Origin of the sequence: Longispora fulva, from assembly GCF_015751905.1 — a bacterium.
Taxonomy (GTDB): domain Bacteria; phylum Actinomycetota; class Actinomycetes; order Mycobacteriales; family Micromonosporaceae; genus Longispora; species Longispora fulva.
Map to the genome: position 1 here is coordinate 7,684,814 of NZ_JADOUF010000001.1, position 57,033 is coordinate 7,741,846.

General features: G+C 71.7%; 55 protein-coding genes and 3 tRNA genes (2 of these 58 only partly in view). 32 read left to right on the top strand and 26 right to left on the bottom strand.

Annotated elements, in window-relative coordinates; all coding sequences use genetic code 11:
- Positions 1-268, top strand: partial view of an IclR family transcriptional regulator gene (locus tag IW245_RS35555; protein WP_197007477.1) — the 3' end only. 479 nt of this gene lie to the left of the window's left edge; only the last 268 of its 747 coding nucleotides appear in the window; the start codon falls outside the window, past its left edge; the stop codon is at positions 266-268.
- Positions 265-666, top strand: coding sequence for a RidA family protein (locus IW245_RS35560; RefSeq protein ID WP_197007478.1), 402 nt, complete (start codon positions 265-267; stop codon positions 664-666). Before IW245_RS35555 ends, IW245_RS35560 begins: the two co-directional genes overlap by 4 nt.
- A 112-nt stretch (positions 667-778) precedes the next feature.
- Here the strand turns inward: IW245_RS35560 and IW245_RS35565 are convergent, their stop codons facing one another.
- From IW245_RS35565 to IW245_RS35590, 6 genes are all read right to left on the bottom strand, one after another.
- Entirely contained in the window at positions 779-1,603 is an 825-nt protein-coding gene (locus tag IW245_RS35565; RefSeq protein ID WP_197007479.1) for an alpha/beta hydrolase family protein, read from the bottom strand.
- 227 nt (positions 1,604-1,830) lie between these two features.
- Positions 1,831-2,109, bottom strand: coding sequence for an Lrp/AsnC family transcriptional regulator (locus IW245_RS35570; RefSeq protein WP_197007480.1), 279 nt, complete (start codon positions 2,107-2,109; stop codon positions 1,831-1,833).
- A gap of 33 nt (positions 2,110-2,142) precedes the next feature.
- Positions 2,143-2,775 (bottom strand): nucleotidyltransferase family protein, encoded by a 633-nt coding sequence (locus IW245_RS35575; RefSeq protein WP_233473066.1) that lies wholly within the window; start codon positions 2,773-2,775, stop codon positions 2,143-2,145.
- Positions 2,772-3,248: an NUDIX hydrolase gene (locus IW245_RS35580; protein WP_197008853.1), complete on the bottom strand. Its 477-nt coding sequence runs from the start codon at positions 3,246-3,248 to the stop codon at positions 2,772-2,774. The genes IW245_RS35575 and IW245_RS35580 overlap by 4 nt, the downstream gene beginning before the upstream one ends.
- 55 nt (positions 3,249-3,303) lie before the next feature.
- Complete coding sequence (locus tag IW245_RS35585; protein ID WP_197008854.1) at positions 3,304-5,061, bottom strand: RelA/SpoT family protein; 1,758 nt, start codon at positions 5,059-5,061, stop codon at positions 3,304-3,306.
- A gap of 63 nt (positions 5,062-5,124) precedes the next feature.
- The gene (locus tag IW245_RS35590) at positions 5,125-6,537 is read right to left on the bottom strand and encodes a DEDD exonuclease domain-containing protein (protein ID WP_233473064.1); all 1,413 of its coding nucleotides are present in this window, start codon (positions 6,535-6,537) and stop codon (positions 5,125-5,127) included.
- Between the two features lie 150 nt (positions 6,538-6,687).
- Here IW245_RS35590 and IW245_RS35595 point away from each other — a divergent pair, with 150 nt between their 5' ends.
- From IW245_RS35595 to IW245_RS35610, 4 genes are read left to right on the top strand one after another with little or no spacing between them, the layout of a single operon-like run.
- Positions 6,688-8,022 carry an NYN domain-containing protein gene (locus tag IW245_RS35595; protein ID WP_197007481.1) on the top strand — a complete coding sequence of 445 codons (1,335 nt, stop codon included), beginning with the start codon at positions 6,688-6,690 and terminating at the stop codon, positions 8,020-8,022.
- A 56-nt stretch (positions 8,023-8,078) separates the two neighbouring features.
- Positions 8,079-8,888 (top strand): hypothetical protein, encoded by an 810-nt coding sequence (locus IW245_RS35600; RefSeq protein WP_197007482.1) that lies wholly within the window; start codon positions 8,079-8,081, stop codon positions 8,886-8,888.
- The gene (locus IW245_RS35605; protein WP_197007483.1) at positions 8,885-10,117 is read left to right on the top strand and encodes a M48 family metallopeptidase; all 1,233 of its coding nucleotides are present in this window, start codon (positions 8,885-8,887) and stop codon (positions 10,115-10,117) included. Before IW245_RS35600 ends, IW245_RS35605 begins: the two co-directional genes overlap by 4 nt.
- A gap of 34 nt (positions 10,118-10,151) precedes the next feature.
- Positions 10,152-11,276 (top strand): glycosyltransferase family 4 protein, encoded by a 1,125-nt coding sequence (locus tag IW245_RS35610; protein ID WP_197007484.1) that lies wholly within the window; start codon positions 10,152-10,154, stop codon positions 11,274-11,276.
- 121 nt (positions 11,277-11,397) lie between these two features.
- On the opposite strand, the gene IW245_RS35615 is transcribed toward IW245_RS35610, so the two are convergent.
- The 5 genes from IW245_RS35615 to IW245_RS35635 form a co-directional block, all read right to left on the bottom strand.
- A complete protein-coding gene (locus IW245_RS35615; protein WP_233473063.1) occupies positions 11,398-11,850 on the bottom strand; it encodes an HIT family protein in 453 nt (150 codons plus the stop codon).
- Between the two features lie 131 nt (positions 11,851-11,981).
- Complete coding sequence (locus tag IW245_RS35620; protein WP_197007486.1) at positions 11,982-12,422, bottom strand: hypothetical protein; 441 nt, start codon at positions 12,420-12,422, stop codon at positions 11,982-11,984.
- Positions 12,423-12,508: 86 nt separating this feature from the next.
- On the bottom strand, positions 12,509-13,174 hold the full coding sequence (locus tag IW245_RS35625) for a response regulator transcription factor (protein WP_197007487.1): 666 nt from the start codon (positions 13,172-13,174) through the stop codon (positions 12,509-12,511).
- A complete protein-coding gene (locus tag IW245_RS35630; RefSeq protein ID WP_197008856.1) occupies positions 13,167-14,771 on the bottom strand; it encodes a sensor histidine kinase in 1,605 nt (534 codons plus the stop codon). The genes IW245_RS35625 and IW245_RS35630 overlap by 8 nt, the downstream gene beginning before the upstream one ends.
- A 43-nt stretch (positions 14,772-14,814) precedes the next feature.
- On the bottom strand, positions 14,815-16,584 hold the full coding sequence (locus IW245_RS35635; protein ID WP_197007488.1) for an AMP-dependent synthetase/ligase: 1,770 nt from the start codon (positions 16,582-16,584) through the stop codon (positions 14,815-14,817).
- 294 nt (positions 16,585-16,878) lie between these two features.
- On the opposite strand from IW245_RS35635, the gene IW245_RS35640 reads away from it, so the two are divergent.
- From IW245_RS35640 to IW245_RS35670, 7 genes are all read left to right on the top strand, one after another.
- On the top strand, positions 16,879-17,328 hold the full coding sequence (locus IW245_RS35640; protein WP_197007489.1) for an SRPBCC family protein: 450 nt from the start codon (positions 16,879-16,881) through the stop codon (positions 17,326-17,328).
- 38 nt (positions 17,329-17,366) lie between these two features.
- On the top strand, positions 17,367-18,311 hold the full coding sequence (locus IW245_RS35645) for an ROK family glucokinase (protein WP_197007490.1): 945 nt from the start codon (positions 17,367-17,369) through the stop codon (positions 18,309-18,311).
- A 49-nt stretch (positions 18,312-18,360) separates the two neighbouring features.
- A complete protein-coding gene (locus IW245_RS35650) occupies positions 18,361-19,029 on the top strand; it encodes an endonuclease/exonuclease/phosphatase family protein (RefSeq protein ID WP_197007491.1) in 669 nt (222 codons plus the stop codon).
- A 311-nt stretch (positions 19,030-19,340) separates the two neighbouring features.
- Positions 19,341-22,259, top strand: coding sequence for an AfsR/SARP family transcriptional regulator (locus tag IW245_RS35655; protein ID WP_197007492.1), 2,919 nt, complete (start codon positions 19,341-19,343; stop codon positions 22,257-22,259).
- Positions 22,260-22,284: 25 nt separating this feature from the next.
- Positions 22,285-25,365 carry an AfsR/SARP family transcriptional regulator gene (locus IW245_RS35660; RefSeq protein ID WP_197007493.1) on the top strand — a complete coding sequence of 1,027 codons (3,081 nt, stop codon included), beginning with the start codon at positions 22,285-22,287 and terminating at the stop codon, positions 25,363-25,365.
- A gap of 10 nt (positions 25,366-25,375) precedes the next feature.
- The gene (locus tag IW245_RS35665) at positions 25,376-26,725 is read left to right on the top strand and encodes a flavin-containing monooxygenase (RefSeq protein ID WP_233473082.1); all 1,350 of its coding nucleotides are present in this window, start codon (positions 25,376-25,378) and stop codon (positions 26,723-26,725) included.
- Positions 26,725-27,285, top strand: a complete 561-nt coding sequence (locus IW245_RS35670) for an alpha/beta fold hydrolase (RefSeq protein WP_372445320.1) — start codon at positions 26,725-26,727, stop codon at positions 27,283-27,285. Before IW245_RS35665 ends, IW245_RS35670 begins: the two co-directional genes overlap by 1 nt.
- 51 nt (positions 27,286-27,336) lie before the next feature.
- On the opposite strand, the gene IW245_RS35675 is transcribed toward IW245_RS35670, so the two are convergent.
- On the bottom strand, positions 27,337-27,810 hold the full coding sequence (locus IW245_RS35675; protein ID WP_197007496.1) for a hypothetical protein: 474 nt from the start codon (positions 27,808-27,810) through the stop codon (positions 27,337-27,339).
- Between the two features lie 131 nt (positions 27,811-27,941).
- Between IW245_RS35675 and IW245_RS35680 the strand changes: the two genes are divergently transcribed.
- Complete coding sequence (locus IW245_RS35680) at positions 27,942-28,628, top strand: lysophospholipid acyltransferase family protein (protein ID WP_197007497.1); 687 nt, start codon at positions 27,942-27,944, stop codon at positions 28,626-28,628.
- Here IW245_RS35680 and IW245_RS35685 read toward each other — a convergent pair.
- Positions 28,600-32,160, bottom strand: coding sequence for an adenylate/guanylate cyclase domain-containing protein (locus IW245_RS35685; protein ID WP_197008857.1), 3,561 nt, complete (start codon positions 32,158-32,160; stop codon positions 28,600-28,602). The two genes, IW245_RS35680 and IW245_RS35685, sit on opposite strands and share 29 nt — an antisense overlap.
- Positions 32,161-32,315: 155 nt before the next feature.
- Between IW245_RS35685 and IW245_RS35690 the strand changes: the two genes are divergently transcribed.
- The gene (locus tag IW245_RS35690; protein ID WP_197007498.1) at positions 32,316-32,495 is read left to right on the top strand and encodes a hypothetical protein; all 180 of its coding nucleotides are present in this window, start codon (positions 32,316-32,318) and stop codon (positions 32,493-32,495) included.
- 112 nt (positions 32,496-32,607) lie between these two features.
- Here IW245_RS35690 and IW245_RS35695 read toward each other — a convergent pair whose 3' ends face one another.
- A complete protein-coding gene (locus tag IW245_RS35695) occupies positions 32,608-33,300 on the bottom strand; it encodes a Crp/Fnr family transcriptional regulator (protein ID WP_197007499.1) in 693 nt (230 codons plus the stop codon).
- Between the two features lie 204 nt (positions 33,301-33,504).
- On the opposite strand from IW245_RS35695, the gene IW245_RS35700 reads away from it, so the two are divergent.
- The 4 genes from IW245_RS35700 (at position 33,505) to IW245_RS35715 (ending at position 36,652) form a co-directional block, all read left to right on the top strand.
- Entirely contained in the window at positions 33,505-33,993 is a 489-nt protein-coding gene (locus tag IW245_RS35700) for a polyadenylate-specific 3'-exoribonuclease AS (protein WP_197007500.1), read from the top strand.
- A 103-nt stretch (positions 33,994-34,096) separates the two neighbouring features.
- Positions 34,097-35,122 (top strand): 6-phosphofructokinase, encoded by a 1,026-nt coding sequence (locus IW245_RS35705; RefSeq protein ID WP_197007501.1) that lies wholly within the window; start codon positions 34,097-34,099, stop codon positions 35,120-35,122.
- A 122-nt stretch (positions 35,123-35,244) separates the two neighbouring features.
- Positions 35,245-36,057 carry a pyrroline-5-carboxylate reductase gene (gene proC / locus IW245_RS35710; protein ID WP_197007502.1) on the top strand — a complete coding sequence of 271 codons (813 nt, stop codon included), beginning with the start codon at positions 35,245-35,247 and terminating at the stop codon, positions 36,055-36,057.
- A 229-nt stretch (positions 36,058-36,286) separates the two neighbouring features.
- Positions 36,287-36,652, top strand: coding sequence for a hypothetical protein (locus IW245_RS35715; RefSeq protein WP_197007503.1), 366 nt, complete (start codon positions 36,287-36,289; stop codon positions 36,650-36,652).
- 315 nt (positions 36,653-36,967) lie between these two features.
- Here the strand turns inward: IW245_RS35715 and IW245_RS35720 are convergent, their stop codons facing one another.
- Positions 36,968-37,684 (bottom strand): class I SAM-dependent methyltransferase, encoded by a 717-nt coding sequence (locus tag IW245_RS35720; protein WP_197007504.1) that lies wholly within the window; start codon positions 37,682-37,684, stop codon positions 36,968-36,970.
- Positions 37,685-37,830: 146 nt separating this feature from the next.
- Between IW245_RS35720 and IW245_RS35725 the strand changes: the two genes are divergently transcribed.
- Positions 37,831-39,297 carry a glycosyltransferase family 39 protein gene (locus IW245_RS35725; protein WP_197007505.1) on the top strand — a complete coding sequence of 489 codons (1,467 nt, stop codon included), beginning with the start codon at positions 37,831-37,833 and terminating at the stop codon, positions 39,295-39,297.
- Here the strand turns inward: IW245_RS35725 and IW245_RS35730 are convergent.
- Positions 39,266-39,622: a hypothetical protein gene (locus IW245_RS35730; RefSeq protein WP_197007506.1), complete on the bottom strand. Its 357-nt coding sequence runs from the start codon at positions 39,620-39,622 to the stop codon at positions 39,266-39,268. The genes IW245_RS35725 and IW245_RS35730 overlap by 32 nt on opposite strands.
- A 105-nt stretch (positions 39,623-39,727) precedes the next feature.
- Here IW245_RS35730 and IW245_RS35735 point away from each other — a divergent pair, with 105 nt between their 5' ends.
- Positions 39,728-41,116: a class II 3-deoxy-7-phosphoheptulonate synthase gene (locus tag IW245_RS35735; RefSeq protein WP_197007507.1), complete on the top strand. Its 1,389-nt coding sequence runs from the start codon at positions 39,728-39,730 to the stop codon at positions 41,114-41,116.
- 129 nt (positions 41,117-41,245) lie between these two features.
- Here IW245_RS35735 and IW245_RS35740 read toward each other — a convergent pair whose 3' ends face one another.
- Positions 41,246-42,271, bottom strand: coding sequence for an SGNH/GDSL hydrolase family protein (locus tag IW245_RS35740; protein WP_197007508.1), 1,026 nt, complete (start codon positions 42,269-42,271; stop codon positions 41,246-41,248).
- Positions 42,272-42,470: 199 nt separating this feature from the next.
- On the opposite strand from IW245_RS35740, the gene IW245_RS35745 reads away from it, so the two are divergent.
- A complete protein-coding gene (locus IW245_RS35745; protein ID WP_197007509.1) occupies positions 42,471-43,778 on the top strand; it encodes an MFS transporter in 1,308 nt (435 codons plus the stop codon).
- Between the two features lie 62 nt (positions 43,779-43,840).
- Here IW245_RS35745 and IW245_RS35750 read toward each other — a convergent pair whose 3' ends face one another.
- The 3 genes from IW245_RS35750 to IW245_RS35760 all read right to left on the bottom strand — a co-directional run bounded on the left by IW245_RS35750 (position 43,841) and on the right by IW245_RS35760 (position 45,850).
- Positions 43,841-44,554, bottom strand: coding sequence for a hypothetical protein (locus IW245_RS35750; RefSeq protein ID WP_197007510.1), 714 nt, complete (start codon positions 44,552-44,554; stop codon positions 43,841-43,843).
- A gap of 150 nt (positions 44,555-44,704) precedes the next feature.
- On the bottom strand, positions 44,705-45,235 hold the full coding sequence (ahpD, locus tag IW245_RS35755; protein ID WP_197007511.1) for an alkylhydroperoxidase, AhpD family: 531 nt from the start codon (positions 45,233-45,235) through the stop codon (positions 44,705-44,707).
- Between the two features lie 63 nt (positions 45,236-45,298).
- Positions 45,299-45,850 (bottom strand): peroxiredoxin, encoded by a 552-nt coding sequence (locus tag IW245_RS35760; protein WP_197007512.1) that lies wholly within the window; start codon positions 45,848-45,850, stop codon positions 45,299-45,301.
- Between the two features lie 280 nt (positions 45,851-46,130).
- Here IW245_RS35760 and cimA point away from each other — a divergent pair, with 280 nt between their 5' ends.
- The gene (cimA, locus tag IW245_RS35765) at positions 46,131-47,729 is read left to right on the top strand and encodes a citramalate synthase (protein ID WP_197007513.1); all 1,599 of its coding nucleotides are present in this window, start codon (positions 46,131-46,133) and stop codon (positions 47,727-47,729) included.
- A 19-nt stretch (positions 47,730-47,748) separates the two neighbouring features.
- On the opposite strand, the gene IW245_RS35770 is transcribed toward cimA, so the two are convergent.
- Complete coding sequence (locus IW245_RS35770) at positions 47,749-48,516, bottom strand: 3-methyladenine DNA glycosylase (RefSeq protein WP_233473062.1); 768 nt, start codon at positions 48,514-48,516, stop codon at positions 47,749-47,751.
- Positions 48,517-48,600: 84 nt separating this feature from the next.
- Entirely contained in the window at positions 48,601-49,335 is a 735-nt protein-coding gene (locus IW245_RS35775; protein ID WP_197007515.1) for an endonuclease domain-containing protein, read from the bottom strand.
- A 341-nt stretch (positions 49,336-49,676) separates the two neighbouring features.
- Here IW245_RS35775 and IW245_RS35780 point away from each other — a divergent pair, with 341 nt between their 5' ends.
- From IW245_RS35780 to IW245_RS35805, 6 genes are all read left to right on the top strand, one after another.
- The gene (locus tag IW245_RS35780; RefSeq protein ID WP_197007516.1) at positions 49,677-50,450 is read left to right on the top strand and encodes a fumarylacetoacetate hydrolase family protein; all 774 of its coding nucleotides are present in this window, start codon (positions 49,677-49,679) and stop codon (positions 50,448-50,450) included.
- Positions 50,443-51,873 (top strand): glutamate--tRNA ligase, encoded by a 1,431-nt coding sequence (gene gltX, locus IW245_RS35785; RefSeq protein ID WP_197007517.1) that lies wholly within the window; start codon positions 50,443-50,445, stop codon positions 51,871-51,873. Before IW245_RS35780 ends, gltX begins: the two co-directional genes overlap by 8 nt.
- Entirely contained in the window at positions 51,870-52,634 is a 765-nt protein-coding gene (locus IW245_RS35790) for an HAD family hydrolase (RefSeq protein ID WP_197007518.1), read from the top strand. The genes gltX and IW245_RS35790 overlap by 4 nt, the downstream gene beginning before the upstream one ends.
- Positions 52,635-52,661: 27 nt before the next feature.
- A tRNA-Gln gene (locus tag IW245_RS35795) sits at positions 52,662-52,733 on the top strand.
- Between the two features lie 21 nt (positions 52,734-52,754).
- Positions 52,755-52,827 (top strand) — tRNA-Glu (locus IW245_RS35800).
- Positions 52,828-52,855: 28 nt separating this feature from the next.
- Positions 52,856-52,928 (top strand) — tRNA-Glu (locus IW245_RS35805).
- 208 nt (positions 52,929-53,136) lie between these two features.
- On the opposite strand, the gene IW245_RS35810 is transcribed toward IW245_RS35805, so the two are convergent.
- Genes IW245_RS35810 through IW245_RS35820 form a run of 3 tightly spaced genes read right to left on the bottom strand, consistent with a single transcriptional unit; the run spans position 53,137 to position 54,987 of the window.
- A complete protein-coding gene (locus tag IW245_RS35810; protein ID WP_197007519.1) occupies positions 53,137-54,267 on the bottom strand; it encodes a sulfite oxidase in 1,131 nt (376 codons plus the stop codon).
- Positions 54,268-54,271: 4 nt separating this feature from the next.
- Positions 54,272-54,520, bottom strand: a complete 249-nt coding sequence (locus IW245_RS35815; RefSeq protein WP_197007520.1) for an SCO4226 family nickel-binding protein — start codon at positions 54,518-54,520, stop codon at positions 54,272-54,274.
- 35 nt (positions 54,521-54,555) lie between these two features.
- A complete protein-coding gene (locus tag IW245_RS35820) occupies positions 54,556-54,987 on the bottom strand; it encodes a MarR family winged helix-turn-helix transcriptional regulator (protein WP_197007521.1) in 432 nt (143 codons plus the stop codon).
- A 31-nt stretch (positions 54,988-55,018) separates the two neighbouring features.
- Here IW245_RS35820 and IW245_RS35825 point away from each other — a divergent pair, with 31 nt between their 5' ends.
- Entirely contained in the window at positions 55,019-55,384 is a 366-nt protein-coding gene (locus tag IW245_RS35825; protein ID WP_197007522.1) for a VOC family protein, read from the top strand.
- A 13-nt stretch (positions 55,385-55,397) separates the two neighbouring features.
- On the top strand, positions 55,398-55,868 hold the full coding sequence (locus IW245_RS35830; RefSeq protein ID WP_197007523.1) for a hypothetical protein: 471 nt from the start codon (positions 55,398-55,400) through the stop codon (positions 55,866-55,868).
- On the opposite strand, the gene IW245_RS35835 is transcribed toward IW245_RS35830, so the two are convergent.
- Positions 55,857-56,543 carry an IclR family transcriptional regulator gene (locus tag IW245_RS35835; RefSeq protein WP_197008858.1) on the bottom strand — a complete coding sequence of 229 codons (687 nt, stop codon included), beginning with the start codon at positions 56,541-56,543 and terminating at the stop codon, positions 55,857-55,859. The genes IW245_RS35830 and IW245_RS35835 overlap by 12 nt on opposite strands.
- Positions 56,544-56,607: 64 nt before the next feature.
- Here IW245_RS35835 and leuC point away from each other — a divergent pair, with 64 nt between their 5' ends.
- On the top strand, positions 56,608-57,033 hold the start of the coding sequence (gene leuC / locus IW245_RS35840; RefSeq protein WP_197007524.1) for a 3-isopropylmalate dehydratase large subunit. 960 nt of this gene lie beyond the right edge of the window; 426 of the gene's 1,386 nt are visible here — the first part of the coding sequence; its start codon is at positions 56,608-56,610; its stop codon lies off the right edge, out of view.

The following is a 57,033-nucleotide window of genomic DNA, read 5'->3' on the forward strand; positions in this document are numbered from 1 at the left end:
CCCCCGCACCCTGACCGGCCCGGCCGAGCTGCTGGCCGAGCTGCGCACCGTCGCCGAGCAGGGCTACGCCGTCGACCACGGCGAGCACGAGGCCTTCATGAACTGTGTGGCCGCCCCGGTCCGGGGCGCCGGCGGCCGGGTGACCGCCGCCGTCTCGATCTCGGTGCCGGACTTCGTACTCGACTACGACGGGGTCCTCGCACTGGTGCCGGACCTGCTCGGGACCGCCCGGGCGATTTCGATCGACTGTGGATGGAGCGCACCATGACCGCGAAGACCGCCGTGCTGACCGACGGGGCCCCGGCCCCCGCGTGGGTGTTCTCCCAGGGCATCCGCAAGGGCCCGATCCTGCAGGTCTCCGGCCAGGGCCCCCAGGATCCGGCGACGGGGGAGTATCTGCACCCCGGCGACGTGCGGGCCCAGACCCTGCGCACCCTGGAGAACGTCCGGGCCGTGGTCGAGGCCGGCGGCGCGACCATGGAGGACGTCGTCTCGCTGCGGGTCTACCTCACGACCAGGGCGCACTTCGCGGCCATGAACGAGGTCTACGGCGCGTTCATCCGGGAGCACGTGCCCAGCGGGGTGCTGCCGTGCCGCACCACGATCTTCGTCGAGCTGCCCCACGAGGCGATGCTGGTCGAGATCGACGCGATGGCGGTCCTCTAGATCACACCCCTCAGACGGTTACGCCACGTCTCTGGGCCCCCACGCGTCGGCACCTCGATGGAGAGCTCCCCGGGAGGCAGCCCTGCCCGCGCGGCCGTCCCGGTGTCGGAGCTCAGAGGTCGTCGACGAACCGGGCCACCTGGGCGGCGAGCGGATCGGCCGCGCGTACCCAGGTGAAGTGGTCGACCCGTTCCGGCGCGCGGTAGTGCGTGCGGGTCACCCGGGCCCCGGACAGCTTCCCGACCAGGTGCTCCAGCGTCGACGAGGGCGTGAAATGGTCCCCGGCGACGCTGACGGCGAGTACCGGCAGGTCCACGGTCGCCAGCGCGGCCTCGGCGTCCACCCCGGCCAGCCGGGGGAACCTCCCGTGCCGCGACGTGTACGCCCAGTCCCGGATCACGCCGCGCGACTGCCGGCCGGCGAAGCCCCACCCTGGCCAGTATCCGATCAGGCTGGCCCCGGCGTAGATCGTGTGGCTGAACGCGAGGACGCCGAGCCGGCGCTGTTTGTAGACCCGGTAGTACGGCAGGCCGGTGGCGAGCAGCAGGAGGCCGTCCACGCCGGCCGTGCCGACCCGGGACAGGTGCAGGGACGCCAGTTGGCCGCCGAGGGAGTGGCCGGCGAGCAGGACCTTGCGCCCGGCCAGTCGCCCGGCCACCGCGTCGAAGACGAGCTGGACGTCGCCGACGAGCTCGGCGAGGCCGTGCCTGCTGCCCCGCACGGGACGGGGCCGGCTGCTGCCGGTGCCGCGCAGGTCCGGGATGACCACGCTCAGGCCCTGCCGGGCGAGTGCCGCTGCCCAGGGTCGGTAGTAGCCGGCGGGCACGCCCATCGCCGGCAGGAACACGACGACGGGGCCGTCGGGGGACGCGTCGGGGTAGAGGTGCACCCCGAGGCGCTGCCCGTCATGGTCGAGATGGATCTGCTCGAACGTCACCGGGCCATCCTACTCGCCAGTAGGTAACGGAGCGAGGCCCGCGCTGTCGAAGCGCCGCCGCTGAAGACCCAGAAACGCGGCGTAACCCTAAAAAGGTTCAAAGGGTTTTGATCTAAGGCGAAGTGGCCCGCTGAGGGCGAATCTGGCAAGCGGCGGGAGAAGTCGCTAGGGCGGGCCCTGCGACTTGTCCCGCCGCGCAGTCCAGATTCGCCCTCAGCGGGTCCTCACTACTCCAACCCGATGGAGAAGGTCTCTTCCAGGTCGTGCTTCGAGTAGGCGCGGAACGCGATGTGCGTCTCCGTCTTGATCACGCCCGGAACCTTGGAGATGCTGCCGGCGATGACCTCGGCGATCTGGTCGAACTCGCGGACCCGGACCATGGCGATCAGGTCGACATGTCCGGCGACGGAGTAGACCTCGCTGACGCCGGGGAGGTTGGCGCAGGTGTCGGCCACCTCCGGGATCGAGTCGGCGGCGCAGTCGATGAGGACGATGGCGGTGATCACCGTGAACTCCCGGGGTCGGTAGGTGCGTTCATGCTAACCGGCGCGCCCGATGGCCGGGCGGCCAGCCAGGGCGTTGGCGGTCGCGTAGTCCGCCGGGGTGCCGCAGTCGACGTAGGTCCCGGCGAACTCGCGGATCTCCAGCGTTCCGGCGGCCTCCGCCGGCCGCCACGCGGTGAGCACGAGGTGCGACATCACCGGCTCCAGATTCCCGGCGACCCGCCACGGCAGCAGCGACGCCCCGGCGAACACGTGGCGACCGAACCTGTACGGCTCGTCCCCGGCCGGCACGCCCAACATCCGGACGGTCTCCCCGCCCCACCCGTCGAACAGCACCGACAGGTCCCCGCCGTGCAGGTAGGCGTCTCCGTTGAGCACCAGCACCGCCCGCCCGTCGATCCAGCCGCGCAGGTTGCCGACCGACCCGGAACTGCCCAGCAGCTCCTTCTCGACCTCCACGTGCGCCCGGTCGCCCACGTGCGCGACGATCTGGTCGGCGAGGTGGAAGGCGTTCACGGCGGTGTCGAGGCCCCCGACCAGCGCGAACGCCCGGTCCAGTAGCGGTACCCCGCCGACGGGTAGCAGGGGCTTGGGTGTGGTCAGGGTCGCCGGCCGCATCCGGGTGCCCTCCCCGGCGGCGAGGATCAGCGCACAGATCTCGGTCGTCACGGGGCGTCCGGGGCCAGGGTGCCGGCGAGCGGGCCGTAGCCGTACCGGCCGATCAGGCCGGCGGTCGACCGGGTGAGCGGCGGCAGCGCGTCCACGTCGAACCACCGGCCCTCGATCACCTCGGCCGGGTCGACGTTCAGCGGCAGGTCCGTGGCCACCCGGGTGGTGAACACCATGTCCACCCAGCCGCCCTTGTAGTGCACGACGGCGTTCGGGTCCATCGGCTCCAACTGCTCCGGCCGCACGTCCAGCCCGGTCTCCTCGCGCACCTCGCGGGCCGCGCCCACGATCGGCCGCTCCCGCCGGTCGAGCAGGCCGGCCGGCAGCGACCAGGCCCGGCCGGGGGGCTGGCGGAGCAGCAGCATCCGGGTGCCGTCGGGGCTGAGCACGATCGTCACGGCCCCGATGATGTACGTCGGCGAGAACACCCGCACGAGCCGGTGCCGGGCGCGCAACGGCAGCCGGTAGAACATCCGGTAGGCGAACTGGCGCACACTCACGCCGCCGCCAGGGTCAGGGGGGTGTCGGTCATCCGGCCAGCGTAGCCGCGTCCGGTCGGTCCACCGCGCGGATCAGCTTCTGGACGAGGTCGGCGGCGCCCTGCTTGCGTTCCGCGACGGCGATCAGCAGCGCGTCGAGGTCCGGGTAGCCGAGGGAACGGGCCAGCTCCCGCAGGGGGTGGTCGCTGGCCAGGGCCCGGTTGTGCTGGCGCAGGGCGAGGCCGATCGCCGACCGGCCGAGCCGGAGCTTGTTGCCGAGCGAGACGGGGGCTGCGGTCTGGGCGATGTCCTCGCCGTAGCCGTGCTCGGCGAGCCACTGGGTCACCTGGATCCGCGCGTGCGGGCTGCGGATGAACTCCAGCCAGTCGGCGGACGGCCGGACCGGCTCGTCGCCGATCGTCGCGTGGATGATCTCCACCCGGTCCCCGTCGGACAGCGGCGCGGACAACGGCGACAACCGCCCGTTGATGTACGCGCCGATCATCCGGTCGCCGTCCCCGAGCGTGTACGCCAGGTCCACCGGCGTCGCCTCCGCCGGCAGCGCCACCTGCGCCCCGCCCGTGGTGAACACCTGGATCTGGTCCTCGGAGAGGTCGCAGTGCAGGGCGTTGAGGAAGTCGGCCGCGTCCACGGCGTCGCGCTGCCAGTCGAGGAGCCGGTGCAGCCACTGCAACTGTTCGGGGTTGCTGCGCTCGGGATTGGCCGTGCCGTCGGAGATCCGGAACTGGGCCACGATGCCGTACTCGGCCGTCTCGTGCATGTCGCGCGTGCGGATCAGCAGCTCCACGGGCTGGTCGCCCGGGCCGAGGACCGTGGTGTGCAGCGACTGATAGAGGTTGAACTTCGGACTGGCGATGAAATCCTTGAAGCGGCCCGGGAGGGGCCGCCACAGTCCGTGCACCGCGCCGAGGGCGGCGTAACAGTCGGTGTCCGGGCCGCTGACGATGATGGCGAGCCGGGGCGGGTCGTAGATCTGGCCGCGTTTCACCTTGTCACTGTGGATGGACCAGTGGTGCCGCTGCCGCTCGGCGATGTCGGCGTGCACCTTGACGGTGCGCAATTCGGCCAGGATCGTGCCGGCGACGGAGTTCAGATAGGGGGTGCGGTCCGGCTGGGCCCGGAAGTACTGGTCCACCTGGGCCCAACCGGACGGATCGAGATGGAAGAAGACGATGTCCTCCAGCTCGCGTTTGATCCGTTGGATGCCGAGCCGGTCGGCGAGCGGGATCAGCACCTCGCTGGTGGCCCTGGCGATCCGGGTCTTGGAGGCCGAGCCCCGGGCGCCGAGGGTGCGCATGTTGTGCACCCGGTCGGCCAACTTGATGATCAGGACCCGGATGTCGCGGCCCGCCGACAACATCATCTTCCGGTACGTCTCGGCTTCCGCCGCCGCCCCGTAGAAGGCCTTGTCAAACTTCGTGACCCCGTCGACCAGGTAGGACACCTCGGTGCCGAAGTCGGCGTTGAGCGCCTCGAGGGTGTAGTTCGTGTCCTCGACCGTGTCGTGCAGGAGCGCCGCGGCAAGCGTGATCGTGTCCATGCCGAGGTCGGCGAGCAGTTGGGCGACCGCGAGCGGATGGGTGATGTACTCCTCGCCGCTCTTGCGCATCTGGCCCTTGTGCGCGCGCTCGGCCACCTCATATGCCCTGCGGATGACAGCCGGATCAGCCCGCGGGTGCAGCTTCCGATGGGACTGGACCACGGGGTCGACCGGCGAGACCGGTTCGTGATTGCTGTTGCCCCAGGGCAGAACCGAACGGAGCCACTGTGCGGGTAGATGCGGCATGCTGGCGTCAAGCGCCACCTGACACCCCCTCCCCGACAGTCGGAATGGGACCTAATACAGATCCTAACGATCCAAACGCTCCGTGGTCGACCACTTGTTGGTATGTATTTCCGCCCTGGCGAGTAGATCGGTCCACCGCAGAGCCCCGTCCGTGGGGGTCGACCACCCCGCTGTACTGGACACCAAGCGGGTTTCGGGCCGCTCCAGCCACGTGTGTAACAGATCGGTCTCTTCCAACGCCTCGGTCGGTCCGAGGACGGTCTCGGCGGTCCGCAACAGGAGATCGAGGGTCGGCCGGGGATGCTGGCGGGGCGGCGAGGTGCCCGCGGCCGCCAGCCGGCCGTGCCGGATCACGCTGATCTCCCAGCCGCCCGCCGACGTCGGCCGGGCCGCGACGAGCTCCCCGACGGCGGCGAGCGCGCCCAGCCGGGCCACCCGGATCGCGCCGCGCAGCGTCCGGGCGAGTTTGGTCCGCTCGAGGGCCGCCTCCTCGTACCGCTGGGCGGTGGAGAGCCGGTCGATCCGGCCGAGGTGCCGCTTGACGTGGGCGTCGAGATCCTTCACCGGCCGGGGCGGCCGGCGCGGGTACTTCGACCTCTTGTTGTACGGCGGCTGGTGCGCCACGATCATGCGCAGCTCCCGGACCTCCGCCTCCAGGGCGTGCGCGCACTCCACGGCCTCGATCCGCTCGGCCAGCCTGATCATCGAGGTCATTCTCGCCCGGTTCTCCGACGCGGTGAAGTAGCTGTTCACCCGAGTGGCCAGGTCCGAGCTGGTCCCCACATACAGCGGGAGGTCGGCGGCGTCGCGGAACACGTAGACGCCGGGGGCGTGCGGGATGCCCCTGGCCAGGTGCTTCTTGCCCCGCCGTTCCGGGTCGGAGATCTTCATGTAGGCCGTCAGTTCGTCGAACGTGTCGACGTGCTTCAACCGGCCGAGCAGGCCGTGCAGCACGTCCACGGTCGCGCGGGCGTCGTCGAGCGCCCGGTGGATCGGCTCGGTGTCCGCGCGGAAGAACGCGGCCAGGGTGCCGAGCTTGCAGTTGGGCACCTCGTCGCGGGTCAGGGTCCTGCGCGCCAGCGGCACCGTGTCCAGGGTGCGCGCGCCGGGCCAGGCCCGCCCGGTCCGGGCGCACGCGGCCTTCAGGAAGCCGATGTCGAACGGCGCGTTGTGCGCGACGAGCACCGCGCCCTCGGCCCATGCCAGGAACTGCGGCAGCACCTCGGCGATCGGCGGCGCCTCGATCACCATCGCGTCGGTGATCCCGGTCAGCACCGAGATGTACGGCGGGATCGGGCCGCCCGGGTTGACCAGCGTCGAGAACTCCCCGAGCACCTCGCCGCCGCGCACCTTCACCGCGCCGATCTCGGTGATCTCCGAGCCCTGCGGCGAACCGCCGGTCGTCTCCAGGTCCACGACCACGAAGGTCACCTCGCGCAGCGGCTCGCCGAGGTCGTCGATGGTCGTCTGCAGCACCGGGACACCGTACCCGTGGGGTCCGACACCGCCCGTCACGTGGCCGGCCGGACGTGGGCGGTGAGACACTACTGGGATGTACCGCCCCGCCGCGACCCCGACCGCGCCGTACGGCCTGCCAGGCCGCCCGTCGTGCGGTTCCGTGGCGCCATGACGGGCGAGGAGTACACCCCGGACATTCCCGACGCCGAGCCGCAGTTGCCCGAGCCGGTCCGGCAGCGGGTCATCGCGCTGGTCGCCGGGGCTTTGTCGGGTTTGCCGTTCGACGAGGTGCCTGCCGCACTCAAGAAGATCGCCAGGTTCGCCCCGAATCGTCGGGCCCGGCTCGGCGGCCCGCTGCTCGCCGCGCACGTCGCCGCCGACCCGCTGTTCCGGCAGCGGATCGGCAAGAAGGTGCTCGAAGAGGCCGGTGAGCTGGGCGAGGCGCTGCTGGAGGGCGCGTGCCCGGCGGCGGCCGACCCGGTCGAGGTCGCGGCGCTGGCGTACCTGACCCGGCCCGACGGGTGGATCGACCTCGTCGAGGCCACCGCCGTGGCCGTCCGCGCCGAGGCCGACAGCGCCGCCGTCGAGGAGCGGATCCACACCGCGGAGGCGCGGGCCAACCGGGCCGAGCACGAGCGCAACACCACCCGGGTCGAACTCGACCGGGCCCGCGACGAGCTGGCGAAGCTGCGCACCGAGGCCAACCAGCTCCGCGAGGAGACCCGGGCGCTGACCCGCGCGGCGCAGGAGGCGGAGCGCCGGGAGAAGAAGGCGACGGAGATCCTCGGTACCGAGAAGGGGCGTTGGACGAAGGCCGCCGCCGACCACGACGCCGAGTTGCGCCGGATGCGCGCCAAGGTGACCGACCTGGAGGGCGCGCTGGAGACCGCCCGGCACACCGGCCGCGACGCCCGGGCGCTCGGCGACGCGCGCACGTGGCTGCTGCTGGAGACGATCAGCCAGGCGGCCCAGGGCCTCCGCCGCGAGCTGTCCCTGGAGCCCACCACCCGGCTGCCCGCCGACTTCGTGGCCGAGGTGTCCGCCGACCTGCCCGACAAGCTCGCGTCCAGCGCCCGGGCACTGGAGGCCAACGACCCGGCCCGGCTCGACCAGCTGCTGTCGTTGCCGAGAGTTCACCTGGTCGTCGACGGGTACAACGTGACGAAGACCGGCTTCGGTGAGTTGTCATTGGAGCAGCAACGGACCCGCCTGGTGACCGGCCTCGGCGGGATCGCCGCGCAGACCGGGGCGGAGGTGACCTGCGTGTTCGACGGAGCCGAGCGGATGCACGGGCTGCCGCCCACCCCGCGCGGCGTCCGGGTGCTGTTCAGCAAGAAGGGCGAGACGGCCGACGAGCTGATCCGCCGCCTGGTCCGCGCCGAGCCCTCCGGCCGCCCCGTGGTCGTGATCTCCACCGACCGCGAGGTCGCCGACGGGGTCCGCCGGCACGGGGCGTACCCGCTGAGCTCCGAGACCCTGCTGCGGAGGCTCAACCGGAAATGAGGCGCTGGGCAGCGGTCCACCGATCCGGTGCCGGGTCGGTCAGTCGGGCCGTCGGCATGGCGGTCCTCGTGCTCCTCGCGCTGTCGCTGACCGCCCCGCCGGGTTCCGCGCCCGTGGTGGCCCACAGACGCCTGGTCGGCGGTGCCGCCGGGCCGGCGCCCCGGCCGTGGATCGACCGCAGCTCCGACACCGTCCTGATCCTCGGGCACGCCGGCGGCGAACGGCTGATGAGCCGGATCCTGTGGCCGGCCACCGGGGCCGTGGAGGTCGTGACCGAGGTGTGGGGCTCCTGGGAGCGGCACGTCACCATCATCGTGCCGGCGGACGTGGACGAGCTGCGGGCGCTGATCGACGAGGACGGCGACCTCACCCACGTCGCGGCGCTCACCGACCCGAGCGGCCGGGTCGTGGTGAACCCGGACGTGTTCGGGGCGCTGTCCCCGGCCGGCCGGCAGGTCGTGCTCACCCACGAGATCACCCACGCCGCCGCTCGGGGCACGACGTCCGACCTGACGCCGTACTGGCTGGCCGAGGGCCTCGCGGAGTACGTGGCGCACCGCGACTCCCCGACCAGGGACCGCAGCATCGCGAAAGAGCTCGCCGACGAGGTGCGGGTGGGCCGGCTGCCGGTCCGGCTGCCGGCGCGGCACGAGTTCGCGGGCGAGCGGCAGGCCCAGGCGTACCAGGAGGCGTGGCTGATCTGCCGTTTCATGGTCGAACGGGCCGGCGAGGAGACCCTGCTGCGGGTCTACCGGCGGGTGTCGGCCGGCGCGGACTCCGACCGGGTGTTCCGCGAGGAGCTGGGCCTGACCGAGGAACACCTGGTCGAACACTGGCGGGAGTACGTGGAGAGGCGACTCGGATGAGAACCACCGCGTGGTGGGTGCTGGCCGCACTGGTCGTGGCCGTCGGCGTGATCCTGGTGTTCCTCGTGCCCTGGGCGGCCACCCCGCCGAGGTCCGAGCAGTTGGCGGCGCTCGGCACCCTGCCCGCCGACAAGGTGGCCAGGGCCCGGGAGTTCCACACCGCGCTGCGCCCCGGCAGCTACGGCGCCCTGCTGCTCGGCCTCGCGCTGTCCGTGGTTCTCGGCCTGACCCCGCTGGGGGCCAGACTGCTCGGGCTGCTGCCGGCGCACTGGCTGGCCAGGGGCGTGCTCGGCGGTCTGGTCCTGGTGACCCTCGGTCAACTGCTGACCCTGCCGGTGGCCGCCTGGCAGGAGACGATCCTGCGCAGGTACGGGCTGTCCACCCGCGACTGGGGCTCCTGGGCCCTGGACGTGCTCAAGGGGTACCTGCTGGGTGCCCTCCTCACCGCCGTCGCCCTGGCCGCGTTCTACGCCCTGGTCCGGTACGCGCCCCGGTGGTGGTGGGCGTTCGGTGCGGCCGGGGCGGCGCTCGTCGTCGTGGTGCTGTCCTTCGCGCTGCCGGTGCTCGTCGAGCCGGTGTTCAACACGTTCACCCCGATGCAGAAGTCGTCCCTGCGGGACTCACTGATGGCACTAGCGGAGCGCGACGGCGTACCCGTCAGGGACGTGCTCGTCGCCGACGCGTCCCGCCGGACCCGCGCTGTGAACGCCTACGTCTCCGGCCTCGGCCCGACCCGCCGGATCGTCGTGTACGACACCCTGCTCACCGAGGCCCCGCCCGAGGAGGTCGCGTCCGTCGTCGCGCACGAGCTGGGCCACGCCAAGGACAACGACGTGCTGCTCGGTACCGTCGTCGGCGCGCTCGGGGCCGCCGCCGGCGTTGTCGGCCTCTACCTGCTCGGCGGCTGGACCGGGCTGCTCCGCCGCGCCGGGGTCGAGTCGGTCACCGAGCCGAGGGCGCTGGCGCTGCTGTTCGCCGTCGCGGCGGTCGTCGGGCTCGTCTCCGGACCCTTCCAGAACCTGGTCTCCCGGCAGGTCGAGGCGCGGGCCGACCGGCACGCCCTGGCGCTGACCGGCGACCCCGCGACGTTCGAGGCGATGCAGCGCCGGCTGGCACTGGTCAACCTCGGCGACCCGGACCCGCCTGTGGTGGAATACCTGCTGTTCGCCAGCCACCCGTCCGCCGTCGAGCGGATGGCCGTGGCCCGCACCTGGAAGAAGCGCCGATGACGAGTAACCCCGCGCCGCCGAGGCGGCCCGCGCGGTGACCACCTTGCTGGTCACCAACGACTTCCCGCCCCGCCCCGGCGGCATCCAGTCGTTCGTGCACGCCCTCGCCGTCCGCCAGGAGTCCCTCGTCGTCTACTCCTCGACCTGGCGCGGCCCCGAGTCGACGGCCTTCGACCGGGCCCAGCCGTTCGAGGTGGTCCGCGAGGACACCGGGATGATGCTGCCCACCCGGGCCGTCGCCCGCCGGGCCGCCGAGATCGCCCGCGCGCACGGCTGCGACACGGTGTGGTTCGGGGCCGCGGCCCCGCTCGGGCTCCTCGCCGAGGGCCTGCGCCGCCGGACCGGCATCGAGCGCGCCATCGGCCTGACCCACGGCCACGAGATCGGCTGGGCGAAGCTGCCCGGCGCCCGGGGCCTGCTGCGCAGGATCGCGCGGCACACCGACGTGCTCACCTACCTCACCGAATATCAGCGGGTACGCCTCGCGCCGGCGCTGGGCACCCTCACCACCCTGGAACGGCTCGCGCCCGGCGTGGAGGTCGACACGTTCCACCCGGGGGTCGACGGCTCGGACATCAGGGCCCGGCACGGCCTCGGCGACCGGCCGGTCATCGTGTGTGTGTCCCGCCTCGTGCCCCGCAAGGGCCAGGACACCCTGATCCGGGCCATGCCGGCCGTGCTCCGCAGGGTGCCCGACGCCAAGCTGCTGCTGGTCAGCGGCGGCCCGTACCGGAAGGCCCTCGTGAAGCTCGCCGCCCAGGTCGGCGTGAGCGACGCGGTGGTGTTCACCGGCTCCGTGCCGTACGCCGAGCTGCCCGCGCACTACGCGGCCGGCGACGTGTTCGCGATGCCGTGCCGGACCCGGGCCGCCGGCCTCGACGTCGAGGGGCTGGGCATCGTCTTCCTGGAGGCCAGCGCCGTCGGGCTGCCCGTGGTGGCCGGCAACTCGGGCGGCTCACCGGACGCGGTCCTGGAGGGGGAGACCGGCTACGTGGTCGACCACGACTCCCCGGCCCTGGTGGACCGGCTCGTGGACCTGCTCACCGACAGGGAGCTGGCGGCCCGGATGGGCAAAGCCGGGCGCGCGTGGGTGGAGAAGGAATGGAACTGGGACGCCCAGGCCGCCCGCATGCGCACTTTGCTTGTGCCGACCCGCTGAGGACGACGCTGGACGGCGCATCGCGCAAAGGCGCAGGGCGAGCCCTAGTGCCGTCACGCGATGCTTGCCAGTCCCGCCCTCAGCGGGCCACCTCGCCTTGGATCAAGAGCCAGAGCAACGGCTAGGACAGGGCTGACGTGCTCGTCGGCAGGGCATACGCCACTGCCATGAGGCGCTCCAGCTCGCGGGTGATTGCTTTGCGGAGGCCGTCGTGGTCGCTGCACAGCTGCCACTCCGGGTGCGTCCACCGGTCCCGCGTGTAGCGCCGGACCGGGCCCGAGCGCATCTCCGGCGGCTCCCACGCGTAGCGCGGGAAGACGTGCGCGTGCAGGTAGTGGTCGGTGTTGCCAAGGATCTCGTAGTTGATCCGGCGGAAGTGCGGGTCGTCGCCGTTGCACGCGTTGAACACGGCCTCGCCGAGCAGCGCCATGTCCGTGAGGAACTGGGTACGCTCCTCCAACGGCAGGTCCGACAGGTGCTCGGCGTCGTCGATGTCCGACAGCAGGACGCAATATCCTGGCAGGAACTGGGTGTCGCCTATGACGGCGTAGCCACTCCGCATCTTCGCCAACACGGTCGGATTCTCACCGCGTCGGGCCGCTCCGATGCGGTCCTCCCGCCAGTCGCCCATTGCTCCTCCAAATTGGTCGAACGGTCGGAGGTTACCCAGTTCCAGCGCCCGGCGCCATGGATGCATTTGTTTTGTCACCTTTTAAGCCATCCGAGGTACCAGTCGATGGTCTCGCGTAGTTCCGCCGCACCTGTCACGGAGCGCCGTTCGAGTGTGCGGGCGGCGGTGCGCATGCACTCGGGCGCCGCGAGCAGCACGATCTCGGGATCCACCCCGTACGCCTCGCACAGGCCCTCGATCCGGCGCAGTCGGTCCGGCTCGGCGCGGAACCCGAACTCGCTGAACGGGCGCAACGAGATGGGCGCGATGGCCCAGGTGAGCTGGCACAGGTCGATCAACGGGCTCCGGGCGCCGGACAGTTCCCAGTCGAGGTAGCCGGCGGGGCGGGGGGCCCGCGGGGCGCGGGCGTGGCGTTCGCGCAGCTGGCGGCCGAGTTGGCGCAGGCCCTGCTCGCCGCGGAGCACGGCTGGCCAGGGGCGGCGCGTGACGATATCGAGGAGGGGCGTGGCCTCCACGGATCCCCCTTGCGGTTGTGGCACCTATTTTGTCCGAAATAGACGTGATAATAGGTACCACAACCGCGAGAGTGGATATGTGCCGCCTAGAAGCGCTGCTTGTCCGGTGGCTCCAGGATGCCCAACCGCAGGGCCGTCATCAGCGCCTGCGCGCGGTTGGCGGCACCCAGCTTCTCGTACAACTTGGAGATGTGGGTCTTCGCCGTCGACTCCGACACGTAGAGCTGCTTGGCGATCCCGGCGACGCTCATCCCGTCGGCGAGCAGCTTGAGCACCTGCCCCTCCCGGGGCGAGAGCTGCGGCCCGGACGGGGCCAACCGGCGCTTCATGGCCTCGGCCAGGTCGGCGGCCGTGAACGCGTTCGGCGTGGACGCGGCGTGCCGGGCTGCGGCCACCACGTCGTCGGCCGGCGAGCTCTTCGGCACGAAGGCGCTCGCGCCGGCCTCCAGTGCACCGAAGAGCTGGTCGTCGCCCGCGTACATCGTGAGCACGACGATGCCCATGGTCGGGTTGTTCTTCCGCAACTCGCGGGTCGCGTCGAGACCGCTGCCGTCGGGCAGCCGCAGATCCATGATCACCACCTCGGGCGACAGTGCGGCGCACAGCCGCAACGCCTCCGCCGTGGTGCCGGCCTCGCCGACCACCTCGAACTGCGGGTCGCGGTCGAACGCGTGCCTGAGACCCTTGCGGATCAGGTCATGGTCGTCGACCAACAGCACCCGGGTCGGTTCGCTGGACGTCGGGTCACTCATCTTTGATGCCCACCCCCTCTGATGCCGATACGCTACCGTGCCGGACGGCCGTGCCTAACACCATCACCACCGTGGTGCCTCGTGGGTCACGGGGGGCGATGGTCAGGTCACCCCGGATCCGCTCGGCGCGCTCGGCCATGATGGCCAGCCCGTAACTGCCGTCAGCGGGGCCGTCCCCGATGCCGGCGCCGTCATCGGAGACCTCGATTCGAGCGTACGGGGGATCAACTTCGCAAGTTACCCAGAGGTTCTCCGCCCGGGCGTGCTTCCTCGCGTTGGTGATGGCTTCCTGGGCGATTCTGAGCAATTCCCCCTCAATCGCCGCCGGAAGTCGGGAAGTCGACTCATCCAGGGACAGATGCACCCGCAACCCGGCCGACGAGCCGATCGTCCGGGCATAGTCGGAGATCGCCGCCGCCAGGCCGCCGTGCCGCTCGACCTCGCTGCGCAGCTCGAACAGGCTCAGCCGCAGCTCCGTGATGACCCGGGTCACCTCGGTGCGCAGTTCCTTGAGGTCGTTCTCGGCCCCCTCACTGCCCGGGGGCAGCTGGGCGAGGGCGTTGTCGATGCCGTAGCCGACCATGACCAGTTCCTGGGCGACCCCGTCGTGGATCTCCCTGGCCAGCCGCTGGCGTTCCTCGCTGGTGGCCAGCGTGCGCACCTCGTCGAACAGGAGCGCCGCCTCCAGCCGCAGCGCCGCCGGGCCGGCCAGCTCGGCGACCCGGGCGACGACCTGCGCCGGGTACGCACCCGGCTTGTCGTTCTCCAACGCCATCAGGCCGATCGTCCGTACGCCGGCCATCAGCGGCACGACCAGGGCCGACACCTCCTCGCGGGACCGCGACCGCGACAACGAGCGGGAAGAGGTCTGCGGCTGCTGGGTGGCCCAGGCGTCCGCCACGGCGCTCTCGGAGTCCACCGAGGTCTCCCAGTCGACCCGCTCCACGCCGAACTGGGCCAGCACCACGAGCCGGCCGCCGCCACTGGCCCCGAACACCGCGGCCCGGTCCAGGCCGGCCGCCTCGCGGACCTCGTCCAGCATGTGCGAGGCGATGCCGCCCGGGTCCAGGGTGCCGCCGGGCAGGTGCCGGGCGACCGTCCGCAGCTGGGTGAGCAGCCGGGTCGCCTCCGCGTACGGCTGGGGTCTGTTCCTCGTCGCCAACGCCCGGTGCAGCGCGCCCCCGAACGCCGCGGTGGCCGTGGAGATGGCCAGCCACTGCACGGCGGCCAGCAGGTTGTCCGAGCGGCTGAAGTTGCCGGTGAACGAGCCGAGGCCGAACAGCCCGATGCCGGCCATGGCGACCAGCAGGAAGGCCTCGGCGGCCCCCCGGTACAGAGCCGCGCCCATCACCGGGGCCAGCAGGTACGGCAGCAGGGTCCAGCCCTCGTCGGCCAGCGCCACCGCGCCGAGGACGGTCACGATGGTCTCGGCGGCCCGGCCGGCCCTGCCGTACACCGGATGGGTCGGTCTCAGGGTCGCCGGCAGCGCGGCGATGGTCAGGAGCCCGACCCACACCAGGGTTCTCAGGTCCTTCGTCGCCACCAGGCTGAGGATGGTGACGAGGACCAGGAGGCCGATCCGGACGGCGGTGGTGATGGTGCTCGGTCTGTACCACGCGCCGCCCGACTCGGAGTCGGGGTCATGACCCGTAGATGGCTGCGATCTCGTCGGCGTACTCCTTGCAGACAACGTTGCGCTTCACCTTCATCGACGGGGTGAGCTCACCGGTGGCTTCGGTGAAGTCCCGGGGCAGAATCCGGAAGACCTTGATCGCCTCCGCGTGCGAGACGGCCTTGTTCGCGTCGTCGACCGCGGTCTGCACCTCGGCCCGCAGCGCCTCGTCGGCCCGCAACTCCGCGATCGTACCGGTCCGGCCGTTCGCCTCGAGCCAGCGCGGGAACGCCTCCTCGTCGATCGCGACCAGCGCGGCGATGAAGGGCTGCTGGTCGCCGATGACGACGCACTGGCTGATCAGCGGGTGGGCCCGGACCCGGTCCTCGAGTACGGCGGGGGCCACGTTCTTGCCGCCGGCCGTGACGATGAGCTCCTTCTTCCGGCCCGTGATGAACAGGAAGCCGGAGTCGTCCAACTCGCCGATGTCGCCGGAGTGGAACCAGCCGTCGGAGTCGATCACCTCGGCCGTGGCGGCGGGGTTGTTCCAGTACCCCTTCATGACCTGCGGGCCCTTGACCAGGATCTCGCCGTCGTCGGCGATCGAGATCGTCGTGCCGGGGATCGGCCGGCCGACCGAGCCGATCCGCTGCAGGCCCGGCTCGTTGATGTTGGTCACCGGGGAGGTCTCCGTCAGGCCGTAGCCCTCCAGGACCGTGACGCCGATGCCGCGGAAGAAGTGGTTCAGCCGGTCGCCGAGCGGCGCGCCGCCGGACACGGCCCAGTTGCACATCCCGCCGAGGGCGACGCGCAGCTTGCTGTAGACCAGCTTGTCGAAGACCTTGTGCTGCAGGTTCAGCCCGAGTCCGGGGCCGCCGGTGTCCTGCGCCGTGCTCCACCGCACGGCGACGTCGGCCGCCCGGTCGAAGATCTTGCCCTTGCCGGCGGCGTGCGCCTTCTGCTTGGCCCCGTTGTAGACCTTCTCGAACACCCGGGGCACCGACAGGATGATCGTCGGGTGGAAGGACTTCAGGTCGTCGAGCAGGTTCTTCACGTCGGCCGTGTGCCCGATCGTGATCCGGCCGTGCACGAACGCGAGCTGGATCATCCGGGCCAGGGAGTGCGCCAGCGGCAGGAACAGCAGCGTCGCGCCGCCGTCGCCGAGGACCTCGCCGTAGTTGAAGAGGGCGTTCTCCGCGTTCGAGTACAGGTTGCGGTGGGTCAGCACGCAGCCCTTGGGCCGGCCGGTGGTGCCGGAGGTGTAGATGATCGTGGCCACGTCGGCGGCCTGGGTCGCGCCCCGGCGGGCCTCCACGGCGGCCAGGTCGGGCTCCGCCGGGGTCAGCTCGGCGAGCGCGCCGGCATCGATCTTCCACACGTTCTTCAGGGCGGGCAGCTCGGGGATCAGCGCCGCGTGCTCGTCGTGCTCGACGAAGCAGGCCACGGCCCCGGAGTCGGCCAGGATCCACTCGACCTGCTCGGCCGAGGACGTCTCGTAGATCGGGACGGTGACGGCGCCGGCAGCCCAGATCGCGTAGTCGATCACGCCCCACTCGTAGCGGGTCTTGCTCATCAGGCCGACCCGGTCACCGCCGGAGATCCCTGCGGCGATCATGCCTGCGGCCAGCGCGGCGACCTCGTCCCGGAACTCGCGGCAGGTCACGTCCGCCCAGCCGTCCGGGCCCGGGCGGCGGAACTGCACGACGTCACCGTGGTCCTGCGCGTTGGACCAGATCTTGTCCGTCAGCGTCAGGTCGTCGGGGACGGTCACGGCCGCTGGTACGGAGAATTCGCGCACTTCCGACTCCTTCACTAGCCCCCCGAGCAGCCCCACACGCGTGGGATCACCGCGAACTTACCCGCCAGTACGCTTGTGTGAACAGGCCCGTCACGGAGCTGATACTTTTCGAACCTATCAGGGCCGCCCGCGCGGTGGCGTCGGCGCGCCGCCCGTCCTCCCGGCCCGCCCCGTGGGAAATCGACGCGGCGCGCAGCGTCCCTGCGCCGTGCCGTCGGGTGCCTCGGCTCGCCCGCCGCGAAAAACCATGCGGCGCGCAGCGCCTCGGCACGCAGCCAGGTAGTCTTCGCTCTCATGGCGGACTCCTCGACCCAGTCGATCGTCGTCGCGGCCTCGCCCGCCGACATCGCTGCGGTGATCTGCGACTTCCCGCGCTACCCGGAATGGGCGGCGGCGGTGCGTTCGATCGAGGTGATCGAGGAGTACGAGGACGGCTACGCCAGCCAGGTCCGGTTCTCCCTCGACGCCGGCGTGGCGAAGGACGAGTACACGCTGCAGTACGAGTACGCGGACGACATCTCGCGGATCGAGTGGCGGCTGGTCGCCCCGTCGGCGCTGCAGAAGAGTCAGGTCGGCTCGTACGACCTGGTGGACAACGGGGACGGCACGTCAACGGTGACGTACACCCTCGCGGTGGAGCTGGGCATGAGCATGCTGGGCATGTTCAAGCGCAAGGCCGAGAAAATGATCATGGACACGGCTCTCAAGGAGCTCAAGCGGCGGGTGGAGAGCTCGAAGAGCTAGCCCCCGGCGCGGTGTCGGTAGACAAACGAAGGAGTCGGGTGGGACTCACCATCGGGATCGACGTCGGCGGCACCAAGGTGCTGGCCGGGGTGGTCGACGCGGACGGCACAGTGATCGCCCAGGCCCGCCGGGAGACCCCGGCCGACGACGTCGGGCGGACCCGCGAGCTGATCGTCGACGTGATCCGGGAACTGTCCGCCGCGCACCCGGTCGAGGCCGTGGGCATCGGCGCGGCCGGCTGGATCGACGCGGAGCGGTCCACGGTCCTCTACGCGCCCAACCTGGCCTGGCGGCACGAGCCGCTGCGCGACTCGATCGCCGCCGACATCGACCTGCCCGTGGTGGTCGAGAACGACGCCAACGCCGCGGCCTGGGCCGAGTTCCGGTTCGGAGCCGGGACGGGTACGAGGTCGCTCGTCCTGCTCACCGTCGGCACCGGCATCGGCGGCGGCATCGTGCTCGACGGCCACCTGATCCGGGGCGAGCACGGCATCGCCGCGGAGTTCGGGCACACCCTGGCCGTCGCCGACGGGCACCCCTGCGGGTGCGGGGCGCGCGGCTGCCTGGAGCAGTACACGTCGGGCACGGCCCTGGTCCGGTTCGCCCGCTCCGAGGCCCGGGACGGCGCCGGCGCCGCCGCCGAGCTGCTGGCGCTGGTCGGCGGGGACGTGGAGAAGATCGACGGGCCGACCGTCACCCGGGCGGCCCGCGACGGCGACCCGACGGCCCGCGCCGCGTTCGCCGAGATCGGCCGGTGGCTGGGCTACGGCATGGCCGACGCCGTGCAGGTGCTCGACCCGGCCGTCATCGTCGTCGGCGGCGGCGTCAGTGAGGCGGGGGAGTTGCTGCTCGACCCGGCGCGGCGCGCCTACGCCGATCGCCTGACCCAGCGCGGCAAGCTGCCGGTGGCGGAGATCCGCCAGGCCCGGCTGGGCAACCTCGCAGGACTGGTCGGCGCCTCGGACCTGGCCAGGCAACGCTAGCGCACAGATCGGGCCAGGCACGTTTAGCTGCTCACGAGGGACTGACGGCATGCCGAAGCTGCGGGTGGTCTCGTACAACGTGCGGGGTCTCAAGGACGACCGTGCCGCCCTGGGCGAGGTGATCCGCGACCTCGCCCCGGACGTCCTGTTCGCCCAGGAGGCCCCGCGTCGTTTCCGCTGGCGCCACAAGTGCGCGGAACTGGCCCGCTCCGGCGGCATGCTCTACGCCTCCGGCGGCCTCCCGGGCCTGGGCAACGCCATCCTGGTCAGCATGCGCGTCACCGTCGAGGAGGCCTGGGGCCTGCGCTACCCGCTGACCCCGGGCCGCCACCTCCGCGGCGCGGCCTTCGCCCGCTGCTCCGTGGCCAAGGTGCCCTTCCTGGCCGTAGGCACCCACCTGGCCACCGACGACACCGAACGCCCGGCCCAGGCGGCACTCCTGGCGGCCACCATCCGCGAGGCGGGCGGCACCACCATCTTCGGCGGCGACATCAACGAAACAGAGGGCGGCTCGGCCTGGCGCACCCTGGCCGACACCCGCACGGACGCCGGCGCCACCAACCAAACCCCGACCTTCAGCGTCACAAACCCCAGCCGCCGCATAGACGCCCTCTTCGCGGACAAGACCTGCACGGTCACGTCCTACAGCGTCATCGACACCCCAGCGGTCCGCCGAGCCAGCGACCACTTCCCCATCTACGCCGAAATAACCCTCTAACCCCCGAGTGCCCGGCCTACCGCCCCCTCCCCGGGGCGCGGCCAACAGACCGCAGCAACCCGGCAGCGGCAACCCTCACCCCTCAACAACCAGCCCCAAGGCGCAGACGAGGGGAGCACCTCTCCACCTTCCACGGGGGAAGAAGGTGGTGAGGTGCTCCGTGCGGAAAACACTACGCCGGTGCGCACGCGTCCGCTACCCCCCAACCGGCGGTCGACTCCCCGTCCCGCCCGCGACCCGGTCGCCTACGCTCGCGGTGAGCGTTGGATCGGCGCACGGTGGCTCGCGGGGGCTGACGGAGGAAGGCGTGGATGAGGTTCGGCATCCTCGGCCCGGTGCGGGTCTGCGGCGCTGACGGGGACTGTCCGTCCATGCAGCCCAGACAGCGCGCCGTCCTGGCGTATCTGTTGCTGCACGCCGGGCGGCCGGTGTCGGCGGACCGGCTGGTGGCGGCGATCTGGGGCGACGCCCCGCCGGTGACGGCCAGGGCCCAGGTGCAGGTGGCCATCTCCACCCTGCGGGGCGTGCTGCGCCGGGCGGGTCTCGCCGACCTGTTGGAGACCCTGCCGGCCGGCTACGCGTTGACCCCCGGGCCGGACGACTTCGACCTGGACGCGTTCACGGCGCGGGTGTCGCCGGCGGACGCCGACGCGGGGGCGCTCCGGGCGGCTCTGGGGCTGTGGCGCGGGCCGGCGCTGGGCGACGTGGCGGCCCCGTACGCCGACGCGGTCCGGACCCGGTTGGAGGACCTGCGGCTGACCACCCGCGAACGGCTGGCGGACCGCGAACTCGACCGGGGCCGGTACCGGGAACTGGTGGTGGAGTTGACGGAGCTGGTCGCGGCGTACCCGTCGCGTGAACGTTTTCGGGAGCAGCTGATGCTCGCCCTGCACGGCTGTGGCCGGACCCGGGACGCGCTGCGCGTGGCGGACGACTTCCGCCGGCTGCTCGCCGAGGAGCACGGCCTGGACCCGCGTCCCGGGTTCGCGGCGTTGGAGGAGTCGATCCGCCGGGCGGATCCGGCGCTCGCGCCCGGGGCCGCGACCCGACCCGCGCCGGCCGCCGCCCGGCCCGCGCCGGCCCCGGCGCAGCTCCCGCCGGACGTGCTGGACTTCACCGGCCGCGCCGACCAGCTCGAACTGCTCGACGGTCTGCTGCCGGACCACGGCCGGCCGGGCGCGACGGCCGTGGTGCTGACCACGATCGCCGGCGTCGGGGGCGTGGGGAAGACGGCGTTGGCCGTGCACTGGGCGCACCGGGTCCGGCACCGGTTCCCCGACGGCCAGCTGTACCTGAACCTGCACGGTTACTCGTCGTCGACAGGCCCGTTGCGGCCGCTGGAGGCGTTGACCCGGCTGCTGCGGGCGCTGGGCGTGCCGGGTGCCCGGATCCCGACGGAGCTGGACGCGGCGGCGGGGGCGTACCGCGACCTGGTGGCGTCCCGGCGGATCGTCGTGGTGCTGGACAACGCGAACAGCCCGGAGCAGGTCCGTCCACTGTTGCCGGTCGGGCCTGGCAACCTGGCCCTGGTGACGAGCCGCGACCGGCTGGCCGGCCTGGTGGCCAGGGACGGGGCCCGCCGGATCACGCTCACCCCGCTGGGGCCGGCGGAGGCGCTGGAGCTGTTGACCCGGATCGTCGGGGCCGACCGGGTGGCGGCCGAGCCGGTGGCGGCCGCCGAGCTGGCCGTCCTGTGTGGACGTCTGCCGCTGGCGTTGCGGATCACCGCGGCCTTCCTGGTGGACCGGCCGGACACCGGGCTCGCGGCGCACGCCGCGGCGCTGCGGGAGGGCAACCGGCTGCTCGCCCTGACCGTGGTCGGCGACGAGCAGTCGTCGGTCCGGGCGGCGTTCGACCAGTCGTACGCTGCCCTCGCCGCCGACGAGGCCCGGCTGTTCCGGCTCCTCGGGGTCACCCCCGGCGCGGACCTGACCGTCGACGCCGCCGCCGCGCTGGTCGGGGTGGCGGCGCACACGGCGGAGTACCTGCTGGACCGGCTGGCCGCCGCGCACCTGGTCGAGGAGCACGCCCCGGGCAGGTACACGATGCACGACCTGGTGCGGGAGTACGCGGCGCTCAGAGCGGCGGGGGAGGCGACGGCGGACGCCCTGGGCCGCCTCGTCGACTGGTACCTCGTCGTCCTGCACGCCGCCGGTGCCCTGATCGCCCCGCAGCGCGACCGGGTCACGCTGTCCGCGCGCCACGGGCCGGCCACGCTGCCCTTCCCGCCCGACGCGCACGACGCGATGGTGTTCCTCGACGCGGAGCGGGCCAACCTGGGGCCGGTGGTCCGGCTGGCCGTCGAGCGGGGCGACGACGCGGCGGCCTACGAGCTGGCGTACCGGCTGAGGGACTTCTTCGTGAACCGGGGGCACGGCCCGGAGGCGGTGGAGATCTTCCAGCAGGCCCTGGAGGTCGCCGAACGGCTCGGGGACCCGGCGGACCTGGCGAGCGCGCACGTCGACCTCGCGACGGTGTACCGGCAGATCGGTCGGGCCGCCGACGCCCGCTCGCACCTGCGCGAGGCCATCGAACTGCACCGCTCGACGGGTGACACCGCCGGCCTGGCCGCAGCCAACAACCTGTTCGCCGGCCTGTGCGTCACCGAGGGCCGCTACGCCGAGGCCGTCGGCCCGCTGGAGGCGGCCCTGGGGCACTTCGAGGAGACCGGCGACCTGTTCCGCGTGTCGGTGGCCCTGATCAACCTGGGGATCTGCGCCGCGGAGGGCGACAGGTCCGCCGACGCCGTCGGGTACTTCCGCCGGGCCATCGTCCTGCAACGCCGCACCGGCGACAGGCGGGGCGAGGCCATGTCGCGCAACTGCCTGGGCATCGCGCACCAGAAGCGCGGCGAGTACGCCGAGGCCGCCGACGCGTTCGCCGACGCCCTCACGATCTGCCGGGAACTCGGCGACCTGCGCGGCGAGGGCGACGTGCACAACAGCCTCGGCGACCTGCACCGGGTCCGTGGCGGGTACGGGCCGGCCGTGGAGCACCTGCGCCTCTCGTTAGCGATCAAGCACCGGCTGGGCGACCTGCGCCGGGCGAAGGACGACCTGGCGCTCCTCGGCGAGGTGCTGCTCCTGCTGGGCCGGCGTACGGAGGCCCGCGAACACCTGGAACAGGCCAGGGCGCTGGACGTCGACCCGGCCGGCCCCGACACGGAGGCCCGGATCGCCGCCGGGCTCGCGGCTCTTACCCCGGTGACCGACGGGCCGACCATCACCTAGTCTCCTGAGGTATGGGGGTGCGGCGGTGACGGTGCGTTTCGGGCTGCTTGGTCCGGTCCAACTGGTGATCCACGGTCGTTCGGTGGTGTTCTCCGCCCCCCGGCACCGTGCCGTGCTCGGCTTCCTCCTCCTCAACGCCCGCCGTCCCGTCCCGCCCGAGCGGCTGATCGACGCTATCTGGGGCGAGATGCCACCCGACCGGGCCCGGGGCCAGATCCAGGTCGCGGTGTCCGCGCTGCGCCGCACCCTCCGCGACGCCGGCGCCGAACACGTCCTGGCGACGAGACCCGCCGGGTACGTGCTGGACGTCGCCCCCGACGAGCTCGACCTGGACCTGTTCACCACCCTCGCCGGGTCGCCCGACGCCGCCCGGCTCCGCGAGGCGCTGGACCTGTGGCGCGGGCCGGCGCTCGCCGACGTGACGGCCCCGTACGTGGAGCCGGCCCGCTCCCGGCTCACCGACCAGCGGCTGACCGTGGTCGAACGGCTCGCCGAGCTGGACCTGGCCGCCGGCCGGCACGCGCTCATCGTGGACGAGCTGGCCGCCTGGATCGCGGAGAGTCCGTTCCGCGAGCGGCTGCACAGGCACCTGATGCTCGCCCTGCACCGCCTCGACCGCCAGCCCGACGCCCTCGCCGTGGCCAGGGACTACCGGCGGCTGCTCGCCGACGAGCACGGCCTGGACCCCGGCCAGGAGTTCACCGACCTGGAACGCGCCATCCTCGCCGACGACCCGGCCCTGCGCCCGGTCCCTGGTCCCGTGGCGACCCGGCCGGCCGGCCCCGCCCAGCTCCCGTCCGACGTGCCGGACTTCGTCGGCCGAGCCGAGGAGCTCGCCCGGCTCGACGAGCTGTTCGACGGCGCGGGCGCCGTCGTGATCAGCACCATCGAGGGCACGGGCGGCGTCGGCAAGACCGCACTGGCACTGCACTGGGCGCACCGGGTCCGCGACCTCTACCCCGACGGCCAGCTGTACGTGAACCTGCACGGCTACTCCGCGACGGAACCCGTGCGGCCCCTCGACGCGATGACCGGGTTCCTGCGGGCACTCGGCGTGCCCGGAGAGGAGATCCCCGTCGACCTGGCGGAGGCGGCGGCCCTGTACCGCACCCTCCTCGCTGACCGGCGGATTCTCGTCATCCTCGACAACGCCAGCGGCCCCGACCAGGTCCGGCCGCTGCTCCCGGGCAGCCGGGGCAGCCGGGTCGTCGTCACCAGCCGCGACCGGTTGGCCGGCCTCGTCGCCCGCGACGGTGCCCGCCTCCTGGAGTTGGGCGTCCTGCCCCCGGACAAGGCGGTGGAACTGCTCACCCGGGTGCTCGGCCGGCGGCGGGTGGCCGCGGAGCCGGACGCCGTCGCCGAGCTGGCCGGGCTGTGCGGCGGCCTGCCGCTGGCTCTGCGGATCGCCGCGGCGCACCTGGTCAGCCAGCCGCGACGCGACATCGCCGGTTACAACGCCGAACTCCGGGCCGGGGACCTCCTGGCCTCGCTGGAGGTCCCCGGTGACGAACTCGCGTCGATTCGGGGCGTCTTCGGGCACTCCTATCGGGCGCTCGCCCCCGAAACGGCGCGACTCTTCCGGCTCGTCGGACTGCTCCCGGGCGCGGATCTGACGGCGGGGGCCGCGGCGGCCATGGCGGGCGTCCCGGTGGACCGGGCCATGACCCTGCTGCGGGAACTCTCCGACGCCCATCTGCTGGAGTTCGACGGCGGTGACCGGTTCGCCCCGCACGACCTGATTCGGGTGTACGCCCGGCAGTTGGCCGAGGCGACCGACGCCGACGACGACCGGCGCGCGGCCGCCGAGGCGTTGTTGCACTGGTGTCTTGCCACCTCCGACGCCGCGGCCAGGCTGCTCTACCCGCAGTTCACCCGGCTCGATCCGCCGAAGTCCGGGCATCCGGGCTTCCCGGACTCGCAGGCGGCCCTGGCGTGGTTTGAGTCGGAGCGGGGCAACCTGGTGTCCACGGTGGAGTATTTCGCCGACCGGGCTCCGCAGCCGGCCGTATGGTTGCTCGCTGACGCCATGCGCGGCTTCCTGGCCGTCGGACAGCACACCGCGGACTGCCTGACGGTCTGTCGCACCGGGATCCGGGTCGCGGCGGCGGCTGGCGACCAGCGCGGCCAGGCGGCGTTGGAACTCAGCCTGGGCAACACGGCCCGGCACCGGGATCTCGCCGCGGTGCACTACCAGCGGGCGCTCGAGGCGGCCCGGTCGGCGGGCTGGCTCGCGGTCGAGGCGGCGGCCGAGGGAAACCTGGCCATCGGCGACGTCAACGCCGGTCGGTTGGACGCCGCGATCGAGCGGATCACCCGGGCGATGGAGATCGCCCGACGGACCGGCCAGGTGGCCGGATCGCCGACCGACCTCTGCAAGCTGGCCCACATCCACCTCATCCAGGGCCGGCTCGCCGACGCCGCGGACCACAGCCTGCGGGCGCTCGCGCTGTTCCGCGAGATGGGCGCGGTGAGCGGCGAGGCGAACGCCCTGCATGGCACGGGCAACGCGTACCTCCGGCTGGGGCGGTACGAGGAGGCGCTGGAGCTGCAGACCAGGGCGGTGGAGTTGTTCGGAGAGGTGGGCCACCACTTCACCTCGGTGGCGCTCGTCGAGGTGGCCGTCGCGTGCTGCGCGCTGGGCCGGCGGGACGAGGCGGTGGCCCACGTCGAGGCAGCCCTGGCCGGGGTGCGGACCGTCGGCAACGGGATGTTGGAGGCCGACGCGCTGATCGCCGTCGGGGACCTGGCGCGGACGCCCGTCGACGCGATGGCGGCGTACGACGCCTCGCTGACCCTGGCCAGGAAGCTGGACCTGCCGGAGACCCGGGCCGCGGCGCTGCTGGGTCTCGCGGACTCCCACGCCGTGCTCGGGGACCCGGCCCGGGCCGAGGCCCTCGCGGGGGAGGGCCTGTCCGTGGCGGTCCGACACGGCTTCCGGCTCCAGGAGTGCGAGGCGAACACCCGGCTGGCCGAGTTGCGGCTGCGCGCCGGCGACCGTGAGGCGGCCGTCCGGTACTCCCGGCGCGCCGTCGAGATCCGGGAGCAGACCGGCTACCGGTTCCGTGAGGCGCGGACCATAGCGGCACTGGCCGCCAGTACCGAATAGGGATCTTTGTATTGCCAACGCCCCCCGGCGGTGGCACTCTGTGCCGGTGGACGATCGGGGCAATGCCGTTTGTGTGATCGGTGCCGGGTCGAGCGGCCTGGCTGCGGTGAAGAATCTGCTGGAACACGGCTTCGCCGTCGACTGCTACGACCGGGAGACCGGCATCGGCGGCGCGTGGAACATCCGGCACGACCGAAGTCCGGTGTACTCCAGCACCCACCTGATCTCGTCGAAGCCGATGACCCAGTTTCCGGACTTCCCGCTGCCCGACCACTGGCCGGACTACCCGCACCACTCCCAGCTGCTCGCCTACTTCGAGCGCTACGCCGACCATTTCGGCCTCCGCGAGCACATCTGGTTCGGCACCGAGGTGGTCTCCGCCGACCCGATCGAGAACGACCGGTGGCGGGTCCGGGTCCGGCCCTCGCACGGCGGCGGCGCGGAACGCGAACTCAGCTACGCGGCCGTCGTCGTCGCCAACGGGCACAACTCGCACCCGCGGACCCCGGCGCTGCCCGGCATCGAGGACTTCCGGGGCAAGGTCATCCACTCCTCGTCCTACAAGGACGCCGCCGTGTTGCGCGGCAAGAAGGTGCTGGTGATCGGCGGCGGGAACACCGGCTGCGACATCGCGGTCGAGGCCGCCCAGCAGGCGGCCGGGTGCTGGCACTCGACCCGGCGCGGCTACTGGTACGCGCCGAAGTACGTCTTCGGCCGCCCCGCCGACCAGGTCAACGACGCGACCCAGTGGCTGCCGCTGCGGCTGCGGCAGTGGGCGTTCCATCGGGTGCTCCGGCTGACCGTGGGCGACCTGACCCGCTTCGGCCTGCGCAAACCCGACCACAAGGTGTACGAGACGCACCCGATCGTCAACAGCCAGCTCGTCTACTACGTCGGCCACGGCGCGATCACCCCGGTGACGGACGTGAAGCGGTTCAACGCCCGCACCGTCGAGTTCGAGGACGGCACCGAGGCGGAGCCGGACCTGGTCGTCCTGGCCACCGGCTACGCGCCCCGGTTCGAGTTCCTCGACCCCGGCATCCTCGGCGCGAACCCGCCCCGGCTGTGGTTGCACATGTTCGCCCCCCGGCATCCGACCCTGGCCGTGGCCGGGCTCGTGCAGCCGGACTCCGGCCAGTTCCCGCTGGTGCACTGGCAGACCCAGGCCATCGCCCGCTGGTTGACGCTGCGCACCACGAACCCGGAGCGCGCGGCCCAGATCTGGGCCGGCGCGGCCGACCGTGCCGAGTGGCGGTGGACGAAGGCCAAGGTCAGTGCCACGGAACGGCACTGGTTCGAGGTGTCGCACGTGACGTACCTGAAGGCCGTCGAGAGTCTGCTGAAGGAGTTGACCGCGTGATCAGGGTCCTGCGGCAGCGCGACTGGTCCAAGCCGGTGAAGCCCGTCGCCCGGGAGGTGCGCTCGGCGCTGCCCGGCGACGACAGGTACCCGCCGCTGCTGTTCGTGGGCCGGCCGGCCGAGTTCTTCGCCGAGCACTGGCTGGACCGGTGCGCCGAACGCGGCTGGTCCGCCTACACCGTCACCCCGCGCGCCGGCCGGCTGGTCGGCGTCCGCGAGCACTGCCACGACGTCGTGCAGGTCGCGGCGTCCCTGCCCCGGCAGGCGGTGCTCGTCGGCCACGGGCCGGGCGCGCGGTGGGCGGCGGCGGCGCTGACCCGGTACCCGGCGAGGGCCGCGGTCCTGATCGACCCGCCGGCGCGGCTGCCGGACGAGGACGTGGTCGGCCCGGCGCAGGTGCTCCTGGTCGGCGCGGCCGGCCGGGCCCTGACAAAGGCCGGCGAGCACTACAAGGTGACCCCGACCCTGCTGTCGGACCCGCGCCGCCTGACGGACCCGTCCTGGCTCTACCCGCTCGAGGGCCTGCTGGACTGGTTGGAGCAGACGATCAAACCCCGTTAGACGGTTACGCCGCGCCCCTCCACCGGCGCGCGGCGGCGCGTCGGTGGAGACTCAGACCCTGGCGCCCTGGTCGGGGTCGTAGTCCTCGTCGTCCCCGGGCTTGAGCAGCATCACCAGCATCACGACCGCCGAGACGATCCCGATCAGCCCGGCGAACTGGACCAGCTGGTCGGAGATCGGCAGCAGCTCCGGCCAGAACAGCAGCAGCACGCCGACCGCGAACACCAGCACCGAGGTCACGACCCGCTTCGTGGGCCGGGGCAGCGGCGGGGGCGGGGGCGGCACGTAGTGCTCGTCCTCGTCGTCGAGGTCCTCGCCGAAGGTGTCCAGGCCGTCGAGGAGGCCCTGCCCGTCCGGCTCCGGCCCGCGCGGGCTGAGGCCCGACTGGGCGGTGAGGTCGGTGAGCTCGACGGACTCGATTTCCGGTCGTTCGGGAGCGTCGGTGTGATATCCGGCGACTATCCGGGCGAACTGGGCATCCACGTCGTCCGGGTCCGGCTCGGCCCGCTCGGCGTCAGCGTTCACCCGTGATCCTCCGCCCCTCTGAGATCATTCGTCCACAGCATCGTGACACGTTTCCACCCTCGGGTCACAACACCCGGGACGGTTCATACGGTTGAATGGTCACCAGCTCACCCGATCGTGCGGAGGATGATGTGCTCTACTGGGTGCTCAAACACCTCGTGATCGGTCCCTGGCTCTGGCTGTTCTTCTGGCCCAAGGTCGAGGGGCTGGAGAACATTCCCGACGAGGGCCCCGCGATCCTGGCGAGCAACCACCTGTCCTTCTCCGACTCGATCTTCCTGCCCCTGGTCGTGCGCCGGCGGATCACGTTCGTCGCCAAGGCGGAGTACTTCAACGGTACGGGCGTCAAGGGCTGGATCAACCGGATCTTCTTCGGCGGCACCGGCCAGATCCCGGTCGACCGCAGCGGCGGCGGCGCGGGTGCCGGCGCCCTGGAGACCGGGGCCCGGGTGCTCCGCGACGGCCACCTGTTCGGCATCTACCCCGAGGGCACCCGTTCCCCGGACGGCCGGCTGTACCGGGGGAAGACCGGCGTCGCCCGCCTCGCCCTGGAGACCGGCGCACCGGTCGTCCCGTGCGCCATGGTGAACACCCACCTCGTCCAGCCGCCCGGCCGGATCTGGCCCCGGATCATGCGGGTCCGGATCAGGATCGGCGCGCCGCTGGACTTCTCCCGCTACGACGGCTTCGTCGGCGACCGGTTCGTCGAGCGCTCGATCACCGACGAGGTGATGTACGAGCTGATGGAGCTGTCCGGCCAGGAGTACGTGGACGTCTACGCCGCCAAGCTCAAGAACCAGCCACCCGTAACGGTGTGACCGTCGCGGTCAGCCCCAGGGTGGCCAGCCCCGGTGCGGCGTTGCGGGTCGCGAACGTCCGGGTGTCGGCCACCAGCGCCGGCGCCGCCGGGTCGCCGGCCGCCTCGTAGGCCCGGGCGGCCAGGGCCACCGCGATCGCCTGGTCGGTGAGGTCCCCGATCTGCTGGTAGAGCTCGGCCGCCCGGACGAACAGCGCGCCGGCCTGGCGCTGGTCCCCGCCGACCATCGCCGCGGACGTGACGGCCAGGGCCGCCTCGACCCACGGGGTGCGTCGGGGCGAGTCCTCCAGGACCTTGTGCAGCCGGTCGGCGGTCGCGGGCCCCGCGAGGGCGGCGGCGAACGCCGCGGCCGCCACCCACTCCCGGCTGGCGATGATCCGGGTCGGCAGCCAGTCGTCGATCAGCTCGCCGAGCAGGACGGCGGTCTCGTCGAACCGGCCCTGCAACGCCCGCAGGAACGCCCCGTGCCCGACCGTGGACCACAGTGGCCGGTGGAAGCCGGTCCGCCGCGCCATCGCGATCGCCCGGGACACCTCGTCCTCGACAGGGGCCTCGCCGTCCTCTGCACCGGCCGGCGCGGGCGTCCTGCGGGTCTCTCCGGGGATGCCGCACAGTTCGCGGACCCAGGCCCGGATCACCCGGTTCTGCAGGTCCCACTCGCCGCTGGGGGTCTCCAGGAACGCGTCGGCGGCGGCGAGCAGGCGCGGCCAGTCCCCGGCGAAGAAGCTCCACATCGCGTCCTCGGCGAACGAGGTGACCGTGCCGTGCCGACTCGTGACGTCGGAGTTGAGGTACTGGTCGATCAGGAGTCGGGAGCCGGCCATGTCGCCGTCCTCCTGCATGGCCCACGAGATGTTGATCGCGACCCGGTTGACGGCCGGCAACTCCCGTCCCCGGCAGTACGCGAGGGCGTCGTCGAGGTCCTGGCGGCCGGTCGGGTCGCCGGCGAGCACCCGGGCCGTACCCATCGTGATCATCGCGGACGCGCGGATCTCCACCAGGTTCAGCCGGTCGGCGATGTCGAGCGCGGCGGCCGCGGCGTTGGCCGCCGGGTCGTGCTCGTAGTTGAGCATGTGCATCCGGGACAGCTCGGTGAACGCCGTGGCCTTCTCGACGGAGTCCGGGAGCTGGGTGAACAGCTCCACGGCCCGCTCCAGCCAGCCGACGGCCGTCTCCCGGTCCGCGGTCATCGTCGCCACGCTGCCCGACAGGGTGGCGGCCTGGGCGGCCCCCGCGAGGTCCCCGATCGCGTGCAGGCGTTCGCCGAGCGCGCCGAGCTGCTCGACCCCGCCGCTGCGCAGGAACGAGTCCCGGTCGCGGTAGTAGGCCAGCTCGGTGACGAGGAGTTCGAGCTGCAGGCGGCCGGTGGCCAGGTCGGGCTCGTCGTCGGGGCACAGCTGCATGGCCCGCTCGGCGTAGGTCGCGGCCCGGTCGAGGCCGTACAGCCGGTAGGCGCGGCGGGCCGCGGCGTGCAGGGCCACCCGGGCCGCGCGGGCGTAGCGCTCCGGCTCCAGGCCCAGGGACAGGGCGATCTCGTAGGCGGCGGCCCGGTGCCGGGCGGTCACCTCGGCCAGGTCGTCGGCGCGGCTCGCTGACACCCCGGTCAGCCAGGTGGCGGTGCGTTCGTGGCGCGCGATCCGCTCGGTGCGAGGGAGGCGCTGGTAGCAGACCTCGCGGACCAGGACGTGCCGGAACCGGTACTCGGCCTGACCGGCCATCGTGGACTCGTGCTGCTCGCTGATCAGGTCGCGCTGCTCCAACCGGCGCAGGGCCTTCTCCACGGTCTCCACGGAGCGCCCGACGGCCGCGGCCACCGCCCCCGGCCAGAACGTCGCGCCCACCACCGCCGCGGCCTGCAGCACCGTGCGGTCGGCTGCGTCGAGCAGGTCGATCCGGTTGGCGATCACCGCGTGCACGCTGTCGGGCATCGGCAGGTCGTCGTCGCCCCGCAGCGACCAGCTGCGCTCGCCCCGGCGCAGGGTGCCCCGCTCGATCAGCATCCGGGCGTACTCGTGCGCGTACAACGGATTGCCGCCGGCGAACTCCACGAGCGGCGCGAGCATCTCGGCCGGGAACGCCGCCTGGCCGAACATCTGCGCGTACATCGTGGCGATGTCGGTGTCCCGCATCGGCGGCAGCGCGATCGTCAGCGAGCCCGCGACGGCCCCGGCCCAGGACGGCTCGCGTTCGAGCAGCTCCTGGCGGGCCGTGCACAGCACCATCAGCGGCAGGTCCCGCGCGCCGCCGACCAGCAGCTCGATGAAGTTCAACAGCGCCGGATCGGCCAGATGGATGTCCTCGAACAGCAGCACGGTGGGCCGCTGCGACGCCATCGACCGCAGATAGCGCCGCCACAGCGAGCTCGCGTCCTCCGCCGACAGCTTCGTGCCGGACAGCCCGACGAGGGGGGCCAGCGCGTCGGCGAGCCGACCGTCGCTCTCCGCCCCCGACTCGCGCAGGGCGATGGTCAACCGGTGCCGGGCCGTCTCGGCCCCGTCGGTGTCCAGGATGCCCGCGTGCGCCTTGACGATGTCGGCGAGTGCCATGAACGTGACGTCCTCGCCGAACGGCGGGCAGTACCCGGTCCGCCAGGCCACCGGCGCGTCCAGCATCCGCTGGGTGTGCGTGTACAGCTCCCGGACGAGCCGGCTCTTGCCGATCCCGGCCCGCCCCAGCACCGTGACGAGCTGCGGGGTCCGCTCGGTGACGGCGCGTTGCAGGGCGTTGGTCAGCAGGCTCAGCTCGTGCTCGCGGTCGATCAGCGGGGTGTGGTCGACCTCCTCGGGCGGCCGGCGGCGGACCGGCGCCTCGGCCAACCACACCTCGGTCGCCGCGGACCGGCCGCGCAGGGTGAGCGGGGCCTGCTCGGCGTAGCGCACCGCGTCGCGGGTCGCCGCGTAGGTCGTCCCGCACACCAGGACCCCGCCGGGCGGCGCGGACTGCTGCAACCGGGACGCGGTGTTCACGACGTCACCGGCCACGATGGCCTGACCGCCGTCCCTGGCCGCCGCGACGTCGACGAGGGCCTCGCCGGTCACGATGCCGACCCGGAACTTCAGCCCGGCGTCCGGCGCCTCCCGGATCAGGGCGCGTTGCAGCTCCAGGCCCGCGCGCACGCAGCGCAGCGGGTCGGTCTCGGTGGCCACGGGCGCGCCGAACAGCGCCATCACCGCGTCCCCGATGTACTTCTCCACCACGCCGCCGTGCTGGCGGATCACCCGGCGCGCGGTACCGAAGAATTTGTGTTGCATGGCTCTGACCTGCTCGGGGTCGACCCGCTCGCCATAGGACGTGGAGTCGATCAGGTCCACGAACAAGACGCTCACCCGACGGCGGTCCTCGTGGCTGGCCGGCTGGTTGGTGGCGTCCCCGCCCCCGGCGGCGGCACCGCAGCCGGTGCAGAACTGCGCGTCAGCCTTGAGCGTGCGACCACAATTGGCACAGTCCAGGGACAGTGACTTGCCGCAACCGCCGCAGAACCGGTCGTCGTCCGCGCCCGGGCGGCCACAGTGTGTGCAGCTTCGACTGGAGATGCCCCTACCCCCTGTAGATCATCGGCCGACGCCGAGTATGCCGGGAAGTCTCCCATGAACGGAATGGGCTGTTCGGATGCCGACAGTGGGCATGCGCTTGTCAAGAGTTTGTGTCTACAGTCAGCGCGGCTATTTCTTATAGGAGGGGGAGGGGCATGGCTCAGGTAACGCTGACCAAGGACTGGACGGACCCGAAGGGGCAGGTGCACCACGCTGGCGAGGTGCTCGCTGTGGACGACCTCACGGCCGGCCAGCTCGCCGCGCAGGGCGTCTGCGACTGGGTGGGCCCGAGCGCCAAGGACCCGAAGACCGATGGCTGGGTCGGCCCGAGCTGACCGCGGGCACGGCGCGCACGACACACGACAATGGCGGGACCCGGTGACCCGGGCCCCGCCATTTCGCTGCGGGAAAATGTGCACCATCTGAAAAGGACCGCTGACTGGCGGTCTACCGGTCCGGCATGCCCGCCCGCCGCCGCAGCGACAGGATGTCGGTCAGCACGATCCTGCGGCCCTCGGTGCGCAGCCAGCCCCGGTTCGCGAAGGAACCGATCGCCTGGTTGACGCTCTGCCGCGAACCGCCGGCCATCTCGGCGAGCTGGCTCTGGTTGAGCTCGATGGTGACCATCGTCGCCGGCGTCTCCCCGGCCAGCCGGACCAGCGTCTTGGCGACCCGGCCCGGCAGGTCGAGGAACACGTGGTCGGCGTTCTGCTCGGTGAGCCGGCGGATGTAGCCGCCCAGTGCGCGCAGTACGGGGTCGAGGATCCGCGGGTTGGCGTGCACCAGCTCCAGGAACGCTCCCCGGGACAGTGCCAACGCGACGCAGTCCTCGATCGCCTCGGCGGACGCCGAGCGCGCGGCGCCGTCGAGCAGCGCGATCTCACCGATGACGCCCGGTGGGCGGGCCACGTGCAGCACCGCGCGTTCGCCGGTCGGCGCCGTGCGGAAGACCGCCACCGCACCGCGCTTGAGCACGATCAGGGACTCGCCGGGATCGTTCTCGACGAAGAGCAACTGCCCCTTGCGGTACGTGCGGGGCACGGCGGCGGCGAGCACACGCTCCCGCGCCTCTGGCTCCAGCCCAGCGAACAACTCCACGCCGGTGAGCGCGTCGGTGGGATCCGGAAGGCGAGCCTCCACGGTAGTACTCCTCCCCGGTTTACTTCTCATGCAACCGAACACCACAGATCATGCACGGTTGTCGCGCTATGTACATCCCCCATATCGGTCTCCCGACAGGGCACCGTTCGGGTACAAAACCGATTCGGCGGTGCAAGTGAGCGTTCCAGAGTACGCGGAGCGGGGCGTCCGCCCAGGTCACCGGGGGGTGCGTACCCTGTCTGGGTGATCTACCGTTATTTCTACGACTGCGAATTCATTGAGGACGGCCGGATCGTCGACCTCGTTTCCATCGGGGTGGTGGACGAACACGGCCGCGAGTTCTACGCCGTGTCGACCCAGTTCGACGACTCCAAGGCCGTGCCGTGGGTCCGCCGCAACGTCCTGGACAAGCTGCCGTCGCCCTCGGACAAGGCGTGGCGCAGCCGGGACCGGATCCGCGACGACCTGCTGGCGTTTCTCACCGAGCCCCTGGAGCCGGGCGACGAACTGGAGCTGTGGGCCTGGTACGCCGCCTACGACCACGTCGTCCTCGCCCAGCTCTGGGGGGCCATGCCCGCCCTGCCGAGGATCATCCCCCGGTTCACCAAGGAGCTGCGCCAGGCGTGGGACGACGCCGACCGCCCGCACCTGCCGGCCGCGCCCCCTGACCAGCACGACGCGCTCGCCGACGCCCGGCACAACCTGGCGCGGTGGAACGCCATCCGTCACTGAGTGCGACTACAGTGGGAACCGCGGCCCCGGGGCCGGCAACGGCGCCGCTCGTTCCTAGGTGGTTCGCACTCTTTTTCGCGATCCAACGAAGGGATCCACAGCTATGCGTATCGGTGTGCTGACCGGCGGCGGGGACTGCCCGGGTCTGAACGCGGTGATCCGTGCCGTGGTGCGCAAGGGCGTCACGGACTACGGCCACGAGTTCGTGGGCTTCCGGGACGGCTGGCGCGGCCCGTTGGAGGGCGACACCAAGCCGCTGGGCATCCCCGAGGTCCGGGGCATCCTGCCGCGCGGCGGCACGGTCCTCGGCTCCTCGCGGACCAACCCGTTCAAGATCGAGGGCGGCGTCGAGCGGATCAAGGCGAACCTGGCTGACCTGGGCATCGACGCGCTGATCGCGATCGGCGGCGAGGACACCCTTGGCGTCGCGGCGAAGCTGACCGAGCTGGGCGTGCCCGTCGTCGGGGTGCCCAAGACGATCGACAACGACCTGGGCGCGACCGACTACACGTTCGGCTTCGACACGGCCGTGAACATCGCGATGGAGGCCATCGACCGGCTGCACACGACGGCGGAGAGCCACCACCGCACGGTCGTCGTCGAGGTGATGGGCCGGCACGCCGGCTGGATAGCCCTGCACTCGGGCCTCGCCGGCGGCGCGAACGTGATCCTGCTGCCGGAGCAGAGGTTCGACCTGGACAAGGTCGTCGAGTACATCGAGACCCGGTTCCAGACCCGGTACAGCCCGATCGTGGTGGTCTCCGAGGGCGCGATGCCGTCCGACGGGGACATGGTCACCCAGGGTGGTCAGCTCGACGCCTTCGGCCACGTCCGGCTCGGCGGCGTCGGCCAGTGGCTCGCCGACCAGATCGAGAAGCGCACCGGCAAGGAGGCCAGGGCCGTCGTCCTCGGCCACATCCAGCGGGGCGGCACGCCGACGGCGTTCGACCGAGTGCTGGCGACCCGGTTCGGGCTGCACGCGATCGACGCGGTGCACGAGGGGGACTTCGGGAAGATGGTCGCGCTGCGCGGCACCGACATCGTCCGGGTGCCGCTCGAGGAGGCGACCCGCGAGTTGAAGACCGTGCCGGCCGCGCGCCTGGCCGAGGCCGAGGTCTTCTTCGGGTAGGAATCGTCGGTGTCCGGGCCGGGCCTGCCGGCCCGGCCCGGACGCGCCAGTGGTCCGGGCTCGGGCCCGGGCATCGCCGGTCCCGTCGCGGCCCGGCCGTCAGGACAGAGAGGAATACGCGCGTGGACACCGTTGCCGTCATCGGAGCGGGCAAGATCGGCGAGGTGCTGCTGACCGGCCTGGTCAAGGCCGGCTGGCCGGCCGGCAGGCTGATCGCCACCGCCCGCCGCCCGGAACGCGCCCAGGACCTGCGCGACCGGCTCGGCATCCGGGTGCTCGACAACCTCGGCGCCGTCGGCGAGGCGGAGGTCGTGGCGATCGCGGTCAAACCCCAGGACGCGGGGGTGCTCCTCGAGGAGCTCGGCGGCAAGATCCCCGCCGACAAGCTGGTCATCTCCCTGTGCGCCGGCCTGCCGACCACGTTCTTCGAGCGCCGGCTCCAGCCCGGCACCCCGGTGATCCGGGTCATGACCAACACGCCGGCCCTGGTGGACGAGGCGATGACGGCCATCTCCGCCGGCGCGCACGCGTTGCCGGCGCACATGGCGCTCGCCGAGGAGCTGTTCAAACCGCTGGGCAAGACGATCCGGGTACCGGAGTCCCAGCAGGACGCCGTGACGGCCCTGTCCGGCTCCGGCCCGGCCTACTTCTACTTCCTCGTCGAGGCCATGATCGACGCGGGCATCCTCCTCGGCCTGCCCCGCCAGGTGGCCAGGGACCTGATCGTGCAGACGGCCATCGGCTCGGCCGTGATGCTCCGGGACTCCGGCGAGCACCCGGTGACGCTGCGCGAGGCGGTGACGTCCCCGGCCGGTACCACGATCAGCGCGATCCGGGAACTGGAGAACCACGGGGTGCGGGCGGCGCTGCTGGCGGCCCTGGAAGCCGCCCGAGACCGAGCCCGCGAAATCGCTCAGCAGAGTGAGGCCCTCTGAGGGCGACGATGCGTGCGTTGGGTGGCCGCCTGCATACAACACCGGTATGCAGGCGGCCACCCGCCTTCGCCTCCCCGCCCTCAGAGGGCCGATCAGGTTAGATCAAAACCCACAGGTCAAGTGCCTAAAAGATCAAGTGCCGTGGATATTCACTCACGTGCGCACGGGTTCCACGCGACTACGCAACGCCGTAGGGTGATCACAACTCGTAGTCGAAAGGGGGCTACCCATGCGGCGAGTACTCCTGGCCCTGGGCACCACCATCGGGGTCCTGCTGATCTCCACTCCGGCGTCGGCGTTCGCTCACGACCGGGTGCACAACGTCTACCTGCACGCCCTGCTGGATGTCCTCACCCTGGCGGTGGTCTCCGCGCCACTGTGGACCGCGTACCTCTGGGGCGGCAACCGTAAGGCCTTGCTCATCGCGCTCGTCGCGGTGGTCCAGATCCCGGTCGGGGTCGTGGCGTTCGTGCCCATCCTCAACCCGTGGTTGCACGGCGTCGCCCTGGTCGGCGCGCTCGTGCTCACCGGGTCGGCGCTCTGGTCCACCCGGCGGCTCGGCCGGGCGGAGCAGCACGCGCCCGTCACCGAGTGATCTGACCTGCTGTCGGTCGGTCTGCGAGAGCGCGGCCGGCCGGCGGCACCTCACGTCCACGGCCCGGAAGGCCACGGCGGTCCCGCTGGGCCCGCCGGCACGGCCCGAACGGCCACGGCGGTCCCGGACGGCGGCGGCCCGCCCGAACGGCCTGCTCCCACCGCGCGAATGAGGCACCGCCCCCTGGCGCCCTGCGGGCCCACCCGCGCGGCACACCTGTCGGCCGGACAGCGCAACAGCGCTCCGACCTGCGGAAATGAACCGGCCGGCGGCACCCCCACAACAGGGTGCCGCCGGCCGGTGACGTCGGGGGTGCTACTTCTTCGGGGTACGCGCCACGCAGATCACGGACTGGCCGAACGGCGCGCCGAACACGCTCTCCCACGCCCGGGTGACCGGGAGGACGAACTTGTCGTAGATCCGGACGACCGGGCCGGGCTTGGGGGCCTGGCCGAGGAGCTTGGCGGAGACGAAGTACCCGAAGAAGCCGAGGATGTTGGCGTACTTCAACACCTCGATCTCCAGGCCGGCCTCCAGCATGGCGGCGCGCATGGTCTTCTTCGTGTACCGCCGGACGTGGCCGGTCGCGATGTCCACCTTGCTCATCGCGATCATGAACGCCGGCACGACGACCACGATCGCGGAACCCGGCTGGAGCAGCCCGGACATGCTGCGCAGGGCACCGACGTGGTCCTCGATGTGCTCGAGCACGTTGTAGGTGACCAGGCCGGTGTGGTGGCCGATCTCGTCGGTGGGGAGGAGAAGCTGGCGGACCTCGACGTTCGGGGCCTCGACGGCCATCCGCTCGGCGAGCTCGCGGAGTCGGGTCGGCTCCGCCTCGGTGCAGGTGAAGCGGCGGACGCGCGGTGCCCACTCGAGCGCGTAGTCGCCGAAACCGCTACCGACCTCGATCGGGTCGTCGCCCAGGTAGGGGAACGCCATGGAGGAGAACCATTTGCGGTGGTTGACAGCCTCGGCGAGGCCTTCGAGGACCTCTTCCTGGACCTGCTGGTCTCCACCAAGATCGGTCATTTCAGTACTTCCCTCACTTGTTTGCCCGATTTTGTGCGGTCAAAATGTGGGGACCGCTCCGGGCACCTTACCCGATGCTACCGAGCAACCTGTGAGCCGTGTGACATGCACGGCAAGGTGGTGATGGGCACCGTCCCCGAGCGCAAATGGTTTACTGGCTCGTGCTTGCTACCTCGCGTCTCCGGGTTCCCGTGTGGTCGGCCCCGGCCCTGGTGATGTTCGCACTGGGCCTGTGGCGGCTGGGTCGGCCGGGCATGTGGGCCGACGAGTTGGCCACCTGGGGCGCGGCCCGGATGCCGGTGGGGAACATGCTCCGGATGCTCGGCGAGGTCGATGCCGTCGACGGGCTGTACTACCTGGTCATGAACCTGTGGGTCCACGTGGCGGGTTCCTCGGAGTGGGCGCTGCGGTTCCCCTCGGTGCTGGCGATGACGGCGGCGGCCGGCCTGCTCGCCGTGCTGGGGCGCCGGCTGGTGTCCTACCGGGCCGGGCTGGTCGCCGGGGTGGCGTTCGCGCTGGTCCCGGCCGCGTCGCGGTACGCGCAGGAGGCCAGGGTCTACCCGTTCGTCATGCTCGGCGCGATCGTGGCGACGCTGCTGATGGACCGGATCCTGCGCCGGCCGTCGAGGCGGCTCCTGGTCGGGTACGCCGTCACGGTCGCCCTGATGGGCCTGCTGCACATCCTGGCCATCCTGATCGTGGCCGCGCACGGCGTGGTGGCGCTGCTGTCCCTGTGGCGGTCGCGGCGGCCGGTGTTCTGGCGCTGGTTCCTGGCCGCCTCGCTCGGGGTGCTGCCGGTGCTGCCGCTCGTCTGGCTGTCGACGGAGCAGACCAGGCAGGTGAGCTGGATCCCCGAGTCGAGCGTGCGCACCGTGATCGCGCTGCCGGAGAAGTTGACCTCGGTGGCCGCGGTGGGTGGTTTCCTGCTCGCGCTGGCGGTGCTCGCGTACTCGCGCCGCCGGTCCTCGATCCTCGTGCTGTCCTGGTTCGTGGTGCCGCCGGTGGTGCTGTTCGCCGCGGCCCAGGTCCACGAGCTGTTCTGGTACCGCTATCTCCTCTTCACCCTCCCGGCCCTGGTTCTGGCGGCGGGCATCACGCTCGCCCGGGCCAGGCTCGTGCCGGTCGTCGCCGGGCTCGTGGCGCTCGCCGCGCTCGGGGCGAACATCAACCTGTTCTACCGCTGGCCGGACGGCCACGAGCACGACACCCGGGGCGTGGGCGCGCTGATCGCCGCGGAGTTCCGCCCGGGCGACGCCGTCGCGTACGCGTTGCACGAGCCGGTGGTGCCGTGGGAGGCCCGGGACGTGGTCGCCCGGTACGTCCCCGCCGACAAGCGGCCCAGGGACGCGTTCGCGCTGGTCGGGCAGCGGGCCGGCGACAACTTCCTCGCGAAGGAGTGCCCGGACGACCAGCTCGTGCGGTGCCTCGCGGACGCGCCGCGGGTCTGGGTGATCCGGTTCGAGGACAAGAAGCTGGCCGACCCGCTGAAGGATCTCACCGACCCGAAGTGGGAGTCCGGGGCCAAGGAACGGCTGCTCAGGGACGACTACCGGCTCGAGCACGCCTGGGCGAAGCGCGCCTTCACGGTCGCCCTGTACGTCCGCAGCTCCTGACGCCCCCGTCGGCGAGCCCCACCGCGAGTCCGGTCACCTCGTCGCCGGTCCGCAGCACCCGCACGTCGGGGCAGCCGCCGCGGACGGCGTCCCACGCGCCGTCGGGCCTGCGGGCGGCGGCGGCCCGGCAGTGTTCCTCGCCGACGTACCCCCAGGCCATGAACACCTCGTCGTCGGCGTAGCTGTACACGCCGACCGACTCCGTGCGGTCCCCGGCCGGGCGGCGGTAGAAGGCACCGCGGAGACCGGGGACGGGCGTACCCTCGAAATCCACGTCCTCGATGATCTTGTGCACCTGGTACTGGGTGATATCGGGCATATCCATCGTCTCCATGATCGGTAAACGATAGTGCGTCCGGTACGGCTCCCGACGAGTGGGACTAGCCACCTCGGCGATGTGCGACCCCGACCGTCGCACTAAGGTTGACTCGTGCAACAGGAATGGCATCAGTTCCGGAACCCTGGCCTCCAGATCACCCGCCCGGCGAACACCGCCGAGGCCGCGTCCCTCGGGATCGACCGATGGCGCGAGCTCCCCCGTGAGCAGATGCCGCCCTGGCCGGACTATTCCGTGGTCGAGCAGGTCGCCGACGTCCTGGCCACCGTGCCGCCGATCGTCGCGCCCTACGAGGTGGACCAGCTCCGCGAGCGCCTCGCGCTCGTCTGCGAGGGCAAGGCGTTCCTGCTCCAGGGCGGCGACTGCGCAGAGACGTTCGCGGACAACACCGAGTCGCACATCCTGGCCAACGCGCGCACCCTGCTCCAGATGGCCGTCGTGCTCACCTACGGGGCGAGCATGCCGGTGATCAAGGTGGCCCGGGTCGCCGGCCAGTACACGAAGCCGCGCTCGGCGGCCCTGGACGCCTTCGGCCTGCCCTCCTACCGGGGGGACATGCTCAACTCCCTGGAGATGACCGAGGAGGCCCGGGTCAACGACCCGCAGCGCATGATCCGCGCCTACGCGAACGCGTCGTCGGCGATGAACATGCTGCGCGCCTACCTGGGCGGCGGCCTGGCCGACCTGCACGCGGTGCACGACTGGAACAAGGACTTCGTGCGCACGTCGGCGGCCGGCGAGCGCTACGAGGCCATCGCGCGCGAGATCGACCGGGCGCTGGCCTTCATGCGAGCCTGCGGCCTGCGCGACGACGAGGCGCTGCGCACCGTCACGCTGTACTGCTCGCACGAGGCCCTGGCCCTGGAGTACGACCGCTCGCTCACCCGGGTGTCGCACGACAAGGCCTACGCCCTGTCCGGCCACTTCCTCTGGATCGGCAACCGGACCCGGCAGCTCGACGGCGCGCACCTGGACTTCATCAGCAAGGTCGTCAACCCGATCGGCGTGAAGATCGACGCGGCGTGCACCCCGGACGAGGCGATCGAGCTGGCCGAGAAGCTGAACCCGGAGAACATCCCGGGCCGGCTGACGATGATCTCCCGGATGGGCAACGGCAAGGTCCGCGACGCCCTGCCCGGCATCGTCGAGAAGGTCACGGCCGCCGGACACAAGATCGTCTGGCAGTGCGACCCGATGCACGGGAACACGATCGAGGCGTCCAACGGGTACAAGACCCGGCACTTCGACCGGATCGTCGACGAGGTGCTCGGCTTCTTCGAGGTGCACCGCGGCCTGGGCACCCACCCGGGTGGCCTGCACGTCGAGCTGACCGGCGAGGACGTCACCGAGTGCCTGGGCGGCGCGCAGGCGATCGAGGACCGGCACCTGCCCGACCGCTACGAGACGGCGTGCGACCCGCGCCTCAACACCCAGCAGTCCCTCGAGCTCGCCTTCCTCGTGACGGAGATGCTCCGGGGCTAGCCCCTTGTCAGGCGGGGTGTCGCCTTCCTTCCGGGGAAGAGCGACACCCCCTTTTTTTTTGGTTACGAGTGGTCCCTGCCCCGGTGGTGTCGGCCGGAGCCCAGCGTGCCGGGGCGGTGGCCGGTCAGGCTAGGGCGCGCCGTTGATCGGGACCGGGAGGAAGCGCAGGCCGTCCTGCTCGCGGTGGCAGACGCCGCTGGTCGGCTGGGACCAGTAGCCGGCGAGGCACTGGCCGAGCATCGCGTGGCCGAGCTCGTTCGGGTGCAGGGACTCCCGGGAGATCACCCCTTCGGGGCTCCGGCCGGGGCCGGCCTCAGGGGTGCCGTCCGCCTTCAGGCGGAGGCTGATCCCGCGGGTCCACTTCGGCTCGTCGCCCGGCGAGCACACCTCCCTGTCGTCCATCGCCGCGGTCAGGTCGAGGAAGTCCACGGCGGCGGCCTGCGCGGCGTCCCGCATGGTGGCCGCGAGCAGCGGGACGAACGTGCCCCGCGCCCATGCCGCGTCGTCGTCGTGGAACGGGCAGCCGTGCAGCACCCGGGAGAACCTGCTGTCCCACCGGTTGTGCACGGGCAGCGGCGACGGGTAGGACTGCAGCACGATCCGCGCGTCGCCCTGCCCGGTGTCGGCGAGCACCCCGCGCACCTGGGCCAGCACCGAGTCGAGCCGGGGCCGGAGTGCCGTGAGTCGGTCGGCCACCTTGGGCGCCCAGTCGTCCTTGCAGCTGGCGGTGGTCAGCGCGTACCCGACGGCGCAGTCGGTGACGATCTCCGTGAAGCCCGCGTCGTTGGCGCCGACGGTGATCAGGACGAGCCTGATCCGGTACTGCTCCGCGGCCTCCCGCAGCGCCTGTACCTGCGGCTTCTCCCCGCCCTGGCCCCGGACCAGCACGTCGGCGGTCTCCGCGCCCGAGCAGGCGAGGTTGACCACGTTCGCGCCCGGGATCCCGGCCGCGGCGAGCTGGGCGTGGTTCGAGCGGTGGCAGTCGGCGTTCGCCCCGTCGTGGTAGTCGCCGGCCCCCTCGCCGGAGGCGATGCTGTCGCCGAGCGCCACGACGGCGTCCAGCGGTGGCGGCGCGGCGGGCGGAGGGACGGCCAGCGCGACCCCGGGCGTCAGGAGCAGTGCGGCGAGCGGCAGGAGGGCTAACCGGGTTCTCAATGTGTACCCCTTCCATTGTTATATGACCGCTTTCTACGGTATTGAGGCCTTGATCACCACCTGTTCCGGAGATCCCGGCCACTAGTCCGTGACCGCCCCCGACGAGTCGATCTACGATGGCTGGGCTAAGGGCTCACCATGAGCACGCGCTGGGGGTGGGGCTGCGCGTCTCTTTCGGCACACTCGAAAGGGATGTCCCTTGGCTGCCCTGGCCTCGTACCGGGGGCTGTGGTCCGTGACCGGACCTGGTTTCCTCCTGCTCGCCTTCCTCGCCCGCCTGCCCGCAGCGATGGGCGTCGTCGGCGCGCTCACCCTCGTCGTCACCACCACCGACAGCCTCACCGCCGCGGGGATCGCCGCCGGCGCGCTCGGCGTCGGCTCCGCGCTCGGCGGGCCGGTGGTGGGCTCCCTCGCCGACCGGTACGGTCAGCGCCTCGTCGGCGTCGCCGCGGCCCTGATCGACGCGCTCGCCTACGCCGCACTGCTCTACTCGGCCCTCAGCCACGCCCCGCTCGCCGTCACGGCCGGCGCGGCGGCGCTCGCCGGGTTCGCCACCCCGCAGGTCGGGCCGCTGGTCCGGGTGCGCTGGGCGGCCCTGCTCGGCGATCTGCCACCCGGGCCGAACGGCCGGACCGCGCGGCCCGGCGCGCGCACCGTCGCCGAGCGGCAACGGCTCATGCCGACCGCGATGTCGTACGAGGGCACGGCCGATGAGACGGCCTACATCACCGGCCCCGCGCTGGTCGGCGTCCTCGCCCTCACCGGGCACCCGACCCTGCCGCTGATCGGCGCGATCGCGCTGCTCGTGGTCGCCGGCACCCTGTTCGCCGTGCACCCGACGGCGCCGCCGGTGCTCCGGGTGCCGTCCGACGCGCCGCGCGACCGGTTGACCCCGGACCTCTGGGGCCTGGTCGCGGCCATGGTGTTCATCGGCGTCGTCTTCGGCGCGACCCAGACGGGCATCACGGCCCTGGCCAGGGATATCGGCGAGACCGGGGCCGGGGGCCTGGTGTACGCGGTGATGGGCGTCGGCAGCATCGTCGCCGGCCTGCTCACGGCCGCCCTGCCGACCCGGTTCCGGGTCTCGCTGCGCTATGTCGTGTTCGCCGTCGCGCTGTTCGTCGGGGCGGCCCCGCTGCTGCTGGTCGACTCGCTCGGCTCGGCGATGGCCGCGCTGGCGTTCCTCGGGGTGGCGGTCGCCCCGTACCTGATCACGGGGTACGTCCTGGCCGAGAGGATCACCGTGGCCCGGCGGGCCGGCGCGGCCATGACGCTGATGGCCAGCGGCGCGGTCGCCGGCAACGCCGTCGGCTCGGCGCTCTCCGGCGTCCTCGCCGACCGGTACGGCTACCAGGGCGCCTTCACCGTGCCCGTCGTCGCCGGCCTGCTCGCCGTCCTCCTCGCGGCGACCACGGCCCCACGCCTGCGCCGGGTACTCGCGACCCTGCCCCCGTCGCCCACGCCGGCCACCGCGCTACCGACAGCGGTGCCCGCGGCCAGGCGGTAGAACCGGGATGGGCGGTAGGCCGGGACGCCCGCGGCCCGGTGGCCGGTGAGCGACGGCTCCGGTCAACAGCCGCCGGTCACGGTCACCGCCGAGGACAGCATCCGCCCGTCGGACAGCTTCACGGACACGTACCACGCGATGGCGTTGAAGGACGGCTCCGTGTACGTGCTGCCGTTGAACGTCTTCGGCCCGCCGGACATCCGGCCGAACTGCCAGCTGCCGCCGAGGTCGTCGCGGCGCGCGTACACGCTGGCCTCGGTCGCGGTGCCGCCCACCACTGTCGCGCTGACGGCGACGTTCCACGACGAGGCGCCGCACTCCGGGGTGCCGGACGCGTTCACCGTCACCCCGCCGCCGCCGCTGGTCGGCACGCTGGTCGGCGGCTTGGACACCGGTGGGGGACCGACGGGGGTGCCGCGGGTCGACGCCGAGGCCGACGTGCTGGCCGACGGGCCGGCGCTGCGGGTGGCGGTCGCCCGGGCCCGCAGCGCGGCGGTCTGCGAGTCCAGCGCGCCGGAGCCGGGCGGCGCCAACACGCCCGGGGCGCCGGCCGGAGCCGGGCCGGAACCGGCCGGTTCGGCGAGCAGCTCGCCCGTGGACGACGCGACGAGGAACAGCATCAGCGCGCAGAACAGGAACCAGGCCAGCTCGGATCTGCGGGACAGCACGGTCCGGGGCGGCTGGCGGCGGTGCAGGCCGATCCAGCTGCCGCCCGGCGCGGCGTCGACCACCGCGGCCAGTTCTCCCGTAGCAAATGGGTGTTCCGTCGGCGTCACGCCGCCCTACTTCCCCGCGCCCCCAGTCGATCATGCAGTGACGTGCATCGATTCGACAATGTCGCGCGGGGTCACCCCGTGTCAAGGAACGGAAACGGAGAAGTTGCCGTCATCCGGGTCGAGATGACGACAACTTCTCGTGTGGAGTCGTTATGCCAGCGCGGCTTCCGCGTCCAGGGTGACCGACGCGGCGTGCACGACGGCGGCGATCCGCAGCGCGTCGTGGATCGCGTCCCGGCCGAGCCCGGCCTTGATCAGCGCCTTCTCGTGCGACTCGAGGCACACCCCGCAGCCGGTGATGGCGGAGACCGCGAGGCACCACAGCTCGAAGTCCACCTTGTCCACGCCGGGCTGGCCGATGACGGACATCCGCAGCCGGGCGGGCAGGGTCTGGTACGCCTCGTCGCCGATCAGGTGCTTGGCGCGGTAGTACACATTGTTCATGGCCATGATGGACGCCGCGGCCTTGGCGGCCTCGACGGCCTCGGGCTTGAGCCGGTCGGCGGCCTCTGCGGCGATCTCGCGGATCACCTGCGGGCTGCGGGCCGCGATCGCGCAGGCCAGCGCGGCGCCCCAGGCCTGCTGCTCGGGCAGCGTGGCGTTGCCGAGCACGGAACCCAGGTTGAGCTTGGTGTCCTTCGCGTACGCCGGCAGGGCGTCCTTCAGGGTGTCGAGACCCACGGGGTGGTTCCTTTCGCGCGAACGAGGAAGGAGGGGGCCGTCAGGCCCCCTCCCCAGGGAGAACTAGCTGGCCATCAGGGACTTGACGTCGAGGGTGTCGCCGCCCTTGTTCCAGTTGCACGGGCACAGCTCGTCGGTCTGCAGCGCGTCGAGGACCCGCAGGACCTCGGCGACGTTGCGGCCCACGGAGCCGGCCGTGACCATGGCGAACTGGATCTCGTTGTTCGGGTCGACGATGAAGGTGGCGCGCTGGGCGACGCCGTCCTCGCCGAGGATGCCGCAGGCCTCGGACAGCTCGCGCTTGATGTCCGACAGCATCGGGAAGGGCAGATCGCGCAGGTCCGGGTGGTCCTTGCGCCACGCGAAGTGCACGAACTCGTTGTCCACGGAGGCGCCCAGCACCTGCGCGTCACGGTCGGCGAACTCGCCGTTCAGCCGGCCGAACTCGGCGATCTCGGTCGGACAGATGAAGGTGAAGTCCTTCGGCCAGAAGAAGACGACGCGCCACTTGCCCTCGTGGGACTTGTTCGTGATGGTCTCGAAGGCGTTGTCGGCGTCGAGCGACACGCAGGCGGTCAGCTCGTAGGCCGGGAAGTGGTCACCAACGGTAAGCACAGAGGTTCTCCTGTAGGGCGGTTGATTGGAGTCATTCCAGATTGTGCCCTACGGGAGCGAAAATCGCCCACGAGGGCGACACTAGTATGAAGTAGCTCACATCAGTCCCGTTATCTGGGAGTGATTTCCAGATAGCCGGACGTTCTGGGAAGGTTGCCCATGTGACCAGCCTGCTCATTATTGGCCCGGCGCGCTGACTTCGAGACCTACCTCGTCAGCGCGCAGACCTTCCGCACCCGCGGAGGGTCTTTTTTGTTGCAGGAATTAACTGGAGTGAACGATGGATTTCCAGGTCTTTGACACGACATTGCGTGACGGCGCCCAGCGCGAGGGCATCACCTACTCGGTGGTGGACAAACTCGCCGTGGCCCGACTGCTCGACGAGTTCGGCGTGGGATTCATCGAGGGCGGCTGGCCGGGGGCGATGCCCAAGGACACCGAGTTCTTCCGCCGGGCCCGCAACGAACTCCAGCTGAAACACGCGCTCATGGTCGCCTTCGGGGCCACCCGCAAGGCCGGCACCACGGCCGCCGACGACCCGCAGGTCCGGGCCCTGCTGGACGCGGAGACCCCGGCCATCGCCCTCGTCGCGAAGGCAGACCTGCGCCACGTCGAGCGCGCGCTGCGCACCACCCCGGAAGAAAACCTCGCCATGGTGTACGACACGGTCACGCACCTCGTCGCCGAGGGCCGCCGCGTCTTCGTGGACTGCGAGCACTTCTACGACGGGTTCCGCTTCGACGCGGAGTACACGAAAAGGGTCGTGGAGAAGGCTCTCGAAGCCGGCGCCGAACGCGTCGTGCTGTGCGACACCAACGGCGGCTCCCTGCCGTCCGGCATCACCCGGGCCATCGCCGACCTGGGCGTCGACCCGGCGCTGCTCGGCATGCACGCCCAGAACGACACCTCCTGCGCGGTGGCCAACACCATCGCGGCCGTGGAGGCCGGCGTCCGGCACGTCCAGGGCACGGCCAACGGCTACGGCGAGCGACCCGGCAACGCGGACCTGTTCTCCGTCGTCGGCAACCTCGCCCTCAAACTCGGGCTCCCCGTGCTACCGCCGGGGTGCCTCGAGCAGATGGCGCGCGTCTCGCACGCCATCGCGGAGATCGCCAACATCGCACCCGACACCCACCAGGCCTATGTCGGGCACGCGGCCTTCGCTCACAAGGCGGGGCTGCACGCGAGCGCGATCAAGGTCGATCCGGAGCTGTACAACCATGTGGATCCGACCACCGTCGGCAATGACATGCGCATCCTGATCACCGAGATGGCCGGCCGGGCCAGCATCGAGCTCAAATCCCGTGAGCTCGGGCTGGACCTGGCCGGCCAACCCACTGTACTCACCGCCGTCGCCGAGCGGGTCAAGTCCCTGGAGGCCCAGGGCTGGTCGTTCGAGGCCGCGGACGCGTCGTTCGCGCTGCTGGTGCGGTCCGCGCTCGGCGAGGTCAAAGCCCCGTTCGACCTGGAGTCCTACCGGGTGATCGTCGAGCACCGCCCCGACGGGGCCGTGGTCTCCGAGGCCACCGTGAAGATCGTGGTGGGCGGGGAGCGGACCATCGCCACGGCCGAGGGCAACGGGCCGGTCAACGCCCTCGACCAGGCGCTCCGCCTCGCGTTGGTGGAGTTCTACCCGGCGCTGTCGTCGCTGGAACTCGTCGACTACAAGGTCCGGATCCTGGCCGGCTCGCATGGCACCGACGCGGTCACCCGGGTGCTGGTGGAGTCCACCCACCGGGACGCCGAGCTGACCACGGTCGGGGTGCACGGCAACATCGTGGAGGCCAGCTGGCTGGCCCTGGTCGACGCGCTGACCCACGCGCTGCAGAAGGGCGGGGACCAGGCCCAGCACCGGGGCGGCGGCCAGAACCGGCCCTAACCTGCGGTCGGGCCCGGGCTCAGACGGTGCCCGGGCTCGGCGCCGGGGCGAGCAGCCGGTCGCAGGCCTCGACGAGGCGGTCGCGGAGCGGGGCGGCCCGTTCGGCGAACGCCCGCTGGTGGGTCACGTACTCGGCCCGCCCGTTGGGGGTCTCGATCCGCACGGGCGGGTAGCCGAGGTCCGCCAGGTCGTACGGGCTGGCCCGCATGTCCAGCGTCCGGACGTCGCGGGCCAGCTCGAAACAGTCCACGACCAGCTCGGCCGGCACGAGCGGGGCCAGCTTGTACGCCCACTTGTACAGGTCCATGTTCGCGTGCAGGCACCCCGGCTGCTCGTTGTCGCGCTGCGTCTCCCGGCTCGGCTGGAGCAGGTTCAGGCTCCGGGCCGGCGGCGTGAAGAACCGGAACGCGTCGAAGTGCGAGCACCGGACGTTCTGCGCGTCGACGAAGGCGGCGAGCTTGTCGGGTGCCATCCGCAGCGGTACCGGATGCCGGGTTTCGGTGTCCTGGTAGACCATCGCCCACTCGTGCAGGCCGAAACAGCCCAGGTGCGGGGCCCGGTCGCGGGTGGCGGCGAGCAGGTCGCGGATCCACCCGATCCGGGCGCGCTCCTTGTCGGTGGGCGGCCGGTCGAAGCCGGGGAACCAGGTGCGCAGCTGGTTGGGCCGGTAGTTGTAGTAGGTGAACAGGAAGTCCTCGACCGGGTGTTTCAGGCCCTGGCCACGGCGCTCCAGGTGCGCGGCGACCAGCGCGTCAACCCGCGCCTCGTGCGCCACCCGCCTGTCCACGCGCCCCGACTCCCGACCCCCGGTGATCAACTACACGGTGTTGCTGGTTTCCCAGCCTCGAAACCTACAACACCGTGTAGTTGATCACCGGAGTTTGGAGGGGAGGCGGTGGGAGTGGGTGGCGAGGATCTCTGTGCGGACCATGCCGGGGCGGGCGAGCAGGTCGCGGCCGGTGTAGCGGAGCAGCACCCAGCCGGCCCGGTGCAGTGCGTTCTGCCGGCGAAGGTCCGGGATGGTCTGGCCCGCGTGCACCCGGCCGTCGAACTCGACGCCCACCCGGGACTCGAGGAGCGCCAGATCGAGGAGGTAGCGCGCGCCGTCGACCCGGACCTCGTGCTGGGCGACCGGCCGCAGCCCGGCGTCGATCATGATCAACCGGGTGTAACTCTCGAAGGGGGACTGTGCGAGCGGGTCTGCGAGGGCCAGAGACGTGCGGGCGGTCAGCACGCCCCGGCGGCCGGCCGATCTTTCGAGCAGCTCTGCCAGCTCCTCGTGCGTGACCTCCCGGCTGGCCAGCAGCGCGTCCGTGAGCGCCAGGTGGTCGCGCGGGCTCTGGAGGCCGGCCAGGTCCAGCCAGGTCCGGGCCGGTGAGGTGACCGGCAGCCCGACCCTTTCGTGTACTTCATCCGCCAAGAGGACAGCCGTGTGCACGATGAGCTTTACTCGGCTGCGAGCCCGGCCCTGCCGCAGGGTGACGTGCACCGGGGCGACAGGGTCGACCCCGAACGCGTTCGGGAGCAGGTGCACGAGGGCTGCGGTCTCATGGCTGAGCACCGTTCGGGCCGGCAGAACCCGCAGCGCCGCCCTGATCTGCCGCATCTGCCCGACCCGCCCGACCCGGGCGGGCTCCGTCGGCCGGTACAGATTCCGGAAGGGCCGCTCCCACCGCCGACCTCGCAACCGACCGGCGCTCACCCCGCGTGCCAATGCCCCCCGCCGCGTCACCCATTCGTCCACACAAGACAAGCTACTTCCCCCGGTCCATCCCTCTGGTCTGGTTGATCAACTACACGTACTTGCGGGAAATACGGCCGTCCGGGGTGCAAGAGCGTGTAGTTGATCACCGGAAGGGGAGGTGGGGAGGGGAGAAGGGAGGGGGTGTGGGCAGGAGAGATAGATTCTGGGGTACCGAATCTGCTCTGGCCAAGGGACTTATCACAGTGCGTATTGCCCGGTTTGCCCATGCGGGTGGCATGTCGTTCGGGGTGGTGGAAGGCGACCAGTCGCCCACCATCGCCGAGCTGGACGGGCACCCGTTCGGTCGGCTCACGTTCACCGGTCAGCGGTGGGCGCTCGCCGACGTGCGACTGCTCGCCCCGATGCTGCCCAGCAAGATCGTGTGCGTGGGCCGCAACTATGCCGACCACGCCAAGGAGATGGGCGGCGAGGTGCCGGCGGAGCCGTTGCTGTTCCTCAAGCCGTCGACCACGATCATCGGCCCGAACGACGCGATCTCCCTGCCGCCGCAGTCCCAGCAGGTGGAGCACGAGGCCGAGCTGGCGATCGTGATCGGGCTGCCCGGCGCGCGCCGGGTCGACCGGGCGGAAGCGGAAAAGGCCATTTTCGGGTACTCGATCGCCAACGACGTCACCGCCCGTGACCTGCAGAAGAAGGACGTCCAGTTCACGAGGGCCAAGGGGTTCGACTCGTTCTGCCCGTTCGGGCCGTGGATCGAGACGGAACTGGACTGGCGCGACCTCGAGGTGCGCTGCGAGGTCAACGAGGAGGTCCGCCAGCTGGGCCGGACAAAAGACATGGTGTTCGACGTGCCGACTCTGGTCTCCTATGTCTCACACGTGATGACCCTGCTGCCCGGTGACGTGATCCTCACCGGTACCCCCGCCGGGGTGAGCGAGCTCAACGCCGGCGACTCCGTGACTGTCTCCATCGAGGGCCTGGGCGCCCTCACGAACAAGGTTGTGGAACTTGTCTGATCTCCGGCTCCGGTTCAGTCCCTCGCCGACGGGCACCCCGCACGTGGGGCTCATGCGCACCGCCCTCTACAACTGGGCGCACGCCCGGCACCACGGCGGCAAGCTCGTCTTCCGGATCGAGGACACCGACGCTGCGCGCGACTCCGACGAGTCGTACCAGATGCTGCTCGACGCGATGAGCTGGCTCGGTCTGGACTACGACGAGGGCCCGGACCTGGGCGGCCCCTACGGCCCGTACCGGCAGTCGGAGCGCTCCGAGATCTACCGCGACGTCGCGGCCAAGCTCTTCGAGGCCGGCTACGCCTACGAGTCGTACTCCACCCCCGAGGAGATCGAGGCCCGCCACAAGGCGCTGGGCCGCGACCCGAAGCTCGGCTACGACGGCTTCGACCGGAACCTGACGGCCGAGCAGGTCGCGGCGTTCAAGGCGGAGGGCCGCGAGGCCGTGCTGCGGATCCGGATGCCCGACGAGGACGTCACCTGGGTGGACGCCGTGCGCGGCGAGGTCACCTTCAAGGCCGGCAGCGTGCCCGACTACGTGATCGTCCGGGGCAACGGCCAGCCGCTGTACACCCTGACCAACCCGGTCGACGACGCCATGATGCGGATCACCATGATCTCCCGGGGCGAGGACCTGCTGTCGTCCACGCCGCGCCAGATCGTGCTGTTCAAGGCGATGATGGCGCTGGGCATCGCGGAGCAGGTGCCGGAGTACGCGCACCTGCCGCTGGTCACCGGCGAGGGCAACAAGAAGCTGTCCAAGCGCGACCCCCGGTCGAACTTCTTCGCCTACCGCGACGCCGGCTACCTGCCCGAGGGCCTGGCCAACTACCTGGCCCTGCTGGGCTGGGCGATCGCCCCGGACCGTGACATCTTCACGATGGCCGAGCTGATCAGCGCGTTCGACCTGCACAACGTGAACTCCAGCGCGGCCCGGTTCGACGAGAAGAAGTGCGAGGCCATCAACGCCGAGCACGTGCGCCGGCTCGACCCGGCGGACTTCGCGGACCGGATCCGGGCGTTCCTGCCGGAGTCGGCGGACCCGGACCTCGTGGCGGCGGCGGCCCCGCTGATCCAGACCCGGATCACCACCCTGGCCCAGGCCCGGGACATGCTCGGCTTCCTGTTCTCCGGCGACGACTTCGCCCCGGACGAGGCGCACGCGGCCAAGGTGCTCACCGAGGCGGCCCGGCCGGTGCTGGAGGCCTCCATCGGCGTACTCGAAAAGGTCGACTGGACCACGGCGGCGCTCGAGGAGGCCCTCAAGGCCGCGCTGATCGACGGCCTGGGCCTGAAGCCGAAGGTGGCGTTCGCGCCGCTGAGGGTCGCCGTGACGGGCCGCACCGTCTCCCCGCCCCTCTACGAGTCGATGGAGCTGCTGGGCCGCGAGACGACCCTGGAGAGGCTCCGGAAGGCACTGTGAGTTCGCGTGCGACCCCGCTGGCCGGTGGCGTCACCGGCCGGCGCGTCTCGGCCGTCCTCTTTGACGTCGACCAGACGCTGACGGACTACGAGAGCTCGGCGCGGGCGGGCATCATCGCCCACTGCGCCGAGCTCGGTGTCCCGTCGCCCCGCCTGCCCGCTGCGGCCGGGTTGTGGTTCCGGCTCGAACAGGAACACTTTCCCCGGTACCTCGCGGGCGAGCTCACCTTCGCCGACCAGCGCCGGCACCGCGCCCTCGGCATGCGCCGCGCCCTCGGTGGCCGGGGCCCCGGCGACCCGGACGCCTGGTTCGCCGCCTACCTCGTGCACTACGAGGCCAACCTGGCCCTGTTCGACGACGTCCCGGGCTGCCTGGACGCGCTGTCCGGGCTGACCCTGGGTGTGATCAGCAACAACGACGTGGACTACACCCGGACCAAACTGGCCCTGACCGGCATCGCCGACCGGTTCGCGATCGCTGTGGGCCGCGACACATACGGCGCCGCGAAGCCCTCGCCCGTCATCTTCGGCTCCACATGCGCGGCGCTCGGCGTTTCCGCTGCTGAGACCGTGTACGTGGGCGACAGCCTGCCCTTCGACGCGCAGGGGGCGACCGATGCCGGGCTGACCGGGGTGTGGCTGGACCGTTCCTGCGGTTTGCCCCGGTTCGCACGGCAGATCTCCACTCTGGCGGAGCTGCCCGGCCTGCTCGGTCTGACCGACCCGGGATCCGATTTGAAGCTGGCGGAGGGCGTCGGGTAGAGTTCATCTCCGGTGCGAGGGCACCGATGGGGTATGGGGTAATTGGCAGCCCGATGGTTTCTGGTTCCATTAGTCTAGGTTCGAGTCCTGGTACCCCAGCAAAATGTCCTCGCACCACCTGGCCCCGTCGTCTAGCGGCCCAGGACGCCGCCCTCTCAAGGCGGTAGCGGGGGTTCGAATCCCCTCGGGGCTACGCACGAAAGTTCGAAAGCACTAACTGGGGTCCCGTCGTCTAGCGGCCCAGGACGCCGCCCTCTCAAGGCGGTAGCGGGGGTTCGAATCCCCTCGGGACTACGTCGCATTGGAGCCCCCTATTCGCGGATTGCGCGAATAGGGGGCTCCTTCGTTGTGTCTGCGCCCCTGCGGGGCGCGAGGTGGGGGAGCTTCGCTCCACCCACACCCCTCCGGGCCGGTGAGTGGTCGCCCACCGTTGGGCTGGCCTGGTTGTGCGGGTGGTCACATTCCTGCCTCACCGGTTCATTCCCCGGTTACTGATGGCCGCTCAGGGTTTTTCCTCGGGGACGCAGATTGTCTTTGTGAGGTGGATCGCGTTGTTGGCGAAGCCGCCGCGGTTCCAGGACTGGGTCGTGGGCTGGGTCGCGCCGGACTCGTCGGTGGCGTGCGCCGCGAGGAGATATTCGCCCGGGGTGGCCCGCCAGGCGAAGGAGAAGCCGCGCCAGGCCCACGGGTGGCCGTCCGGGTCGTCGAGGATGGCCGGGGCCCAGCGGGTGCCGCCGTCGGTGCTGACCGCGACGCCCTTGACCGGGGCGCCGCCCGACCACGCGCGGCCGCGTAGCAGGACCGGGCCCGGGTGCACGATTCTGGCGCGGGACAGGAAGTCCGGGAAGCCCGGCGGGATGAGCATGGCGCGGGGACGGATCCGGGTGACCGGTTCGCCCGGGTCGTCGGGCTGCTGGCGGAGGTTGTAGGCCGTCTGCTGCTGGTAGCCGGTGAACGGCTCGGCGGTCACCGTGATGCCCTTGAGCCATTTCACGTGCGCCATTCCGTACCAGCCGGGGACGATCAGGCGGACCGGGGCACCGTGCTGGGGCGGGAGCGGGGCGCCGTTCATCGCGTAGGCCAACAGGACGTCCCTGCCGAGGGCCTCGGCGATCGGCAGGCTGCGCTGGTAGTCCTGTTCGACGCCGCGTTCCACCCCGTGGTCGGCGCCCGTGAACACGATCTCCACGGCGTCCTCCGCGAGGCCCGTGACGGCCAGCAGGTCGCGGAGCGGCGCGCCGGTCCAGTCCGCCGTGCCGACCGCGTCCACCAACCACGGCTGGCTCACCGGGCGGGGGTCGAGGCGGGCCCGGCCGTTGCCGGCGCACTCCATCGTCACCCGGACCGTGCGCGCGGGTAGGGCGCGCAGCGAGTGCAGGTCCAGGGTCAGCGGGCGGTGCACCCCGCCGGAGACCGCCAGCCGCCAGGCGGCCGGGTCGATGGCGGGGATGTCGTAGTGGGTCAGGAGGTAGTGCAGGCCGACCGGGGTGACGTCGTAGCGCAGCGCCTCCTGGGGCATGCCGTGGTTGCGGGCGGCGAGGGCCAGCTCCTCCGCTGAGATGCCCTCGCCGGGCCCTGCCAGGCGGGCGGGGGCGCTCACCTGGGCGTAGGCCGTCCGCTCGTCGAGTTTCATGCCGTCAGACCATGAGGGGGACGGGGTGGATCTCGTTCGCCGGGTGTCCGGTGCGTTCATGGATCCGCCGGACCGCGTCGGCGCTGGGAGCCTCGGACAGACAGAACACGTGGCCGGATTCCGGGTCGGCCCACGCCTGCTCGAAGACGACGCCCTCCTCAGCCTGGATGGCCAGGTCCGCCGCGTGCGCCTCGCGCAGGGCCTCGGCGGTGATGCCCTTCATCTCGGTGTGAACATCCATGAACTTGGACATGGCCCAGCCTCCTCGGAGAGAGGGGTCCGCGACCCTCATTTTAGGCCGGCGAAGACCTTGCGGAGGAGGTTGACCAGCACGTCCCGCTCGTCCGGTTCCAGCGGGGCGAGCAGGTCGGCCGTGACCGCGTCGGCGTGGCGGGTGGCGGCCCGCAGCGCGGCGCGGCCGGCCGGGGTGAGGGTGACCAGGTACCGGCGGCGGTCCGCCGGGTCCCTGCGGCGCTCCACCCGGCCGGCCGCCTCCAGGGCGTCGACCGCGCCGACCATGTCGCTGGGGTCGACGGCCAGCCGGGTGCCTAGGTCGCGCTGCGAGGACGGCCCGAGGTCGGCGACCGCCGCGAGCACGGCCACCTGGCGCAGGTCGAGGCCGTGGTCGACGAGCCGCGCGGCGAGGTCCCGGCGGCCGGCCTTGCCCACCTTCGACAGCAGGTACGGGGCGAGGGCCAACAGGCGGGAGGTGCTATCCATGGGAACATTAAATCATTGGTACCCTCCAACGATGTACCCACGACTGCTGGTGAACCGTTTCGACGAGTGCCTGTCCTTCTACACCGAGAGCCTGGGGCTCCCGGCCGCCCGGCTGGTCCCGGGCCAGTACGCGAGTTTCGACATCGGCGACGACACCGGGCTGGCGCTGCTCAGCCGCGCGGCGCTGGCCGGGATGGTCGAGTCCGCCGAGCCGCCGGCCGGCACCGACCGGATGATGCTGGTGCTGCGCGTCGACGACGTGGACGCCCGGGTCGAGGAGTTGGCCGGGCACGGCGCGACCGTGGTGGCCCCGGCGGCCGACCGGCCCGGCTGGGGCATCCGGTCGGCGTGCCTGCGCGACCCGGACGGCAACCTGGTGGAGCTCCAGTCCTACTGACAGACTGCGGTGCGTGAGACGCGTCGTCTTCTTCGAGCCCCCGTACGGGATCGGGCTGGCCGTGGCCGCCGGCAGCGGGCGCAGCTGGATGGAGCAGCCGGGCGGCGACCCGGTGCACGCGCACCTGCACGTCGACGTCGAAGGCCCGGCCACGGTGCCCGAGGTCCGGCTGCGGTCGGGCACGGGTTTCGTCCGCTGGCCCGATCTGAACCGGTTCGCCGCCGCGCTGGAGAAGCTGGCCCGCGCGGAGCAGGGCTCGGTCGAGCTCGCGGCCGGCCCGGGATTCTCGCTCACGGTGCTGCTGCGTGCGGACGGCCGGCTGCGCGCGGAGACCACCTTCGGGATCGGCCACCACGTCCAGGTCGACGTGGCGGCCGGTACCCGATGGGACTGGCATTTCGGCACGCGGGAGGCTCTTCCCGACCTGGCGGCCGGAATCCGGGCCGCGGTGCGGGAGCACAGACCCGGGCGGCTACAGCCCTGACAGCCGCTGGCCCGCGCGGACCACGGCCATCGCGTGCCGCTCGCCCGGCCGGCGGGTCAACCGCTCGATCGGCCCGGACACGCTGACCGCCGCGATCACCCGGCCGGTGCGGTCCCGGACCGGCGAGGACACCGACGCGACCCCGGCCTCGCGCTCGGCGACGCTGGACGCCCAGCCCCGTTTGCGCACCTCCGCGAGGATCCGGGCCGTGAACTTGGCCCGGGGCAGCAGCGGCAGCACGGCCTCCGGCGGCTCCCAGGCCAGCAGGATCTGGGCCGCGGACCCGGCGGTCATCGGCAGCACCGCGCCGATCGGCACGGTGTCCCGCAGCCCGCTGGACCGCTCGGCGGCGGCCACGCAGATCCGGTCGTCGGCCCGGCGCAGGTAGAGCTGGGCGCTCTCCCCGGTCTGGTCGCGGAGCATCGCCAGGATCGGCTCGGCCGCCGTGAGCAGAACGTCGGGCGCCTCGTTGGCCAGCTCGCCGAGCCGGGGGCCCGGTCGCCACCGGCCCTGGGCGTCGCGCACCAGGAGGCGGTGCTGTTCGAGCGCCTGCGCGAGGCGGTGCGCCGTGGCCCGGGGCAGCTGCGTGCGCTCGACCAACTCGGCCAGGCTCGCGCCGTCCACGGACGTCTCAAGGATTAGGACGGCTTTATCGAGAACGCCGACCCCGCTGATACTGTGTCCCACGAGACGAAACATACCTCCCAATCCTTGGGAAGTCCAGATCGTGGGAGCCAACATGGGGCGCACGCTCGCGGAGAAGGTATGGGGCGCGCATGTCGTACACAGCGCCCCGGATGAGCCCGATCTGCTGTATATCGACCTGCACCTGCTGCACGAGGTGACCAGTCCGCAGGCGTTCGACGGGCTCCGGCTCGCCGGCCGTCCGGTCCGCCGTCCCGACCTCACGATCGCGACGGAGGACCACAACACCCCGACCGACAACCTCGTCGAGATCAGCGACCCGGTGTCGCGGACCCAGATCGAGACCCTGCGGAAGAACTGCGCGGAGTTCGGGGTCCGGCTGCACCCGCTGGGCGACGCCGAACAGGGCATCGTGCACGTGATCGGTCCCCAGTTGGGGCTCACCCAACCGGGCATGACGATCGTGTGCGGCGACTCGCACACCGCCACGCACGGCGCGTTCGGGGCCCTGGCGTTCGGG

Excerpts from the sequence above, each read along its gene's own strand:
- IW245_RS35560 (WP_197007478.1), top strand. The coding sequence starts at position 265 with ATGACCGCGAAGACCGCCGTGCTGACCGACGGGGCCCCGGCCCCCGCG.
- IW245_RS35580 (WP_197008853.1), bottom strand. The coding sequence starts at position 3,248 with ATGTTCTACCGGCTGCCGTTGCGCGCCCGGCACCGGCTCGTGCGGGTG.
- IW245_RS35585 (WP_197008854.1), bottom strand. The coding sequence starts at position 5,061 with ATGCCGCATCTACCCGCACAGTGGCTCCGTTCGGTTCTGCCCTGGGGC.
- IW245_RS35595 (WP_197007481.1), top strand. The coding sequence starts at position 6,688 with ATGACGGGCGAGGAGTACACCCCGGACATTCCCGACGCCGAGCCGCAG.
- IW245_RS35600 (WP_197007482.1), top strand. The coding sequence starts at position 8,079 with ATGGCGGTCCTCGTGCTCCTCGCGCTGTCGCTGACCGCCCCGCCGGGT.
- IW245_RS35605 (WP_197007483.1), top strand. The coding sequence starts at position 8,885 with ATGAGAACCACCGCGTGGTGGGTGCTGGCCGCACTGGTCGTGGCCGTC.
- IW245_RS35625 (WP_197007487.1), bottom strand. The coding sequence starts at position 13,174 with ATGAGTGACCCGACGTCCAGCGAACCGACCCGGGTGCTGTTGGTCGAC.
- IW245_RS35640 (WP_197007489.1), top strand. The coding sequence starts at position 16,879 with ATGGCGGACTCCTCGACCCAGTCGATCGTCGTCGCGGCCTCGCCCGCC.
- IW245_RS35650 (WP_197007491.1), top strand. The coding sequence starts at position 18,361 with ATGCCGAAGCTGCGGGTGGTCTCGTACAACGTGCGGGGTCTCAAGGAC.
- IW245_RS35655 (WP_197007492.1), top strand. The coding sequence starts at position 19,341 with ATGAGGTTCGGCATCCTCGGCCCGGTGCGGGTCTGCGGCGCTGACGGG.
- IW245_RS35690 (WP_197007498.1), top strand. The coding sequence starts at position 32,316 with ATGGCTCAGGTAACGCTGACCAAGGACTGGACGGACCCGAAGGGGCAG.
- IW245_RS35705 (WP_197007501.1), top strand. The coding sequence starts at position 34,097 with ATGCGTATCGGTGTGCTGACCGGCGGCGGGGACTGCCCGGGTCTGAAC.
- IW245_RS35715 (WP_197007503.1), top strand. The coding sequence starts at position 36,287 with ATGCGGCGAGTACTCCTGGCCCTGGGCACCACCATCGGGGTCCTGCTG.
- IW245_RS35720 (WP_197007504.1), bottom strand. The coding sequence starts at position 37,684 with ATGACCGATCTTGGTGGAGACCAGCAGGTCCAGGAAGAGGTCCTCGAA.
- IW245_RS35725 (WP_197007505.1), top strand. The coding sequence starts at position 37,831 with ATGGTTTACTGGCTCGTGCTTGCTACCTCGCGTCTCCGGGTTCCCGTG.
- IW245_RS35730 (WP_197007506.1), bottom strand. The coding sequence starts at position 39,622 with ATGGATATGCCCGATATCACCCAGTACCAGGTGCACAAGATCATCGAG.
- cimA (WP_197007513.1), top strand. The coding sequence starts at position 46,131 with ATGGATTTCCAGGTCTTTGACACGACATTGCGTGACGGCGCCCAGCGC.
- IW245_RS35775 (WP_197007515.1), bottom strand. The coding sequence starts at position 49,335 with ATGCGGCAGATCAGGGCGGCGCTGCGGGTTCTGCCGGCCCGAACGGTG.
- IW245_RS35810 (WP_197007519.1), bottom strand. The coding sequence starts at position 54,267 with ATGAAACTCGACGAGCGGACGGCCTACGCCCAGGTGAGCGCCCCCGCC.
- IW245_RS35815 (WP_197007520.1), bottom strand. The coding sequence starts at position 54,520 with ATGTCCAAGTTCATGGATGTTCACACCGAGATGAAGGGCATCACCGCC.
- IW245_RS35820 (WP_197007521.1), bottom strand. The coding sequence starts at position 54,987 with ATGGATAGCACCTCCCGCCTGTTGGCCCTCGCCCCGTACCTGCTGTCG.
- IW245_RS35825 (WP_197007522.1), top strand. The coding sequence starts at position 55,019 with ATGTACCCACGACTGCTGGTGAACCGTTTCGACGAGTGCCTGTCCTTC.